Origin of the sequence: Citrobacter sp. XT1-2-2 (assembly GCF_023516235.1) — a bacterium.
Taxonomy (GTDB): Bacteria; Pseudomonadota; Gammaproteobacteria; order Enterobacterales; family Enterobacteriaceae; genus Citrobacter; species Citrobacter werkmanii.
In genome coordinates this window covers 687,456-743,770 of sequence record NZ_CP097324.1, presented here as the reverse complement: position 1 = coordinate 743,770, position 56,315 = coordinate 687,456, and the positions used below count along the sequence as shown (strand labels likewise).

The 56,315-nt window shown below is 52.7% G+C and carries 56 protein-coding genes, 1 tRNA gene, 1 pseudogene and 1 riboswitch (2 of these 59 cut by a window edge); of the genes and pseudogenes, 31 read left to right on the top strand and 27 right to left on the bottom strand.

From position 1 onward, the window contains the following. From ftsP to M4I31_RS03635, 4 genes are all read right to left on the bottom strand, one after another. Positions 1-181, bottom strand: partial view of a cell division protein FtsP gene (gene ftsP, locus M4I31_RS03650; RefSeq protein ID WP_038633892.1) — the 5' end (the start) only. Its footprint begins 1,232 nt before the window's first position; 181 of the gene's 1,413 nt are visible here — the first part of the coding sequence; its start codon is at positions 179-181; its stop codon lies off the left edge, out of view. A 71-nt stretch (positions 182-252) separates the two neighbouring features. Further along, the gene (plsC, locus tag M4I31_RS03645; protein ID WP_038633894.1) at positions 253-990 is read right to left on the bottom strand and encodes a 1-acylglycerol-3-phosphate O-acyltransferase; all 738 of its coding nucleotides are present in this window, start codon (positions 988-990) and stop codon (positions 253-255) included. A 194-nt stretch (positions 991-1,184) separates the two neighbouring features. After that, positions 1,185-3,443: a DNA topoisomerase IV subunit A gene (parC, locus tag M4I31_RS03640; RefSeq protein ID WP_038633896.1), complete on the bottom strand. Its 2,259-nt coding sequence runs from the start codon at positions 3,441-3,443 to the stop codon at positions 1,185-1,187. A 118-nt stretch (positions 3,444-3,561) separates the two neighbouring features. Beyond that, positions 3,562-3,957 (bottom strand): YgiW/YdeI family stress tolerance OB fold protein, encoded by a 396-nt coding sequence (locus M4I31_RS03635; protein WP_038633899.1) that lies wholly within the window; start codon positions 3,955-3,957, stop codon positions 3,562-3,564. 151 nt (positions 3,958-4,108) lie between these two features. On the opposite strand from M4I31_RS03635, the gene qseB reads away from it, so the two are divergent. The 4 genes from qseB to M4I31_RS03615 all read left to right on the top strand — a co-directional run bounded on the left by qseB (position 4,109) and on the right by M4I31_RS03615 (position 7,150). Continuing rightward, a complete protein-coding gene (gene qseB / locus M4I31_RS03630) occupies positions 4,109-4,768 on the top strand; it encodes a quorum sensing response regulator transcription factor QseB (RefSeq protein ID WP_085048729.1) in 660 nt (219 codons plus the stop codon). Next, positions 4,765-6,114, top strand: a complete 1,350-nt coding sequence (gene qseC / locus M4I31_RS03625; RefSeq protein WP_069324346.1) for a quorum sensing histidine kinase QseC — start codon at positions 4,765-4,767, stop codon at positions 6,112-6,114. Before qseB ends, qseC begins: the two co-directional genes overlap by 4 nt. A gap of 109 nt (positions 6,115-6,223) precedes the next feature. After that, on the top strand, positions 6,224-6,805 hold the full coding sequence (locus M4I31_RS03620; RefSeq protein ID WP_006688047.1) for an NAD(P)H-dependent oxidoreductase: 582 nt from the start codon (positions 6,224-6,226) through the stop codon (positions 6,803-6,805). A 30-nt stretch (positions 6,806-6,835) separates the two neighbouring features. Next, on the top strand, positions 6,836-7,150 hold the full coding sequence (locus tag M4I31_RS03615) for a putative quinol monooxygenase (RefSeq protein WP_069324347.1): 315 nt from the start codon (positions 6,836-6,838) through the stop codon (positions 7,148-7,150). Positions 7,151-7,249: 99 nt separating this feature from the next. On the opposite strand, the gene parE is transcribed toward M4I31_RS03615, so the two are convergent. The 5 genes from parE to nudF are packed head-to-tail and all read right to left on the bottom strand — an operon-like array spanning position 7,250 to position 11,655. Beyond that, positions 7,250-9,142, bottom strand: a complete 1,893-nt coding sequence (gene parE / locus M4I31_RS03610; protein WP_085048728.1) for a DNA topoisomerase IV subunit B — start codon at positions 9,140-9,142, stop codon at positions 7,250-7,252. A 28-nt stretch (positions 9,143-9,170) separates the two neighbouring features. Further along, positions 9,171-9,752, bottom strand: a complete 582-nt coding sequence (gene yqiA / locus M4I31_RS03605; RefSeq protein WP_038633915.1) for an esterase YqiA — start codon at positions 9,750-9,752, stop codon at positions 9,171-9,173. Next, positions 9,752-10,579 carry a 3',5'-cyclic-AMP phosphodiesterase gene (gene cpdA, locus M4I31_RS03600; protein ID WP_069324348.1) on the bottom strand — a complete coding sequence of 276 codons (828 nt, stop codon included), beginning with the start codon at positions 10,577-10,579 and terminating at the stop codon, positions 9,752-9,754. Before cpdA ends, yqiA begins: the two co-directional genes overlap by 1 nt. 24 nt (positions 10,580-10,603) lie before the next feature. Beyond that, positions 10,604-11,026: a DUF1249 family protein gene (locus M4I31_RS03595; protein ID WP_003024582.1), complete on the bottom strand. Its 423-nt coding sequence runs from the start codon at positions 11,024-11,026 to the stop codon at positions 10,604-10,606. Next, on the bottom strand, positions 11,023-11,655 hold the full coding sequence (gene nudF / locus M4I31_RS03590) for an ADP-ribose diphosphatase (RefSeq protein WP_038633920.1): 633 nt from the start codon (positions 11,653-11,655) through the stop codon (positions 11,023-11,025). The genes M4I31_RS03595 and nudF overlap by 4 nt, the downstream gene beginning before the upstream one ends. A 199-nt stretch (positions 11,656-11,854) precedes the next feature. On the opposite strand from nudF, the gene tolC reads away from it, so the two are divergent. The 3 genes from tolC (at position 11,855) to M4I31_RS03575 (ending at position 15,325) form a co-directional block, all read left to right on the top strand. Next, a complete protein-coding gene (gene tolC, locus M4I31_RS03585) occupies positions 11,855-13,333 on the top strand; it encodes an outer membrane channel protein TolC (protein WP_087856820.1) in 1,479 nt (492 codons plus the stop codon). Between the two features lie 148 nt (positions 13,334-13,481). Further along, on the top strand, positions 13,482-14,159 hold the full coding sequence (locus M4I31_RS03580; protein WP_006688037.1) for a DUF1190 family protein: 678 nt from the start codon (positions 13,482-13,484) through the stop codon (positions 14,157-14,159). Between the two features lie 5 nt (positions 14,160-14,164). Further along, positions 14,165-15,325, top strand: a complete 1,161-nt coding sequence (locus tag M4I31_RS03575; protein ID WP_038642878.1) for a glutathionylspermidine synthase family protein — start codon at positions 14,165-14,167, stop codon at positions 15,323-15,325. An 84-nt stretch (positions 15,326-15,409) separates the two neighbouring features. On the opposite strand, the gene ygiD is transcribed toward M4I31_RS03575, so the two are convergent. After that, positions 15,410-16,198 (bottom strand): 4,5-DOPA dioxygenase extradiol, encoded by a 789-nt coding sequence (gene ygiD, locus M4I31_RS03570; RefSeq protein WP_085048726.1) that lies wholly within the window; start codon positions 16,196-16,198, stop codon positions 15,410-15,412. Positions 16,199-16,345: 147 nt separating this feature from the next. Here ygiD and zupT point away from each other — a divergent pair, with 147 nt between their 5' ends. Beyond that, entirely contained in the window at positions 16,346-17,119 is a 774-nt protein-coding gene (gene zupT, locus M4I31_RS03565) for a zinc transporter ZupT (RefSeq protein WP_085048725.1), read from the top strand. Positions 17,120-17,185: 66 nt separating this feature from the next. Here zupT and M4I31_RS03560 read toward each other — a convergent pair whose 3' ends face one another. After that, positions 17,186-17,362 carry a hypothetical protein gene (locus tag M4I31_RS03560; RefSeq protein WP_069324349.1) on the bottom strand — a complete coding sequence of 59 codons (177 nt, stop codon included), beginning with the start codon at positions 17,360-17,362 and terminating at the stop codon, positions 17,186-17,188. Between the two features lie 394 nt (positions 17,363-17,756). Between M4I31_RS03560 and M4I31_RS03555 the strand changes: the two genes are divergently transcribed. The 3 genes from M4I31_RS03555 to dsbI are packed head-to-tail and all read left to right on the top strand — an operon-like array spanning position 17,757 to position 20,937. Beyond that, positions 17,757-19,553: an aryl-sulfate sulfotransferase gene (locus tag M4I31_RS03555; RefSeq protein WP_085048724.1), complete on the top strand. Its 1,797-nt coding sequence runs from the start codon at positions 17,757-17,759 to the stop codon at positions 19,551-19,553. Positions 19,554-19,576: 23 nt separating this feature from the next. Then, entirely contained in the window at positions 19,577-20,245 is a 669-nt protein-coding gene (locus M4I31_RS03550; protein ID WP_085048723.1) for a thiol:disulfide interchange protein DsbA/DsbL, read from the top strand. 14 nt (positions 20,246-20,259) lie between these two features. Further along, complete coding sequence (gene dsbI, locus M4I31_RS03545) at positions 20,260-20,937, top strand: protein-disulfide oxidoreductase DsbI (RefSeq protein WP_085048722.1); 678 nt, start codon at positions 20,260-20,262, stop codon at positions 20,935-20,937. An 84-nt stretch (positions 20,938-21,021) separates the two neighbouring features. On the opposite strand, the gene ribB is transcribed toward dsbI, so the two are convergent. Then, positions 21,022-21,675, bottom strand: coding sequence for a 3,4-dihydroxy-2-butanone-4-phosphate synthase (gene ribB, locus M4I31_RS03540; protein ID WP_038633931.1), 654 nt, complete (start codon positions 21,673-21,675; stop codon positions 21,022-21,024). A 106-nt stretch (positions 21,676-21,781) separates the two neighbouring features. After that, positions 21,782-21,932, bottom strand: a riboswitch (FMN riboswitch). A gap of 132 nt (positions 21,933-22,064) precedes the next feature. Here ribB and ubiK point away from each other — a divergent pair. After that, a complete protein-coding gene (ubiK, locus tag M4I31_RS03535) occupies positions 22,065-22,361 on the top strand; it encodes a ubiquinone biosynthesis accessory factor UbiK (RefSeq protein WP_085048721.1) in 297 nt (98 codons plus the stop codon). A 32-nt stretch (positions 22,362-22,393) separates the two neighbouring features. Here the strand turns inward: ubiK and glgS are convergent, their stop codons facing one another. Next, on the bottom strand, positions 22,394-22,600 hold the full coding sequence (gene glgS, locus M4I31_RS03530) for a cell surface composition regulator GlgS (RefSeq protein WP_087856824.1): 207 nt from the start codon (positions 22,598-22,600) through the stop codon (positions 22,394-22,396). A 122-nt stretch (positions 22,601-22,722) separates the two neighbouring features. Between glgS and M4I31_RS03525 the strand changes: the two genes are divergently transcribed. Further along, positions 22,723-22,863, top strand: coding sequence for a hypothetical protein (locus tag M4I31_RS03525; protein ID WP_159121568.1), 141 nt, complete (start codon positions 22,723-22,725; stop codon positions 22,861-22,863). A gap of 103 nt (positions 22,864-22,966) precedes the next feature. Here M4I31_RS03525 and hldE read toward each other — a convergent pair whose 3' ends face one another. From hldE to M4I31_RS03510, 3 genes are read right to left on the bottom strand one after another with little or no spacing between them, the layout of a single operon-like run. Further along, positions 22,967-24,400: a bifunctional D-glycero-beta-D-manno-heptose-7-phosphate kinase/D-glycero-beta-D-manno-heptose 1-phosphate adenylyltransferase HldE gene (gene hldE / locus M4I31_RS03520; protein ID WP_038633941.1), complete on the bottom strand. Its 1,434-nt coding sequence runs from the start codon at positions 24,398-24,400 to the stop codon at positions 22,967-22,969. A 59-nt stretch (positions 24,401-24,459) separates the two neighbouring features. Then, entirely contained in the window at positions 24,460-27,300 is a 2,841-nt protein-coding gene (gene glnE / locus M4I31_RS03515) for a bifunctional [glutamate--ammonia ligase]-adenylyl-L-tyrosine phosphorylase/[glutamate--ammonia-ligase] adenylyltransferase (protein ID WP_085048720.1), read from the bottom strand. Positions 27,301-27,347: 47 nt separating this feature from the next. Continuing rightward, the gene (locus tag M4I31_RS03510) at positions 27,348-28,649 is read right to left on the bottom strand and encodes an inorganic triphosphatase (RefSeq protein ID WP_085048719.1); all 1,302 of its coding nucleotides are present in this window, start codon (positions 28,647-28,649) and stop codon (positions 27,348-27,350) included. A 242-nt stretch (positions 28,650-28,891) separates the two neighbouring features. Here M4I31_RS03510 and M4I31_RS03505 point away from each other — a divergent pair, with 242 nt between their 5' ends. Together M4I31_RS03505 and M4I31_RS03500 are read left to right on the top strand one after the other, a co-directional pair. Beyond that, the gene (locus M4I31_RS03505; protein WP_048232822.1) at positions 28,892-29,512 is read left to right on the top strand and encodes a TIGR04211 family SH3 domain-containing protein; all 621 of its coding nucleotides are present in this window, start codon (positions 28,892-28,894) and stop codon (positions 29,510-29,512) included. A gap of 62 nt (positions 29,513-29,574) precedes the next feature. Further along, positions 29,575-30,807 (top strand): multifunctional CCA addition/repair protein, encoded by a 1,233-nt coding sequence (locus M4I31_RS03500; protein ID WP_085048718.1) that lies wholly within the window; start codon positions 29,575-29,577, stop codon positions 30,805-30,807. A gap of 47 nt (positions 30,808-30,854) precedes the next feature. Here M4I31_RS03500 and M4I31_RS03495 read toward each other — a convergent pair whose 3' ends face one another. From M4I31_RS03495 to folB, 3 genes are all read right to left on the bottom strand, one after another. After that, a complete protein-coding gene (locus M4I31_RS03495) occupies positions 30,855-32,945 on the bottom strand; it encodes a glycosyl hydrolase family 18 protein (protein WP_085048717.1) in 2,091 nt (696 codons plus the stop codon). Between the two features lie 278 nt (positions 32,946-33,223). Continuing rightward, the gene (gene bacA / locus M4I31_RS03490) at positions 33,224-34,042 is read right to left on the bottom strand and encodes an undecaprenyl-diphosphate phosphatase (RefSeq protein ID WP_085048716.1); all 819 of its coding nucleotides are present in this window, start codon (positions 34,040-34,042) and stop codon (positions 33,224-33,226) included. Positions 34,043-34,128: 86 nt separating this feature from the next. Next, the gene (gene folB / locus M4I31_RS03485) at positions 34,129-34,497 is read right to left on the bottom strand and encodes a bifunctional dihydroneopterin aldolase/7,8-dihydroneopterin epimerase (RefSeq protein ID WP_038633959.1); all 369 of its coding nucleotides are present in this window, start codon (positions 34,495-34,497) and stop codon (positions 34,129-34,131) included. 106 nt (positions 34,498-34,603) lie between these two features. Between folB and plsY the strand changes: the two genes are divergently transcribed. Beyond that, the gene (plsY, locus tag M4I31_RS03480) at positions 34,604-35,221 is read left to right on the top strand and encodes a glycerol-3-phosphate 1-O-acyltransferase PlsY (protein WP_003828443.1); all 618 of its coding nucleotides are present in this window, start codon (positions 34,604-34,606) and stop codon (positions 35,219-35,221) included. A 47-nt stretch (positions 35,222-35,268) separates the two neighbouring features. On the opposite strand, the gene M4I31_RS03475 is transcribed toward plsY, so the two are convergent. Then, positions 35,269-36,201, bottom strand: a complete 933-nt coding sequence (locus M4I31_RS03475) for a LysR family transcriptional regulator (RefSeq protein ID WP_069324353.1) — start codon at positions 36,199-36,201, stop codon at positions 35,269-35,271. A gap of 212 nt (positions 36,202-36,413) precedes the next feature. On the opposite strand from M4I31_RS03475, the gene ttdA reads away from it, so the two are divergent. The 10 genes from ttdA (at position 36,414) to ureG (ending at position 44,489) form a co-directional block, all read left to right on the top strand. After that, positions 36,414-37,322, top strand: coding sequence for a L(+)-tartrate dehydratase subunit alpha (ttdA, locus tag M4I31_RS03470; RefSeq protein ID WP_038633966.1), 909 nt, complete (start codon positions 36,414-36,416; stop codon positions 37,320-37,322). Beyond that, positions 37,319-37,924, top strand: coding sequence for a L(+)-tartrate dehydratase subunit beta (gene ttdB / locus M4I31_RS03465; RefSeq protein ID WP_006688017.1), 606 nt, complete (start codon positions 37,319-37,321; stop codon positions 37,922-37,924). Before ttdA ends, ttdB begins: the two co-directional genes overlap by 4 nt. 48 nt (positions 37,925-37,972) lie before the next feature. Further along, complete coding sequence (locus M4I31_RS03460) at positions 37,973-39,436, top strand: anion permease (protein ID WP_085048715.1); 1,464 nt, start codon at positions 37,973-37,975, stop codon at positions 39,434-39,436. A 123-nt stretch (positions 39,437-39,559) separates the two neighbouring features. Beyond that, positions 39,560-40,384, top strand: a complete 825-nt coding sequence (locus M4I31_RS03455; RefSeq protein WP_201746159.1) for an urease accessory protein UreD — start codon at positions 39,560-39,562, stop codon at positions 40,382-40,384. A gap of 10 nt (positions 40,385-40,394) precedes the next feature. Next, positions 40,395-40,697 (top strand): urease subunit gamma, encoded by a 303-nt coding sequence (locus M4I31_RS03450; RefSeq protein ID WP_003024678.1) that lies wholly within the window; start codon positions 40,395-40,397, stop codon positions 40,695-40,697. A 9-nt stretch (positions 40,698-40,706) separates the two neighbouring features. Further along, positions 40,707-41,027: an urease subunit beta gene (locus tag M4I31_RS03445; protein ID WP_085048713.1), complete on the top strand. Its 321-nt coding sequence runs from the start codon at positions 40,707-40,709 to the stop codon at positions 41,025-41,027. Then, positions 41,020-42,723 carry an urease subunit alpha gene (gene ureC / locus M4I31_RS03440; protein WP_085048712.1) on the top strand — a complete coding sequence of 568 codons (1,704 nt, stop codon included), beginning with the start codon at positions 41,020-41,022 and terminating at the stop codon, positions 42,721-42,723. The genes M4I31_RS03445 and ureC overlap by 8 nt, the downstream gene beginning before the upstream one ends. 9 nt (positions 42,724-42,732) lie before the next feature. Beyond that, positions 42,733-43,191, top strand: coding sequence for an urease accessory protein UreE (gene ureE, locus M4I31_RS03435; protein ID WP_042311069.1), 459 nt, complete (start codon positions 42,733-42,735; stop codon positions 43,189-43,191). Continuing rightward, complete coding sequence (locus M4I31_RS03430; protein WP_038633984.1) at positions 43,191-43,862, top strand: urease accessory protein UreF; 672 nt, start codon at positions 43,191-43,193, stop codon at positions 43,860-43,862. The genes ureE and M4I31_RS03430 overlap by 1 nt, the downstream gene beginning before the upstream one ends. A gap of 9 nt (positions 43,863-43,871) precedes the next feature. Next, entirely contained in the window at positions 43,872-44,489 is a 618-nt protein-coding gene (gene ureG / locus M4I31_RS03425) for an urease accessory protein UreG (RefSeq protein WP_038633986.1), read from the top strand. 87 nt (positions 44,490-44,576) lie between these two features. On the opposite strand, the gene tsaD is transcribed toward ureG, so the two are convergent. Further along, complete coding sequence (tsaD, locus tag M4I31_RS03420) at positions 44,577-45,590, bottom strand: tRNA (adenosine(37)-N6)-threonylcarbamoyltransferase complex transferase subunit TsaD (RefSeq protein WP_038633989.1); 1,014 nt, start codon at positions 45,588-45,590, stop codon at positions 44,577-44,579. A gap of 236 nt (positions 45,591-45,826) precedes the next feature. Between tsaD and rpsU the strand changes: the two genes are divergently transcribed. The 3 genes from rpsU to rpoD all read left to right on the top strand — a co-directional run bounded on the left by rpsU (position 45,827) and on the right by rpoD (position 50,146). After that, on the top strand, positions 45,827-46,042 hold the full coding sequence (gene rpsU, locus M4I31_RS03415; RefSeq protein WP_001144069.1) for a 30S ribosomal protein S21: 216 nt from the start codon (positions 45,827-45,829) through the stop codon (positions 46,040-46,042). Positions 46,043-46,282: 240 nt separating this feature from the next. Continuing rightward, positions 46,283-48,028, top strand: a complete 1,746-nt coding sequence (gene dnaG, locus M4I31_RS03410; protein WP_038633998.1) for a DNA primase — start codon at positions 46,283-46,285, stop codon at positions 48,026-48,028. A gap of 273 nt (positions 48,029-48,301) precedes the next feature. Then, positions 48,302-50,146: an RNA polymerase sigma factor RpoD gene (gene rpoD, locus M4I31_RS03405; protein WP_038634001.1), complete on the top strand. Its 1,845-nt coding sequence runs from the start codon at positions 48,302-48,304 to the stop codon at positions 50,144-50,146. Between the two features lie 45 nt (positions 50,147-50,191). Here the strand turns inward: rpoD and mug are convergent, their stop codons facing one another. Next, a complete protein-coding gene (mug, locus tag M4I31_RS03400) occupies positions 50,192-50,698 on the bottom strand; it encodes a G/U mismatch-specific DNA glycosylase (protein WP_085048710.1) in 507 nt (168 codons plus the stop codon). 124 nt (positions 50,699-50,822) lie between these two features. Between mug and M4I31_RS03395 the strand changes: the two genes are divergently transcribed. Next, positions 50,823-50,898, top strand: a tRNA-Ile gene (locus tag M4I31_RS03395). A 382-nt stretch (positions 50,899-51,280) separates the two neighbouring features. After that, complete coding sequence (locus M4I31_RS03390; RefSeq protein ID WP_250856858.1) at positions 51,281-52,369, top strand: hypothetical protein; 1,089 nt, start codon at positions 51,281-51,283, stop codon at positions 52,367-52,369. 45 nt (positions 52,370-52,414) lie between these two features. Here the strand turns inward: M4I31_RS03390 and M4I31_RS03385 are convergent, their stop codons facing one another. The 5 genes and pseudogenes from M4I31_RS03385 to M4I31_RS03365 all read right to left on the bottom strand — a co-directional run. Then, on the bottom strand, positions 52,415-52,597 hold the full coding sequence (locus M4I31_RS03385; RefSeq protein ID WP_250856857.1) for a hypothetical protein: 183 nt from the start codon (positions 52,595-52,597) through the stop codon (positions 52,415-52,417). 657 nt (positions 52,598-53,254) lie between these two features. Beyond that, on the bottom strand, positions 53,255-54,958 hold the full coding sequence (locus M4I31_RS03380; RefSeq protein WP_250856856.1) for a hypothetical protein: 1,704 nt from the start codon (positions 54,956-54,958) through the stop codon (positions 53,255-53,257). Further along, entirely contained in the window at positions 54,958-55,503 is a 546-nt protein-coding gene (locus tag M4I31_RS03375; RefSeq protein ID WP_250856855.1) for a hypothetical protein, read from the bottom strand. Before M4I31_RS03375 ends, M4I31_RS03380 begins: the two co-directional genes overlap by 1 nt. Further along, a pseudogene (locus M4I31_RS03370) lies at positions 55,475-56,110 on the bottom strand (hypothetical protein); the annotation flags it as partial. The pseudogene M4I31_RS03370 and the gene M4I31_RS03375, both read right to left, overlap by 29 nt. Beyond that, a protein-coding gene (locus M4I31_RS03365) for a head completion/stabilization protein (protein WP_250856873.1) crosses the window boundary here: on the bottom strand, positions 56,071-56,315 show its 3' portion. The gene runs 196 nt beyond the window's last position; only the last 245 of its 441 coding nucleotides appear in the window; its start codon lies off the right edge, out of view; its stop codon occupies positions 56,071-56,073. The pseudogene M4I31_RS03370 and the gene M4I31_RS03365, both read right to left, overlap by 40 nt.

The following is a 56,315-nucleotide window of genomic DNA, read 5'->3' as shown; positions in this document are numbered from 1 at the left end:
GTGTAAAGGACCAATGCGCGCGTTGCAGCGTCATAAATAACGGCTGCCCCCGACGAGACTCCAGCAGTGGAGGCACAGGTAACGGTTGTTGCTGACCGGCAGCATTAGCCTTCAGCGGAACAGCACCTGCACACAGTGCGATCCCCGATGCCTGAATGAACTGACGCCGACTGAATGACATATAAACTCCATGAAAAACTGGCGATTAACACGCAGGAAATCTTTTCCTGTAAAAAACCCGAATTGTGCGGATTAAACCTTACCGGCGGCTTCCCGCTCAGCAACTTCTTTATCGAGTTCTGCGATTTTTTGTTCCATCAGCGAGCGGCAATGCGCTGCCAGTTCACGAACCTGATCTTTACCAAAGTGGCTAATATCCACCGGCGGCAACATCTCTACAATCGCCAGACCATTATTGAGTCGGTTTAATTTGATCTTGTTCGAGGTTGTAGAAACGCAGACTGGAATGACCGGAACGCCTGCAGCAATCGCCGCATGAAACGCGCCGGTTTTAAACGGCAGCAGACCACGGCCGCGGCTGCGCGTCCCTTCCGGGAACATCCAGATAGAAATACGACGTTTTTTGAAATGGTTCACCACGGCTGCAATGGTGCTGTGCGCTTTAGCACGGTTGTTTCTGTCGATCAACAGGTTACCGGTTAACCAGTACAACTGCCCGAAGAACGGGATCCACAGCAGGCTTTTTTTACCCACCGTTACCGTCGGCGGCTGAACGATATTCGAAGCGGTAACCATGTCATAGTTGTTCTGGTGGTTACAAATATAGATAGCATTACCATAATTCTGCGCGTCTGCCGGCATGCGGCACTCGACCTTCAGGCCATAAAGGGGAGCCAGGCGGCCAAACATATGACCGAACGTTGCAACGTGTTTTGGATTCCGTGGGCTGAACAGACAGTATATACAACCGAAAATACAGACCAGAATGCAGTAAATAACAGTAATGATTAAACGAAAAATATATAACATAACAACCTCTAAGGCCTAAGAGCCTGGCATTTTACGTCACCGGATACATAACTCTGCATCAGGTTAGGGCTTTGTTAAGGCGGCTCTCTGGAAAAGCGTATTGTTAATCGCAACGCACGAATAAACAACGGTTTTACGGGAAATTTTAACGTTGGCTCTCCCTGAGCGAAAGCAGGGAGAGCCGGGCAGTCGCGTTATTCTTCGCTGTCGCCCTGACTGGCGCGTCGAGGCGAGTCAATTTCAATGCGATCGATACGCTGTAGACCACGCATCAGCGTGCCACGACGACCGCGTTCGCCGGTCACTTTCTGCAACTCTTCAGGACGCAGTTTAATTTTGCGTTTACCGACGTGAATAGTCAGCGTGCTTTGCGGCGGCAGCACATAGAGCAGCGCCAGGCCATCTTCGCCTTTCGCCGCTTCTGCTGAAGGGATATTGATAATCTTGTTCCCTTTGCCTTTCGACAGTTGCGGCAAATCGCTCACCGGGAACATCAACATCCTACCGGCCATCGTTATCGCCAGCAGCATATCGGTTTCATCTTCAATCACCACCGGCGGCATAACGCGTGCATTTTCAGGCAGCGTAATCAATGCCTTACCCGCACGGTTACGTGCTACCAGATCGTTGAAGGTACAGACAAAACCGTAGCCCGCATCGGATGCCATCAGCAGTTTCTGATCGTCGCCTTCCATCAGCATATGCTCCACCGTCGCGCCCGGCGGCAGCGTGAGCTTACCGGTCAATGGTTCGCCCTGACCACGTGCCGACGGCAGCGTAATCGGGTCGATGGCGTAGCTGCGTCCGGTCGAGTCAACGAACACCACCGGCTGGTTGCTCTTGCCCTTCACTGCCGACTTAAAACTGTCGCCCGCTTTATAGCTTAATCCTGGCGCATCAATGTCGTGGCCTTTGGCGCTACGCACCCAACCACTCTGAGACAATACAATGGTCACCGGCTCAGACGGCAGCATGTCGTGCTCGCTCATCGCCTTCGCTTCTTCGCGTTCCTGCAGCGGGGAGCGGCGATCGTCGCCATAGGCCTCGGCATCGGCCTGCAGCTCTTTCTTCAGCAGGTTATTCATTTTACGCTCGGAAGCGAGAATGGCCTGCAGTTGATCGCGCTCTTTCGCCAGTTCATCCTGCTCACCGCGGATTTTCATCTCTTCGAGTTTGGCAAGATGGCGCAATTTCAGCTCAAGGATAGCTTCAGCCTGCGTTTCAGAAATGCCAAACCGCGACATCAGCTCAGGCTTAGGTTCATCTTCATGACGAATGATCTCGATCACTTCGTCAATGTTGAGGAACGCCACCAGCAAACCTTCAAGGATATGCAGGCGCTTAAGCACTTTTTCCAGACGATAGTTCAGGCGACGACGCACGGTATCACGGCGGAACGCCAGCCATTCGGTGAGGATCTCCAGCAGGTTTTTCACCGCCGGGCGACCGTCGAGGCCAATCATGTTCAGGTTGATACGGTAGCTTTTTTCCAGATCGGTGGTGGCAAACAGGTGGTTCATTACCTGTTCCATATCCACGCGATTGGAGCGCGGGACAATCACCAGACGGGTCGGGTTTTCGTGATCCGATTCGTCACGCAGGTCGTCAACCATCGGCAGCTTTTTGTTGCGCATTTGAGCAGCGATCTGCTCCAGCACTTTTGCCCCGGAAACCTGATGCGGCAGCGCGGAAATCACCACCGCGCCGTCTTCTTTCGTCCATACCGCGCGCATACGCACGGAGCCGCGTCCGTTTTCGTAAATCTTACGAATTTCCGCACGCGAGGTAATAATCTCGGCTTCGGTCGGGTAATCCGGCCCCTGCACGATGTCCAGCAGTTGATCGAGCGTTGTTTTCGGCTGCTCAATCAGCGTAATCGCCGCTTTGGCGACTTCTCGCAGGTTATGCGGCGGAATGTCCGTCGCCATACCAACGGCAATACCGGTCGTACCGTTCAGCAGAATATTTGGCAGACGCGCAGGCAGCATCTTTGGTTCCTGCATGGTGCCGTCGAAGTTTGGCACCCAGTCCGACGTTCCCTGGCCGAGTTCACCCAGCAGGACTTCCGCATATTTAGACAAGCGGGATTCGGTATAACGCATCGCCGCGAAGGATTTGGGATCGTCGGGCGCCCCCCAGTTTCCCTGACCATCAACCAGCGGATAACGGTAAGAGAACGGCTGCGCCATCAGCACCATCGCTTCATAGCAGGCGATGTCGCCGTGCGGGTGGTATTTACCCAGCACGTCACCGACGGTACGGGCGGATTTTTTAAATTTGGCGCTGGCATTCAGCCCCAGTTCGGACATTGCATACACAATGCGACGCTGAACGGGTTTCAAACCATCGCCAATAAATGGCAACGCCCTGTCCATGATGACGTACATGGAGTAGTTCAGATAGGCGTTTTCCGTGAATTCATGCAGCGCCAGGCGCTCTGCCATATCGCTCATTAATCGTGGTTCCTCAACTTTGTACCCCTCTATTGAAGGGCAATATTGCCGCAGATACTACCCTATCTGGCGTGTTGAGTCACAAAGAAAAGGGCCGCGAATGCGGCCCTGATGGGGATTATTTAGCAACTTTGCTAATCTGTTTCACGTCGATTTCAACGGAGTTCCAGTCTTTATCCACTTCGCCCTGGATCTCAACCACATCCTGCGGGGTTACGGTTACGCCGTTCCAGCGCTTATGGTCAATATCCACATTCACCGTGCCGGTCGCATCTTTAAACACATACAAATCGTCGGAAATACGCTCAACGATGTTCCCACGCAAGGTAACCCACGCATCATCGCGAAGCGATTTAGCACTTGCTACCGTCGTGATGCTGCCGTTCGGGCCGACAAACCCGCCGCTTTGGCTTTGCGTGGTCGTCGTTGGCCCAGAGAAGCCGCCCTGCTGCGCTGCCAGAACAGGTGCGGAACACAGTGCCATTACGGCAACCATTGCAGCTAATTTTTTCATCGTCATGTCTCCCTTTCATGTTGGTTTACGACTATTAAATAAGTTAATCCTTAACAAGTTCTTAAGGAAAAAAAAGATTCTTTTTTGCTGTACAGATGCGGCGGCGACAAGGTTTACTGACGGCAAAGAGAGTTTTCGCAGGGAAGAATATATGCGCATTTTACTGGTTGAAGATGATACGTTGATTGGCGATGGCCTTAAAACCGGTCTGAGTAAAATGGGTTTTAGCATCGACTGGTTTACCGAAGGACGTCAGGGGAAAGAAGCACTCTACAGTGCCCCGTATGATGCGGTAATCCTCGACCTGACGCTGCCAGGCATAGACGGACGGGATATCCTGCGCGAGTGGCGAGGCAACGGGAAGCAGGAACCGGTGCTGATCCTGACCGCCCGCGACGCGCTGGCAGAACGCGTTGAAGGCTTACGCCTGGGCGCGGACGACTATCTGTGTAAACCCTTCGCGTTGATTGAAGTTGCCGCCAGGCTGGAGGCGCTGGTGCGTCGTGCCAGCGGCCAGGCCAGCAACACATTACGCCATGGCGAGGTGACGCTTGATCCCGGGGCGCTGGTCGCCACGGCGGCTGGCGAACCGTTGTCTCTTAAGCCCAAAGAGTTCGCGCTGCTGGAGCTGCTTATGCGTAACAAGGGCCGCGTCCTGCCCCGCAAACTGATTGAAGAAAAACTGTATACCTGGGACGAAAACGTCTCCAGCAATGCGGTTGAAGTACACGTCCATCACTTACGCCGTAAGCTCGGCAGCGACTTTATCCGTACCGTGCATGGCATTGGCTACACCCTGGGTGACGCATGAAACTCGCACAACGTCTCAGCCTGCGCATCAGGCTAACGCTTATCTTCATGATTTTGGTTTTAGTGACCTGGCTGATTTCCAGCTTTGTCGCCTGGAAGCAAACCACCGACAACGTGAATGAGATGTTCGACACGCAGCAAATGCTGTTCGCCAAGCGTCTGGTCACGCTGGATCTTGATGAACTCAAAGCCTCTGAACGCATCGCGCATACCCCGAAAAAATTCAAACATGGTCATATTGACGACGATGTACTGACCTTTGCGGCCTACACGCCAGAAGGGAAAATGGTTCTTCACGATGGAGATAATGGCCAATACATTCCCTACAGCTATCGCCGGGAAGGTTTTGACGATGGCTATCTGAATGGCGACAACGATAAATGGCGTTTTGTCTGGCTGACTTCCGCAGATAAAAAGTATCGAATCGTTGTCGGGCAGGAATGGGAATATCGTGAAGATATGGCTTTAGCGATTGTGACAGCACAATTGGTGCCGTGGTTGGTCGCTCTGCCGCTGATGCTGTTAATCCTGATTGTGTTGTTAAGTCTTGAACTTAAGCCACTGAAGAAACTGGCGCAGGCGCTACGTTTACGCGACCCGGAATCAGAAGAACCGCTCAGTTTGAAAGGCATTCCTGGCGAAGTCCGCCCGTTGGTTGAATCACTCAACCAACTTTTCACCCGTATTCATACCACCATGGTGCGTGAACGGCGCTTTACTTCAGATGCCGCTCACGAGTTGCGTAGTCCATTGACGGCGCTGAAAGTGCAAACCGAAGTGGCGCAACTGTCTGACGATGACCCGCAGGCACGGCAAAAAGCCTTAATGCAGATGCAGGCCGGGATCGATCGCGCCACGCGTCTGGTCGATCAGTTACTGACGCTTTCGCGCCTTGACTCCCTCGACAATCTTCAGGATGTGGCGGAAATCTCGCTGGAGGAGTTGCTGCAATCTTCGGTGATGGATATCTACCATTCGGCCCAGCAGGCGCATATTGACGTACGTTTGCAGATTAACGCGCACGGCATCACATGTACCGGGCAACCGCTGTTACTCAGCCTGATGGTGCGAAATCTGCTGGATAATGCGATTCGCTATAGTCCACGGGGAAGTATTGTGGAAGTGACGCTCAACGCCCGCAATTTTAGCGTCAAAGATAATGGTCCAGGTATTGCGCCGGAAGTTCTGATGCACATTGGAGAACGCTTTTATCGCCCACCGGGGCAAAGCGTGACCGGCAGCGGTCTGGGGCTGTCAATTGTCCGTCGCATCGCGACCTTACACAGAATGTCAGCCTCGTTTGGTAATGCGCCGCAAGGCGGCTTTGAAGCTAAAATCAGTTGGTAACTGCGTTATTATTGCTCACTCAGCAAAAGACTTTGCACATTTTGCTAATTTCACCGTACCGATCATCAGCGTAGAATCGGCCTCAAACGTTATTCTTTGAGGACACAAAATGAGCAACATCCTGATTATCAACGGTGCGAAAAAATTTGGCCATTCCAATGGGCAATTGAATGACACCCTGACCGAGGTCGCGGACGGTATCCTGCGCGACCTCGGGCATGATGTTAGAGTCGTACGCGCTGACAGCGACTATGATGTGCAAGCAGAAGTGCAGAACTTCGTCTGGGCAGACGCCGTTATCTGGCAAATGCCGGGTTGGTGGATGGGCGCGCCGTGGACGGTGAAGAAATACATTGATGACGTGTTCACTGCCGGGCACGGTACGCTGTACGCCAGCGATGGCCGCACGCGTTCAGATGCGTCAAAAAAATACGGTTCCGGCGGACTGATTCAGGGCAAAAAATACATGCTCTCTCTGACCTGGAACGCGCCGATGGAAGCCTTCACGGAAAAAGATCAGTTCTTCCATGGCGTTGGGGTTGATGGCGTTTATCTCCCATTCCATAAAGCAAACCAGTTCCTGGGAATGGAAGCGCTGCCGACCTTTATCACCAATGACGTGATTAAAATGCCGGATGTCCCGCGTTATATCGCAGAATATCGCAAGCATCTGAACGAAATTTTTGGTTAACTGGTAACCTGGAATTAGAAGGAGTTAACCATGCTTACCGTTATTGCAGAAATCCGTACACGTCCAGGTCAACATCACCGCCAGGCGGTACTGGATCAGTTCGCTAAAATCGTTCCGATCGTTTTACAGGAAGAAGGTTGCCACGGCTACGCGCCGATGGTCGATCATGCTGCTGGCGTCAGTTTTCAGACTACAGCCCCGGATTCAATCGTCATGATTGAACAGTGGGAAAGCATCGCCCACCTTGAAGCGCATTTGCAGACTCCGCATATGAAAGCCTACAGCGAAGCCGTCAAAGGCGATGTGCTGGAGATGAATATTCGTATTCTGGAGCCGGGCATTTAAGTTATTGTTCTGGCCGCCGGGCCAGATAAGCGTACGCCATCGGGCATGATGACCTTGCCGGATGGCGGCACAAACCGCCTTATCCGGCCTACATACCCCTTACCCTTCGAGATCCGCCAGGTCGCCTTTCTCCTGCAACCAGTTACGACGATCTTCAGAACGCTTCTTGGCCAGCAGCATATCCATTACCGCATTGGTGCGCTGATCGTCTTCATCATCGATGATGAGCTGCACCAGGCGACGAGTGTTCGGATCCAGCGTGGTTTCACGCAGTTGCATCGGGTTCATTTCACCCAGACCTTTAAAGCGCTGCACGTTCGGCTTGCCTTTCTTGCGCTTTAACTGCTCCAGTACGCCCGCTTTTTCTTCTTCCGTCAGCGCGTAATAGACCTCTTTCCCGAGGTCGATACGGTATAACGGCGGCAGCGCCACGTACACGTGACCGTGTTTCACCAGCGTGCGGAAGTGTTTCACAAACAGTGCGCACAGCAGCGTGGCGATGTGCAGACCATCAGAGTCCGCATCCGCCAGGATACAGATCTTACCGTAACGTAACTGGCTCAGGTCGTCGCTGTCCGGATCGATACCGATCGCCACCGAAATATCGTGAACTTCCTGCGAGGCCAGCACTTCATCGGAAGAGACTTCCCAGGTATTGAGGATCTTACCTTTGAGCGGCATGATCGCCTGATACTCACGATCGCGCGCCTGTTTGGCCGATCCGCCCGCTGAGTCACCTTCGACGAGGAACAGTTCGGTGCGATTGAGATCCTGTGCGGTACAGTCCGCCAGTTTCCCCGGCAGCGCCGGACCGCTGGTCAGCTTTTTACGCACCACTTTTTTCGCCGCGCGCAGACGACGCTGGGCGCTGGAAATCGCCATCTCAGCCAGCAGTTCGGCTGACTGCACGTTCTGGTTCAGCCACAAGCTGAAGGCATCTTTCACCACCCCAGAGACAAATGCCGCGCACTGGCGCGAGGAGAGGCGCTCTTTGGTTTGCCCGGCAAACTGCGGATCCTGCATTTTCACCGACAGCACATAGGCACAGCGATCCCAGATATCTTCCGCCGACAGCTTCACGCCGCGCGGCAGGATATTGCGGTATTCGCAGAACTCGCGCATCGCATCCAGCAGGCCCTGACGCAGACCGTTAACATGCGTACCGCCCTGCATGGTTGGGATCAGGTTTACATAGCTTTCGGTCAGCAGCTCGCCGCCTTCCGGCAGCCAGAGCAGCGCCCAGTCCACAGTTTCCGTCTCACCGCTAAAATTACCGATAAACGGTTTTTCCGGCAGGGTAGGCAGGCCATTCACCGCTTCGCTCAGATAATCATTCAGACCATCCTGGTAGCACCAGCGCTGTTCGCTATTGCTGACCTCATCTTTAAAGGTGATCTCGACACCCGGACACAATACCGCTTTAGCTTTCAGGACGTGCGTTAAGCGCGAAACGGAAAAACGCGGGCTGTCGAAGAAGGTTTCATCCGGCCAGAAGTGCACGCTGGTTCCGGTATTGCGTTTACCGCAGGTCCCGACAACCTGTAAATCCTGCACCTTATCGCCGTTCTCAAACGCGATGTTGTACACCTGCCCGTCGCGACGCACGTTTACTTCCACACGCTTCGACAGAGCGTTGACCACGGAGATACCCACCCCATGCAAGCCACCAGAGAACTGATAGTTTTTATTGGAGAACTTACCACCCGCATGTAAACGGCAGAGGATCAACTCAACCGCCGGAACACCTTCTTCAGGGTGAATGTCTACCGGCATGCCGCGACCATCGTCAATGACTTCCAGAGATTGGTCGGCATGTAAGATCACGTCCACACGTTTTGCGTGGCCCGCCAGTGCTTCATCCACACTGTTATCAATCACTTCCTGCCCAAGGTGGTTCGGACGGGTCGTATCGGTGTACATCCCAGGGCGACGGCGTACCGGCTCAAGCCCAGTGAGTACCTCAATGGCATCAGCGTTATAAGTTTGCGTCATGGTTTAAATAAGCAGTTCGAATTGATCGTCAGAAACTGTGCAGTCCAAGAAAATCGACAATCTGGTTGAAATAATCTTCGAAGCCCGTGAATGCGTGGTTTCCACCCTCAGTAACTGTCTGGCGGCAGGAGGCGTAATACGCCACCGCCTGGCGGTAGTCCAACACTTCATCGCCCGTTTGTTGGAGCAACCAGATTAAATCCGGCGCTTCCAGCGGGTCAATCTGCATGACTTTAAGATCGTAAATATGGCGTGACTCTAGCACATATTGCTGCCCGGTGTAGGGGTTCTCGTTTTGACCGAGATAGTCGACCAGCAGTTCATAAGGCCGGACCGCCGGGTTCACCACCACCGCTGGCAGCATAAAACATTGTGACAGCCAGGTGGCGTAATAGCCGCCCAACGAGGAACCGACAATCCCCAGCGACTCGCCGCCATGCTCAAGAACGATCGATTCCAGCATCTCTGCGGCCTGAGCAGGATACGGCGGCAGCTGCGGTACAATCATCTCAACGTGCGGATGGTGCTCCGCCAGCCAGCTTTTCAGCAAACATGCCTTCGCCGAACGAGGAGAACTGTTAAATCCATGAAGATAAAGAAGCGTAGACATCAGTAACCTTCTGAAGCGGTATCAGGGTGAAACCGATTACCCTGCAGACGACACACCTGAGTCTGCAACGTACCGTCAGCAAACAGCTCCAGCGTACGCCAGCCGGGGCTGATGGTATCTAACGTGAAATTAGAACAATGCGGCTTAAACTGCACGCAGGTCGATGGCGTCGCCAACAGGCGGCGACCGTTCCAGTCCAGATCCAGTTCCTGATGAATATGCCCACACAGCAGATACTTCACGCGCGGATAGTTCACCAGCACGTTGTCCAGTTCGGCGGCATTGCGCAGACTGTGCTGATCGAGCCAGCTGCAGCCCGCAGGCAGAGGATGATGATGCAGAAGCAGCAAGGTATTGCGTTCAGGCGCATCGGCAAGTTTACGCTCCAGCCATTCGAGCTGAAATTCGCTTAACTCGCCGTGGGGAACGCCAAACACCTGGCTGTCCAGCAACAAGATTTGCCACTGTTCGCCAATGAAGACGCGCTTAGCCGGGGAAATGCCCGCATCCTGCAGCGAGCTGTACATTGCAGGCTGAAAATCATGATTACCCGGGAGCCAAACGCAGGGCGCACGAAAACTTGCGATGCCCTCAGCAAAATGCTGATAAGCCGCAGCGGATTGATCCTGCGCCAAATCGCCAGTCGCGACGATCAGATCGAACTCTGGCGACTCAGCATGTATTGCATCCAGTACGGATTGATAGCTGTCCCAGGTATTCACACCCAGCAGCGTTTCATGCTTTTCGGCAAACAGGTGAGTGTCTGTAATTTGTAAGATCCTGACTCTGGCCTCACCAGCCAAAGGAAGGGTTAACAGGCTTTCCAAATGGTGTCCTTAGGTTTCACGACGCTAATAAACCGGAATCGCCATCGCTCCATGTGCTAAACAGTACCGTAACCAGTCGGCCAGAAACTGGTTAATTTGATGCTTTTCGTCGCGTTGATGCAACTTTTTATTTGGATAATCATACCGTGCTTTGAAGCGAAAGATCTGCTGACTTGAACACACTTCAGCGACCCTCGCATCATGATACAGACGCACGGTTAAGGACGGCAGGCTCCAGTAAGTCACAGCCGGTGCCGTTTGTTCGATCGCGACAAGCGTAGTGTATCGGGTCGATTCAACGATCGTTAACCGATATTGTGCGTTTGCCACCTGATAGCTCACTGTTTCGCCGGCTGCGTCATTACGCGGCAACAGGCGGCGCAATTGCGAATAATTGGTTTCGCACAGGCGCATCATTTCAGGGAAGTCAGGTGTGTAACGCTTCATTTTTTCCACTCAGTTTTTAACTCTTGATAGTGCAGCTGTAACCATTGCAAAGCGATGACAGAAGCCGCGTTGTCGATTATCCCCTCTTCTACCCATTGGTAAGCCTGTTCCCGGCTAACCACATGAACACGAATATCTTCGTTTTCATCAGCCAGACCATGAATTCCGCTCGCGGTCGTGGCGTCCACTTCACCCACCATAATCGATGAGCGTTCGCTGGTGCCTCCTGGGCTTGCCAGATAACTCAGCACCGGTTTTACGCGTTTAACGTTAAGCCCGGCTTCTTCCATCGCTTCACGGCGCGCGACATCTTCCACGCTCTCGCCTTCTTCGATCATCCCGGCCACCATTTCCAGTAGCCATGGGCTTGCGCTGGTATCAAACGCCGCGATGCGGATCTGCTCGACCAGCACAACTTCGTCCCGCTCAGGGTCAAAGGGTAGCAAGACTGCCGCGTGTCCGCGCTCAAAAATTTCGCGCTTTACCTCACCGCTCATACCGCCGTTAAACAAGCGATGGCGGAACCGATAAAGATCCAGTGAAAAAAATCCGCGGTATAGCGTTTCTCGTGCAATAATTTCTACATCATTTTTAGTGAAAGTCATTGGCAAGTTGTCTGGTTTACGCATTGTGCTGTCCTGAAACCAATAGTGTTTAAAATGTGAATTTCAAGGTCGTTTGACTGATGTTTCAACGCCCTTGTGTTAAATTGATGCAAATTAACGCCGTATGGCACGTAACGCCAACTTTTTGCAGTGGCGGATTCTGCTAGAATCAGCAAATATTTTTACAATTTGATCAGCGCTAAATACTGCTTCACAACAAGGAATGCAAATGAAGAAATTGCTCCCCATCCTTATCGGCCTGAGCCTGTCGGGGTTCAGTACTCTGAGCCAGGCAGAGAACCTGATGCAGGTTTATCAGCAAGCACGCCTGAGCAACCCGGAATTGCGTAAATCCGCCGCCGATCGCGATGCTGCATTCGAAAAAATTAACGAAGCGCGTAGCCCATTACTGCCGCAACTGGGATTAGGTGCCGATTACACCTACAGCAATGGCTACCGTGATGCAAATGGCGTCAACTCCAACGCCACCAGCGCATCTCTGCAGTTAACTCAGTCCATTTTTGATATGTCAAAATGGCGTGCCCTGACGCTGCAAGAAAAATCAGCGGGCATCCAGGACGTGACCTATCAGACCGATCAGCAAACGCTGATCCTGAATACCGCCACCGCCTATTTTAACGTACTGAACGCAATTGACGTGCTGTCTTACACCCAGGCACAGAAAGATGCGGTTTACCGTCAGTTAGATCAGACCACTCAGCGTTTTAACGTTGGCCTGGTCGCTATCACTGACGTGCAGAACGCCCGTTCACAATACGATACCGTGTTGGCAAACGAAGTTACCGCGCGCAACAATCTGGATAACGCGGTGGAACAACTGCGCCAGGTGACCGGTAACTACTACCCGGAACTGGCTTCGCTGAACGTTGACGGCTTCAAAACCAACAAACCGCAGGCGGTGAACGCACTGCTGAAAGAAGCGGAAAACCGCAACCTGACCTTATTGCAGGCGCGTTTGAGCCAGGATCTGGCGCGTGAACAGATTCGCCTGGCACAGGACGGTCATTTACCGACTCTGGACCTGACCGCATCTACTGGCGTATCTGATACTTCATACAGCGGTTCCAAAACCAACACCTCCCAGTATGACGACAGCAACATGGGCCAGAACAAAATCGGCCTGAGCTTCTCGCTGCCTATCTACCAGGGCGGAATGGTTAACTCGCAGGTGAAACAGGCGCAGTACAACTTTGTTGGCGCAAGCGAACAACTGGAAAGCGCACACCGCAGCGTGGTGCAGACCGTTCGTTCTTCGTTTAACAACATTAATGCGTCCATCAGTAGCATCAACGCATACAAACAAGCGGTTGTTTCTGCGCAAAGTTCTTTGGATGCGATGGAAGCCGGTTATTCCGTTGGTACACGTACCATCGTGGATGTATTGGATGCCACTACCACGCTGTACAACGCCAAGCAACAGCTGGCTAATGCGCGTTACACCTATCTTATCAATCAGTTAAACGTCAAATCCGCGCTCGGGACGCTGAACGAGCAGGATCTGGTGGCCCTGAACAATACGCTGGGTAAACCGGTATCCACTACCCCGGATACGATCGCCCCGCAAAACGCGCAGCAAGACGCCGCCGCGGATGGTTATACGTCCAACAGCACGACGCCAGCGGCGCAGCCGACAGCCGCACGTACAACCAGCAGCAACAGCACCAACCCGTTCCGTAATTAATGCTAATGACGGGGCTTCGGCCCCGTCTGAACGTAAGACAACGTAAAGATCCGCCCCTTCCTGCGCATTCTCGCCTCTTCCCGCTTCAATTTCGACCAGTCATCCTCTATTCTGAGCAGTATTTACCACTGGGTCCTGGAAGACATATATGAAACGGACAAAATCGATACATCACGCTTCGTTCCGCAAAAGCTGGAGCGCGCGCCATCTGACTCCTGTCGCCCTGGCAGTTACCGCTGTGTTTATGCTCGCGGGCTGTGAAAAGAGCGACGAAACGGTTTCGCTTTATCAAAACGCGGACGACTGCTCAGCAGCGAATCCGGGTAAAAGCGCCGAATGTACCACCGCGTTCAACAATGCGCTGAAAGAAGCGGAACGCACCGCGCCAAAATATGCCACTCGCGAAGACTGTATCGCTGAATTCGGCGAAGGCCAGTGCCAACAAGCACCTGCGCAAGCGGGTATGGCGCCGACCGGCGAAGGCCAGGCTCAGGCGCAGAATCAAAGCAGCGGCAGCTTCTGGATGCCGCTGATGGCAGGCTACATGATGGGCCGACTGATGGGCGGCGGAATGGGCGCTCAGCAGCCGCTGTTCAGCTCGAAAAACCCGGCCAGTCCGGCATACGGCAAGTACACTGACGCCAGCGGTAAAAACTACGGTGCAGCGACGCCGGGCCGCACCATGACCGTGCCGAAAACCGCCATGGCGCCGAAACCGGCCACCACCACTACCGTCACCCGCGGCGGATTTGGCGAATCTGTGGCTAAACAGAGCACCATGCAACGTAGCGCCAGCGGTACCACTACACGTTCAATGGGCGGCTGATGGTCATGGAAAGAGTCAGTATTGTTGAGCGCCCGGACTGGCGCGATAAGGCCACCGAATACGGTTTCAACTTTCACACCATGTACGGCGAGCCGTACTGGTGTGAAGACGCGTACTATAAGCTCACGCTTGCCCAGGTTGAAAAGCTGGAAGAGGTCACCGCAGAGCTGCATCAAATGTGCCTCAAAGTGGTGGAAAAGGTCATCGCCAGCGATGAGCTGATGACAAAATTCCGCATTCCGAAGCATACCTGGGGCTTTGTCCGCCAGTCCTGGCAGACACAGCAACCGTCGCTTTATTCTCGTCTGGATCTGGCGTGGGACGGCACAGGTGAACCCAAGCTGCTGGAAAACAACGCTGATACGCCAACGTCATTGTACGAAGCCGCGTTTTTCCAGTGGATCTGGCTGGAAGATCAGCTCAATGCCGGAAACCTGCCGGAAGGCAGCGATCAGTTCAACAGTCTGCAGGAAAAGCTGATCGAGCGTTTCACCGAGCTGCGTGAACAGTATGGTTTTCAACTGCTGCATCTGACCTGCTGTCGTGATACGGTCGAAGATCGCGGTACGATCCAGTACCTGCAGGATTGCGCTGCCGAGGCTGAGATCGCCACTGAATTCCTCTATGTCGAAGATATTGGCCTGGGTGAAAAAGGTCAGTTCACGGATATGCAGGATCAGGTTATTGCAAACCTGTTCAAGCTCTATCCGTGGGAATTCATGCTGCGTGAAATGTTCTCCACTAAGCTTGAAGACGCGGGCGTTCGCTGGCTGGAACCTGCCTGGAAGAGCATCATCTCCAACAAGGCGCTATTACCGCTGTTGTGGGAAATGTTCCCGAACCATCCGAACCTGTTGCCTGCTTATTTCGCCGAAGACGACTATCCGCAGATGGATAAATTCGTCGTTAAGCCAATCTTCTCGCGTGAAGGCGCTAACGTCTCCATCATCGAGAACGGGAAAACGATCGAAGCCGTGGAAGGGCCGTATGGCGAAGAAGGCATGATCGTCCAGCAGTTCCATCAGCTACCGAAATTTGGCGACAGCTATATGCTGATTGGCAGCTGGCTGATCAACGATCAACCCGCAGGCATCGGCATTCGTGAAGACAGAGCGTTGATCACTCAGGATCTCTCGCGCTTCTATCCGCATATTTTTGTCGAATAATCGTTGTGCCGGATGGCGACTCCGCTTTGCCCGGCCTACGGCATGAACCGTAGGCCCGATAAGCGCAGCGCCATCGGGCATTAATTACCCTACCTGCACCGACAGCATACTCAAACTGCCCATCTCAATACCGTCAACCGGGATCGTCACCGGTTCCTTACCGTCCCATGCGCCCAAAACGTACAGCAGCGGCAGATAGTGATCCGGCGTCGGGTTCGATAACGATCCACCTTCATGATCGAGGTAGTTGACCAGCGGGTGCTGTTCAACCGGTCCCTGCCATGTCAGGTTGGCCCTCACATAATCGTTGAATGAGGTCGCCCACGGGTATGGCGTGTTCTCACCGTGCCAACGCGCAGTACGCAGGTTGTGTACCACATTACCGCTGGCCACCAGCATAATGCCTTCATCACGCAACGCCGCCAGTTTGCGCCCCATCTCAAAATGCCAGGCCGCGGGTTTGGTACTGTCGACACTCAGCTGCACCATCGGAATGTCCGCATTCGGATACATCTTGATCAGCACGCCCCATGAGCCGTGGTCAAAGCCCCACGCTTCCTGGTCTAAGGTCACTGGCACCGGAGCAAGCATGTCAACCAGATGCTGAGCCAGTTCCGGTGAACCCGGGGCCGGGTAATGCGTGTCATACAGCGCCTGTGGAAAACCGCCAAAATCGTGGATTGTTTTTGGCGCTTCCATCGCCGTCACACCTGTTCCACGAGTGAACCAATGCGCCGACACCACAACAATGGCTTTCGGACGTGGCAACGTTTCCCCCAGTTGCTGCCAGGCACGGGTATAAACGTTATCTTCCAGAACATTCATCGGGCTACCGTGGCCCAAAAACAATGCTGGCATACGAGCTGAAGACATGATGATATCCTTACTGAGGGAGTCATTTTGATACCATCACAATACGCTTTTTCGGTTGATGAAGAACTCAGATAACCATGATGAAGATCATCAGTTATTTTGACGATCTGGCCCGAACAGCAGATTGATAAGGAGTTAGATTTGTCGATGTCAGTACCTTTACTTCTGACTTTACTGGCAGGCGCCGCCACGTTTATTGGCGCATTTCTCGGCGTGCTGGGGCAAAAACCCTCTAACCGCGCTCTTGCCTTTTCTTTAGGTTTCGCTGCCGGAATTATGTTACTGATATCCCTAATGGAGATGCTGCCCGCTGCGCTGGCCGCTGACGGCATGTCGCCGGTGTTGGGCTACGGGATGTTTATTGTGGGCTTGCTGGGCTACTTTGGCCTCGATCGTATACTGCCGCATGCTCACCCCCAGGATCTGGTGCAAAAAACCACGCAGCCTTTACCTGGTTCCATCCGGCGTACCGCGATTTTATTGACACTCGGCATTAGCCTGCACAACTTCCCGGAAGGAATTGCGACATTTGTTACCGCCAGCAGCAACCTCGAACTGGGCTTTGGTATTGCCCTTGCCGTCGCATTACACAATATTCCTGAAGGATTAGCCGTGGCGGGTCCGGTTTATGCGGCTACGGGATCTAAACGCACCGCGATATTCTGGGCCGGGATTTCGGGCATGGCAGAAATATTGGGCGGCGTACTGGCGTGGTTAATTCTCGGTAGTCTGATTTCGCCGGTAGTGATGGCGGCGATAATGGCGGCCGTCGCAGGTATTATGGTCGCGCTGTCCGTCGATGAATTGATGCCATTGGCAAAAGAGATCGATCCCAATAATAATCCCAGCTATGGGGTATTGTGCGGAATGTCGGTGATGGGGTTAAGTCTCGTCATTCTCCAGTCCATGGGAATCGGATAATCCAGAGGGCGGATGCCACCCTGCAAGTTTAACAGCATCCGCTCATCCATAGCAGAACGCGAAGGACTATTCCTGTCCCTTAACCGTGCCGTTATCTTCGCCAGATCGACGAAAGAGTTTGTTACGCGCCTCAAGCAGCGCATCTCTGTCCTGGCGGAACGCACGACAATAACGCTTCATATGACAATAATAACCCACCGCAACGAGTGCAATTAATACAATCCAATACCAGGCAATAAACATTCTTTTACCCTTAATATTTAACATCATTAAACATTTAACGTTAAAATTTTACACTACCTTATTCCAACCTACCCCTATAGTGGCATATTCCAGAAACAAATATATGATTTCGATCATATAAATAAGCGACTAAGCTAATAGCCCAGATCGTTATAAACAATTAAACTATGTCGACAAGATCACACAACACAATAATAAACATTGTTCTTAAAATATCTCGCCAATACTATTCAAATAATAAAAATTAGATTCTGCAGAACAATAAGCCTCATCAATATTAATTGATTCATCATTAAAGCAGCATCAGCAATACTATCCTTTGCTTAATTAACATCGTAAAAACATAATATATTCAGCACCATTATATTTACAGGTAATATAAGGAGATATATCCATGTTTACGCAATACCGAAAAACACTTCTCGCTGGAACGCTTGCACTGGCATTTGGATTAACTGTGGGGAATTCGTTTGCCGCAGGTTTTCAACCCGCCCAACCCGCAGGTAAACTGGGCGCAATAGTTGTTGATCCTTATGGAAATGCCCCACTTACCGCACTGATTGAATTAGATAGTCACGTTATTTCGGATGTTAAAGTCACCGTTCATGGTAAAGGTGAAAAAGGGGTTCCGGTTACTTATACCGTTGGCAAAGAATCACTCGCCACTTACGATGGCATTCCTGTTTTTGGCCTTTATCAAAAGTACGCTAATAAAGTTACCATCGAATATAAAGAAAATGGCAAGGCGATGAAGGAAGATTACGTGGTGCAAACATCCGCCATCGTTAATCACTACATGGATAACCGTTCTCTTTCTGATTTACAGCAAACTAAAGTTATTAAGGTTGCTCCCGGCTTTGAAGACCGTCTGTATCTGGTGAATACCCATACTTTCACCGCGCAGGGCGCAGAATTCCACTGGCATGGTGAAAAAGACAAAAATGCCGGCATCCTTGATGCGGGCCCCGCAGGTGGCGCATTACCCTTTGATATCGCCCCTTTTACCTTCGTCGTCGATACGGAAGGTGAATATCGTTGGTGGTTGGATCAGGATACCTTCTATGACGGCCATGACATGGATATCAATAAGCGCGGTTACCTGATGGGCATTCGGGAAACACCGCGCGGAACCTTCACCGCCGTGCAGGGTCAGCACTGGTATGAATTCGATATGATGGGACAGATTCTGGCCGACCATAAGCTGCCGCGTGGATTCCTTGACGCATCGCATGAATCGATCGAAACGGTCAATGACACCGTACTGCTTCGCGTAGGTAAACGGGATTATCGCAAGGAAGATGGCATTCACGTGCAAACTATCCGCGACCAGATTATTGAAGTCGACAGATCCGGTCGCGTTGTTGACGTATGGGATCTGACAAAAATTCTCGACCCGATGCGTGATGCCCTGCTGGGTGCACTGGACGCAGGCGCGGTATGCGTCAACGTCGACCTCGCGCACGCAGGCCAACAGGCGAAACTGGAGCCAGATACTCCCTATGGTGATGCCCTCGGTGTTGGTGCGGGTCGTAACTGGGCTCACGTCAACTCCATTGCCTATGACGCTAAAGATGACTCTATCATTATCTCTTCCCGTCATCAGGGGGTCGTAAAAATTGGTCGGGATAAACAGGTGAAGTGGATCCTGGCGCCATCTAAAGGTTGGAATAAAGCGCTGGCAAGCAAGTTGTTAAAACCGGTAGATGCTAAAGGCAACGTGCTAAAATGTGATGAAAATGGCAAGTGTGAAAATACTGATTTCGATTTTACCTACACCCAGCACACCGCATGGCTCTCCAGCAAAGGGACATTAACCATTTTTGATAACGGCGATGGTCGTGGACTCGAACAACCCGCTTTGCCGACGATGAAATACTCCCGTTTTGTCGAATATAAAATTGATGAGAAAAAAGGAACCGTCCAACAAATTTGGGAATACGGAAAAGAGCGCGGCTATGATTTTTATAGTCCTATCACTTCAGTTATCGAATATCAAAAAGATCGCGATACCATGTTTGGCTTTGGTGGATCGATTAATTTATTTGACGTTGGACAACCGACCATTGGCAAAATCAATGAAATTGACTACAAGACAAAAGAAGTCAAAGTTGAAATTGATGTCCTTTCCGATAAACCGAACCAAACACACTACCGTGCATTACTGGTCCACCCACAACAAATGTTTAAATAATCACGTTAGATTAAGGATTAATTATGTCGTCTAAATGGATCACTTCATTATTTAAAAGCGTGGTATTAACCGCCGTACTTGCCTCATCGTTTACAGCATCGGCTTTTACCGAGGGCACTGACTATATGGTGCTGGAGAAACCGATTCCTAATGCGGATAAGACGTTAATCAAAGTATTCAGCTACGCCTGTCCGTTCTGCTACAAATACGATAAAGCCGTAACGGCTCCCGTGTCAGAAAAAGTAGCCGACGTGGTTACCTTCACACCGTTTCATCTGGAAACCAAAGGGGAATACGGCAAACAGGCCAGTGAGGTATTTGCGGTAATGATCGCTAAGGATCAGGCAGCAGGAATTTCATTGTTTGACGCCAAATCTCAGTTCAAAAAAGCCAAGTTCGCCTATTACGCAGCCTACCACGACAAGAAAGAGCGCTGGTCAGACGGTAAAGATCCTGCCTCATTCATTAAGACGGGGCTGGATGCTGCGGGTATGAGTCAGGCGGATTTTGAAACCGCATTGAAGGACTCCGCCGTCCAGCAAACGCTGGAGAAATGGAAAGCGGCATATGATGTCGCCAAAATTCAGGGCGTACCGGCTTATGTCGTCAACGGCAAATACCTGATCTACACCAAAAACATCAAATCCATTGATTCTATGGCTGAGCTTGTCAGAGAGCTGGCGGCAAAATAAACAGGGACCCGGCTATGGCTTTCATTAAAGGACTGTGGCGAGACTTATGTATTGCACCGGTTGATACCCTGGTGAGATGGCAGGAACGGCGCTTTCTGTGGTTACTGATGGCTTGCGCAATGGGTGGGTTAATTATTCTGGCGCACTCTTTCTTCCAAATCTATCTCTACATGGCTCCCTGCGAACAATGTGTATACATTCGCTTTGCCATGTTCGTGATGGTTTTTGGTGGGCTAATCGCGGCGCTTAACCCCAAAAATGTTGTTCTGAAGCTCATCGGCTGCATCGCGGCATTTTACGGCAGCATCATGGGCATTAAGTTTTCCATCAAACTTAACAGCATTCATTATGCAGTACATAACCCGGACCCAGATTCACTGTTTGGCGTACAGGGATGTTCCACCGATCCGACCTTCCCGTTCAATTTGCCGCTGGCAAACTGGGCGCCAGAGTGGTTTAAGCCCACAGGAGACTGCGGCTATGATGCGCCCATCGTTCCCGATGGCGTGGCGCTCAGCAGTATGCAAAAGTGGTTTGTCGATCTGTACCAACAGTCGGAAGGTTGGTATCTCCTGCCGCCGTGGCATTTTATGAATATGGCGCAGGCCTGCCTGCTGGCTTTTGGCGTATGTTTGCTGCTGTTAGTGATAATGAGCGGCGCCTGGGCAATCAAACTGGCCAGAACTAAATAGCCAGACTGCAATAACAAAAAACCGAAGCCAGAAAACTGACTTCGGTTTTTTTATCCCTGGCACGACAAGCGTGGTAGTGAGCAATTAGCTGGCTTTACGCTCATGCGCCTGACGGTAAGCCACCAGATCTTCGATAGTGACCACAGCCATATTGTGCTTGCCGGCAAATTCGATGCACTCCGGCGCGCGCGCCATGGTGCCATCGTCATTGGTCAGTTCGCAAAGCACACCGGCGGGTTTAAAGCCTGCCAGCGTCATCAGATCGATGGTGGCTTCAGTGTGACCGCCGCGAGTCAACACACCGCCTGCCTGAGCGCGCAGCGGGAAAACGTGTCCCGGGCGGTTCAGATCGGAAGGTTTTGCGCCATCCTTAATTGCCGCACGTACCGTAGTGACACGGTCTGCCGCGGAAACGCCGGTGGTCACGCCTTCTGCGGCTTCAATGGTCACGGTAAAACCGGTACCGTAAGCACTGGTGTTATTTTCCACCATCATTGGCAGATCGAGCTGTTTGCGTCGGTCTTCAGTGATGCACAGGCAAACAATACCGCTGCCGTGACGGATGGTCAGCGCCATCTGTTCAACGGTCATGGTCTCTGCCGGGAAAACCATATCGCCTTCGTTTTCACGATCTTCGTCGTCAAGCACCATTACACCGCGTCCTTCACGCAGCGCAGACAGCGCATGTTCAACACGTTCGAAAGGCGTACCAAAAGAGGAAAGTAGCGTCTGATTCATGGTAAAAAAACCTCACTAAAATTATGGTTACCAGAATCAGGGCAGTCTTAGGAGTACCGTCTAAGCGGCAAAAAAATAACGTGAGCGGGTCCATGCCCGACTGGATCGTTACTCTCTCCCATCCGGACTCTAACCGTCGGCCCCGGAATTACACCGGATCTGCTGACCTTTGAGTTTGCACCCAAAGCGCTCGCGGGCTTTCAGCATTAAGCTGATTTACCGCCGGTGGGGAATTTCGCCCCGCCCTGAGAATAAGCGGGTTAACTATAACGCTATTGATTACCTTCATCAACGCCTTTACTCGACTTAGCTTCACACAATTCTGGTTTATGCCTGCGCCCATTCGCACTACAATAAGCAGCAACACGTACCAGTTCAGGGAAACCACAATGATTGACCCGAAAAAAATTGAGCAGATTGCTCGTCAGGTTCACGAGTCGATGCCGAAAGGGATCCGGGAGTTTGGGGAAGACGTCGAGAAGAAAATTCGTCAAACGCTGCAGTCACAACTGACCCGTCTGGACCTGGTAAGCCGTGAAGAGTTTGATGTGCAGACTCAGGTTTTGCTGCGTACCCGTGAAAAGTTGGCGCTGCTTGAACAACGCCTGACTGAGCTGGAAGCGCGTGAAAAAACGGCAGACGTTAAGCCTGCCCCTGCGATCCCCTCAGTCGATCCGCAAGAGTAAAAACGACAACGGGCCGCAAGGCCCGTTTTTTGTTAGTGTTCCAGTTCGAGTTTCTTCGCCTCTGTCGCCTGCTGGCAGTACAGCGCATAACGTTTACAAAACCAGCTACGATGTTCCTCATCCATATTGCCCGTGACGGCCTGGATATCAACAGGGTGGCCCTCAGCCTGCATCCTGGCAAAACTGCGGGCCAGGAAATCGAAATTGTTCATTGAATACATGTTGCTGTGCATGAGCATACCCTCCAGTTATTGAATATCTGCTAAGGCCATATGCTTTTTCTGATTTCAGTATTTCCCTATACGCGAAATGGTTTTGTACATAATGTGCGCAAATTTATAGCCCAGGCTCACACTTTCCTATGAAACCTACGCCTCGTGCGGAGAGTGAAAAGATGCTGCAGCAAAACGCGACAATCGCCGCCTTTGAGACAGAGCGTCATCGTAAAGCTGAACCGCTGAAAAACAGTCCACAGCCTGTTGAAAAAACCACTGAAGAATAAGAAACAGAAATGCCGGATGGCAACGCTCACGCGTTTTATCCGGCCCACAATCTCGTAGATCGAATAAGGTGTTTCCACCGCCATCCGGCAAACTTCCCGGCGATTATTTATCGCTGTCTTTTTGGATCTTTTTGATGATATTAGTCGTTGAGCAGCCGTCTTCGAAGTTCAACACCAGCACTTCACCGCCGTTCGCCCACACCTCTTTGCTGCCCGCAATATCTTCCGGCTTATAATCGCCGCCTTTTACCAGCAGATCCGGCAGGATGCCCGCAATCAGACGCTGCGGTGTATCTTCTTCAAAAGAGACCACCCAGTCGACGGCCTCCAGCGCGCCCAGTACGATCATCCGCTGTTCCAGCGGGTTGACCGGACGCGTTTCGCCTTTCAGACGTTTGGTCGAAGCATCGCTGTTTACCGCTACGATCAAGCGATCGCCCAGCTTGCGCGCGTTTGCCAGATAGGAGACGTGCCCCGCATGCAAAATGTCGAACACCCCGTTGGTCATTACCACTTTCTCACCGCGCTTGCGGGCGCTGGCAACGGCCTGTTTCAGCTCAGATTCGCTCATCACGCCAAAACCAGTATCTGCCCGACCGCGCACGGCGTTTTCCAGTTCAATGGGAGAAACGGTTGAAGTCCCCAGTTTACCTACGACAACACCGGCTGCGGCATTAGCAAAGTAGCACGCTTCTTCCAGAGAGTTACCCGCCGCCAGCGTCGCCGCCAGCACGCCAATAACCGTATCGCCCGCGCCGGTCACGTCATACACTTCCTGCGCCTGGGTCGGCATATGCAGCGGTGCTTTGCCCGGTTGCAGCAGCGTCATCCCCTGCTCGGAACGCGTGATCAGCAAAGAGGAAAGGTCGAAATCAGCAATCAATTTCATGCCGCGTTCCACCAGCTCATCTTCGCTTTTGCACTTACCAACAACCGCTTCAAACTCAGACAGATTCGGCGTCAGCAGCGTAGCGCCACGGTAGCGTTCAAAATCGGTTCCTTTCGGATCGATAAGCACCGGAACTCCGGCCTTACGCGCCAGCGCAATCATCTGCTGCACGCTTGCCAGCGCGCCTTTGGCGTAATCAGAGAGCACCAGCGCGCCGATAGAACCCAGCGCCTGATTAATACGCTCGTGCAACGGCTGCGGATCCACACCTTCAAAACCTTCTTCGAAATCCAGGCGAATCAGCTGCTGGTTACGGGAAAGTACGCGCAGTTTGGTAATCGTCGGATGGGTTGGTACGGAGACGAAATCACATTTTACGTTCACATCCGCCAGCGTTTTGCTCAGCGCACGCGCCGCGTCGTCAATACCGGTCAGGCCCACCAGACGCGAATTCGCTCCCAGGGAGGCAATGTTCATCGCCACGTTTGCTGCGCCACCGGGACGTTCTTCGATGGTATCCACTTTCACCACCGGAACCGGCGCTTCAGGCGAAATACGGCTGGTAGGACCGTACCAGTAGCGATCCAGCATCACATCACCGACAACCATGACTCCTGCACGTTCAAACTCTGGCAGCGTTACTTTCATTCCTGTCTCCTGAGAGATTCTCTGAGGGTCTTAAAATTTGCGCGCGATAATAGCACACTTCACTCGGCAACCAGCCACTTCTGCCAGCTGTCGCGCACCAGCGTACGTTCAGCCTCAAAGCACTCTGGCGCCACATGGCCCGGAAGCTCCTGCAAGGCAAGATGGTGAAGTTCATCACGCAGCGTCGTATAAGCATGGGTAAGCGCCAGCGCCTCCTGCTCTTCCATAATGTCATTTTGCGCCAGTAATTCCAGAATGCGCACGTTATCCGACCAACGCGTCAGCTTCGGTTTTTCATGGGCATAGCGCAGCACCAGGTATTGCGTAATGAACTCAATATCGGTAATGCCGCCTTCGTCCGCTTTGATATCAAAACGATCGCGATGCTTATTGCCCAAATGAGCACGCATTTTCTCACGCATTTCGCGCACCTCGGTTTGCAAGGTTTTTCCATCGCGGACGAGGGTCATGATATCGCGACGCACCGCGTCAAACTGAGAGGTCAACTGGGGGTCACCGTATACTACGCGCGCGCGCACCAGCGCCTGATGTTCCCATGTCCAGGCTTCGTTACGCTGGTAATCGGCGAAAGCATCCGCTGATGTTACCAGCATCCCCGCCGCACCGGACGGACGCAGCCGCGCATCCACTTCATACAAAATACCGGAGGAGGTACGGGTACTGAAAAGGTGCATAATGCGCTGCGCAAGACGCAGATAGAACTGTCGCCCGTCAATCTCACGTTCGCCATCCGTCATTACATCCATCGGACAATCGTGCAGGAAGATCAGATCGAGATCCGAGCTGTAACCCAACTCCCAGCCGCCCAGCTTGCCATAGCCGACCACGGCAAAACCGCGTCCCTCGCGATCGCCAAGATGGGTGGGTTGCCCGTAGCGAGCGACCATCTGCGTCCACGCCTGCTGTACTACCGCATCAATCATAGCTTCCGCCAGCCAGGTTAAGTGATCGCTCACCTTCATCACCGGCAACGTACCGGCGATATCAGCCGCGGCAATACGTAACAGCTGGGTTTGCTTAAACTGGCGCAGCGCTTCCAGTTGTTGCTCTTCGTCATCTTCCGGCACGCGCAGTAAATACTGGCGCAGCTCATCACGGTAGGCATCTGTCGCCGTGGGTTGATACAGCGTGTTCGGATCCAGCAGCTCGTCGAGCAACAGCGGATAGCGCGCCAACTGGCTGGCGACCATCGGCGAGGCGGCACAGAGTGAAATCAGGTGTTTGAGCGCGCCGGGAAATTCGCTCAGCAGCTCCAGATAGGTTGTACGGGTGACAATGCCCACCAGCAGCGGCGTAATGCGCGATAGCGGAACTGAGGCGTCGTCACGCGAACAGACGTCGCTCAGCAGATGCGGCATTAGATGATCCAGCACCTGGCGTCCGCGTGGGCCAATGGTGCGTTTATCCAGCTCTTTGCGAAAATCCGCGATCAGTGACAGGACGCGTCGCCGATCGTCATCCGCCAGATGCGTCAGCACCGGCGTGGTGTCATCTTCCTGTAAGGCGTCCTGCCACAGTTCGCGCCACTGTTCTGACAGCGACTCCTCCTGAGTTTCGGCTTCGTCATCGCCAATTAGTTCGTTAAATACCCGTCGCACATTGTGCATATGGCTCGCCAGCACATCGGTCAACTGCTGCCAGTCATCAACGTTCATTCCCCACGCCAGCCGCGCACGATTCAGTTCATCACCCGGCAGCGTCTGGGTCTGTTCATCATTGATGCTTTGCAGCAGGTTTTCCAGACGGCGTAAATAGAGATAGGCGGCGCGCAGTTGCTCCGCATCGGTGTCTGGCAACAGGTTTAACGCATTGATGGCGCTCAGCGTCGGTAACAGTGAGCGGGATTGCAGCGACGGCTCGCGTCCGCCGCGAATAAGCTGGAATACCTGCACGATAAATTCGATTTCACGAATACCGCCCGCCCCCAGCTTAATGTTGTCCTTCAGTCCGCGACGTCGCACTTCACGGGCAATCATCCCTTTCATGTTACGCAGAGACTGGATCACGCTGAAATCGATATAACGACGGAAGACAAATGGTCGCAGCATGGCGCGGAGTTCATTGACGTAAGTGCCATCGGCATCGCCCATAATGCGGGCTTTGACCATTGCATAACGTTCCCAGTCGCGGCCTTGTTCCTGGTAATAATCCTCCAGCGCGGAGAAGCTCAGCACCAGTGGACCACTGTCGCCAAATGGGCGTAGGCGCATGTCCACCCGATAAACAAAGCCATCCATTGTGGGCTGGTCCAGGACCTTGATGAGCCGCTGGCCCATACGGGTAAAGAACTGCGCGTTATCCAGCTCGCGTCGCCCGCCCTGCGTACTGCCGTGCTCCGGCCAGGCAAAAATCAGGTCGATATCGGAGGAAAAATTCAGCTCGCCGCCGCCCAGTTTCCCCATGCCTAAAATCAGCAGCGGTTGCGCAACACCTTCTGGATTACAAGGCGTTCCCCATTCTCGACAGCAGGCGGCGTATAACCAGTCACGCGCGGCAACGATCAGCGTTTCAGCCAGATGGCTTAGCTGCTGCAAGATACTCTCTTCCGTCACCAGCGACAGCGTCTGCGCCCACGCGATACGCACCATAATGCGACGGCGAAACAGGCGTAGCTCACGCATCAGCGTGTTTTCATCGCTGACGTCGGTCAACGCCTGCTGTAACCAGGCGGCATAGTGTCGCCATTCGTCCGCCTGAGGCGCTGCGCGTTCCAGCTCGACCAGCCATTCAGGATGGGCAATAAGGCTGTCGCGAACAAAATCACTGAATGTAAGCACTGACTTCGCCTGCACGCTAAGCGAGGACTCAGATATTGTTGTTGGCAGCCGCTCAACAACGGTCGGCCAGTACTGCTGTAACGGTGAAGAGAGCTGCTTCATTTATGAGTTATCCTTTGAATAGCGCCAAATGGCGGCCTCAGTCCTGATTATCGTTTTCCGCTGTGCAGCCAGAACGGTTCCAGCGCGATTGCCTCATTGCGGTAGTGTTCAATTTCAATATATTGGTTGGCCGCAATGGCGTGACGCAGGCCCTGCCAGTTGGCGATCCATTCCGAGGCGACATTTTCGTCATAATATCCCGCCAGCATCAGCATGCTATCAATGTTGCGCGTCAGGCGTGGAAGCTGATCGGCATAGCGATCGCCCAGCGGCTGAGCAAAAGCGGTTTTCAGTTCGGCGGCATGGCGCGAGAGATGAATATCTGAGAAACGCTTGAAGGAGTCGGCAATTTTACCCTGCGCCTTCGCATCAAGGAACGGCTGCCATCCTTTGGTTACCAGCCATTCGGTCAGCGCCAGTTTTGCCATCGCCGTTTGTGTGTTGTAAACCGCCGAAACGGCAGAAACGTCCGACGCCATGATTGCTTCCGACTGGGTCAGCAAATCACGTAGGTGAGCGCTCGCTTTTCGTGGCACATTACCGCCAAACAGCATCAGAATGTGGCGCACCAGGTCCATTGCCGCCAGTACCTCGGATTTCGCCCCCTTGACGCCGCGTACCCACAGCTCTTCATGGTACTGCCACTGGGATAATGCCAGCTCCAGCGCCGCTTCCAGACCTTGCTCGATGCTCGCCTTCGCCGGAACCCGCAAAATGCGCGTCGGTTTGAGTTCACGCGGCGCATTCCCCTGAGCCAAATGATAGCCACGCGCCGCTTTGCTCAGGCTGCCCTGACGTAAACCGGTTTGCGAAACCAGCTGATTTGCCAGCTTCAATACCGCACGGGTATCGCCGCTTAGCAGTTCCAGTTCAAGCTCACAGACAGGCTCCGCAAACTCGCCCGCTTTCACTTCCCCAAGGTCGAGGGCTATCTCAATCCGGCTACCGTCAACATCAAGGCACCATTTTTCACGGTAAAAATCGGTGCTAAACAGCGGCTGCACCTGAGAAGCGAGTTCCGTGGGTAGCTTGCCATCAGGCCAGACTTCAGCGGGAAACAGGGCGAGCTCCAGCTCAGGCGTGCTCAGCGCAACGTTATATTCTGGTCGCTGATGCAGACCGCCCGTTACCCGTCCGGCAATTTTCATGGTCATTTCATAATGACCGTTTTCCCCGCGAATACGCAGGCCCATATCGTGACCACGCAACCAGGCATCCGGCGTTTCGTAGTAGATATTCAGCAACTGGCTGGGCGCGTGACGCTCTCCTCCCAGCGTATTCAGACGCTCACGTAGCGCATCTACAGCATCACTATTGACGATAAATTTTAATTCGATTTCCTGGGCCATGGTCTTGTACTTATGGGTTATGTCACAGTTGAGAAAACTGACTGCGAACTAAGTTCGTTCTTAATGGTCAAGTAGATAGTATTTTGCGCCAAATTGCCATGCAACGAGCAATTTGACGGGCGTAAAAGTTTCGGGTGGTGGCAAAAAGGACACAGATGATTCCGATTGATGTCGAATGCTTTGCGTAGAGACACTGATGCCACTACTATCGTTCCACTTTCTATGACAATAACGACAGCCTGATGCCAAAATTACGCCTGATTGGATTAACTTTACTCGCACTTAGCGCCACTGCAGTCTCACATGCCGAAGAAAAGCGCTATGTCTCTGACGAACTGAACACCTGGGTCCGCAGCGGTCCGGGAGATAATTATCGCCTCGTGGGTACGGTTAACGCCGGCGAGGAAGTCACGCTATTACAGACCGATGCCAACACCAACTATGCCCAGGTGAAAGACAGCACCGGACGTACCGCCTGGATCCCACTGAAAGAGCTGAACAGTACGCCAAGCCTGCGTACCCGCGTTCCCGATCTGGAAAACCAGGTTAAGACGCTGACAGATAAGCTCAATAATATCGATACCACGTGGAATCAGCGCACCGCCGATATGCAGCAAAAAGTGGCGCAAAGCGACAGCGTGATCGACGGGCTGAAACAAGAAAATCAGAAGCTGAAAAACGAACTTATCGTGGCGCAAAAGAAGGTGAGCGCAGCCAACCTGCAGCTTGATGACAAACAGCGCACCATCATCATGCAGTGGTTTATGTACGGCGGCGGCGTGCTGGGTCTTGGTCTGCTGCTCGGCCTGGTTCTGCCGCACATGATCCCAAGCCGTAAACGCAAAGATCGCTGGATGAACTGAATCGCCTTCTCCGCCACACTGACATATGATTAAGGGATGATTTTTTTCAAAAGGAAAGTGGCGTGAAGATTTATCTGGTCGGTGGTGCTGTTCGGGATGCGTTAATAGGGCTACCGGTTAAAGATAAAGATTGGGTTGTTGTCGGCGCCACGCCACAAGAAATGCTCGATGCGGGCTACCAGCAGGTAGGCCGCGATTTTCCCGTGTTTCTGCATCCGCAAACCCGGGAAGAGTATGCGCTGGCGCGAACCGAGCGTAAATCAGGCTCGGGGTATACCGGGTTCACCTGTTACGCCGCGCCGGATGTAACGCTGGAGGACGATCTTCAACGTCGCGACCTGACCATCAACGCAATGGCCTGCGATGACGACGGGAAGATTATCGACCCGTATAACGGAGGCAGCGATCTGCAAAACCGTCTGCTGCGCCATGTTTCTCCCGCCTTTAGCGAAGATCCGCTGCGCGTACTGCGCGTGGCGCGCTTTGCTGCCCGCTATGCGCACCTCGGTTTTCGTATCGCTGACGAAACCATGACATTGATGCGCGACATGACCGCTGCCGGTGAACTGGAACATCTGACGTCAGAGCGGGTGTGGAAAGAAACGGAAAACGCCTTAACTACCCGTAATCCCCAGGTGTTCTTTCAGGTTCTGCGCGACTGCGGTGCGCTGCGCGTTCTGTTTCCTGAAGTTGATGCCCTGTTCGGCGTTCCAGCGCCCGCGAAGTGGCACCCGGAAATCGATACCGGTATTCACACCCTGATGACGCTGTCGATGGCCGCCATGTTAAGCCCCGAGGTCGACGTGCGCTTTGCCACGTTGTGCCACGATCTTGGCAAAGCATTAACGCCTAAAGCGCTGTGGCCACGCCATCACGGTCATGGTCCGGCGGGCGTCAAGTTGGTCGAGCAACTGTGTCAACGCCTGCGCGTACCAAATGACATCCGTGATTTAGCCAAACTGGTGGCGGAGTTCCACGATCTCATTCATACCTTCCCAATCCTGCAGCCAAAAACCATCGTTAAGCTGTTTGATTCCATCGATGCATGGCGTAAACCACAGCGCGTGGAGCAAATCGCTCTGACCAGCGAGGCAGACGTGCGTGGGCGTACCGGCTTTGAAGCGGCGGATTATCCGCAAGGCAGGCTGTTGCGTGAAGCCTGGCAGATTGCGCAGGCGGTGCCAACGAAAGACGTCGTTGAGGCAGGATTCAAAGGTCAGGCGATTCGCGAGGAATTGACCCGGCGTCGTATTGCGGCGGTGGCCACCTGGAAGCAAGAAAAGGCGATCGGTTAAAAAACTTGCCCCTGTAAAGGGGCAAGTTGAGCTCTTATCAGACGGAATTATTCTTTGATAAATTGAATAGAAGAAACTTTATCATTAAAGCCATCACGTATTGCGGCACTGCCGGCCGTGATATCGATATAATTGCCTTTATAATTCCCGTTTGCATATAGCCGCGCTTTGTAACCCTGAGCGACCTGAATTGAAGATAGCGCATCATTGAGGCTGTAAGTTGACAGATCCTTAATGTCACCATCCATAACAAGAGAACGCCCTTCCAGTCCGTAGTTCTCGTAAGCAATGGCCTTGATAATTTTTACGGATGATATCGCATTATTACCACTACTCAGCGCGGAGTTACTTTCCAGAAGCGCTATTTTTGTCCCCGAATAATTACAGTTTGTAAAAGCATTCACACCCAAACTACCCTCAGCAATTTTTACTGAAGAGATAGTGTCATTCATTTTTTTGCCTGTTGCGGATTTAACATCGGCTAAACATGAAATATCATCATTAGTCTGAATATCATCACCCAGATAATTTATATCAGTGTAGAGCGTTGCACCTTTCTCTTTTGCAACTGAGGTAGTCAGAATATCATCAACAATATTCCCTAACTCATAATCTGCCGTATCGCCACTGATATCCCAGATAATCGCACCACCAAATCCTTGCTGGTTGATGTAATCTACTTTTTCACGAATAGATTGCGGATCATCATAGGTTAAAAACTCCTGACTGCCTACGCTATATAAATAAGGAACATGTGACTGCGGATCCCAATACCGTTTGTATTCGCCACTGGCTAGTTTTTCTTTCAGAACATACCACGGGTTGGTGCCAGTATATTGCCCCTCATCATCCCATGCGCCTTTTACAGACGCCTCACCCGGCGCGAATAGCCCCGGCAGTCCCGCTTCAATTTGTGTAGCAGGAACAGACCCCCATCCTCTTCCGTAATATGGAACGCCCATCATTAATTTTTCTTTAGGAATCTGCCAAACATCCGCATATTCACTCATCGCAGAGGAGACATTCAACTTCTGATCGTCATCTTTTTGATTGGCGAAAAGCGGAGCATTGTGGCCCGTTTTTGCATCAAAAGCGCCGTGAATGTCGTATGCCATCACGTTGATACTGTCGAGGTAATCTGCGGTGACAGCCGGGTTAATATAAGCCACATTGTTATGGTTGGTTGTGACAGCGGCAGAAAGTTGATAGTACTTATCGTCTTTGCGCCCCTGCTCATCAAGTTTGGCGCGTAATGATTTGATAAGTTTAGTAAACTGCGCTTTTTCGCTGTCGTTGTCCGGATACTCCCAGTCAATATCCAGACCATCAAAATTCCATGCATGGACATAATCGACCATGCTGTTCGCCAACTTCTCAACGCCTTCATCTGTGCGAGTTGCCGCTTCAAACACGCCTTCCTGTGAGTTATCCCAACCACCAACAGAAAGCATAAACGTGACATTATTTTTTTCTGTAAGCTTGTCAAGCTCACGCATTAAATTAGGCGCCTGCGTAGTATCATGCATCGTCACTACACCGTTTTTAACTACGGCAAAACCATAGTTAAGATGGCTCAGGCCCTTATAGTTCACCTTATCGGGGGTAAAGTAATTATGCGCCTCGTAAACCCCCCATTCAGGAAAATAGCCAATCACTTTGCGCTGTGATTTAACCCTTTTCTTCTCACTATTTTGCAGTTCTTCCGCTTTCTGCCCTGTATAAGGGGTAAACTGAAATTCTGAGTAAATGTTAAAATTGACTTTATCGCCCTTTTTCCATACAGAATCCGTGGAAGGACTAACCCCTTGATCAACCCACCATTGCGCCGTCCAGTAATAGCCCAGGAAGCGAACTTTCTCTCCACCTCTATAGGTAGAGTTTGGATCATAAGGCTGGGATATAATAGCAAGCTCATCCTTGGCAGCAATAATCCCATAGGTTGAACCCGGAAAGTTATTCTGACTTTCGTCAGTATAGGCTTCCCAGGTATTTCCCAAATCTTTCGAAATCATCATCCAGGCATCAAGGCCAGAAAAACTATTGGTATCATCGTTATGCGTAACAGAAGCCGCAGATGCCAGGAAAGGAACCCCTATGGCGGCAAAAATAACTGACTGTGCAATCTTGTTTAATTTCATAACTTACTCCATTCAAACGCCATCCATTTAAGAAACAAATATATGTAAATTTAACTTTGCTGCAGTCACATTATTTAACAAAGAAAATAAAGCATACAACTTTTTATGCAGTGTTTAATTAAAAATAAGATTAAAGTGATGAATTAATTTCCCATATAAATCATCTGTACCATAGAATGCTGGCACAACAATTATATACAGTATATTAATTAAAGCGGATTATTCATTTTAAAAATGAAAACATCCTGTAAACAAACAGGATGTTTTCATCAAATTATTCAGAAAAAGACCACATAGACGGCGGCCGCAACAATAAAGCGGTAAATCGCAAACGGAATAAACGAGATGCGTTTAATCAGTTGCAGGAAGGTTTTGATCGCCACCAGCGCCACGATAAACGCTGTCACGAAACCGACTGCAAACATCGGAATATCTGACGCGCTGAGGAAAGACCAGCTCTTGTAGAGATCCAGGACGGTCGCGCCCATCATCATCGGCACCGCCAGTAGGAAAGAAAACTCAGATGCCGCGTAACGACTCACCCCCATCAGCATACCGCCAGAAATCGTCGCCCCGGAGCGGGAAAAACCCGGCCACAACGCCAGACACTGGAAACAACCGATCATAAACGCCTGGCGATAGGTCATATCATCCAGCCCCGGCGCGCGCGGCTCTTTCGGCTTCAGGCATTCTGCGGCTATCAGCAGCAGGCCCCCTACCACCAGCGCATACATCACGTTGATCGGGTTAAACAGCGATTTGATGGTATCGTGGAAAATCAGCCCCAGGACAACGGCCGGAATCATCCCGAGCAGGATATGACCCAGCGTCAACCGACCTTTGCCAGTACCTTCGTGTGGGGCTTTGCCAAAGTGAATGCCAATCAGGCCAAACAGACGTCGCCAGAACATCACCACGACGGCCAGAATAGAGCCCAGTTGGATCACCACTTCAAATGTTTTTGCGGTATCACCCTCAAAACCCAACAGGTGGCCAACAATAATCATATGGCCGGTACTGGAAACGGGTAAAAACTCCGTCAAACCTTCGACCACACCCAAAATTGCCGCCACCAGCAGCGAGTGCATATCACTCATCAATAAACCCCTACATAAAGAAACCACGGCAAAAAAGAGCCGACGAAAGGACCCTTTTATACCTGTTTGTTTTAGAAATTATTAAATTAATTATTTTCTTTCAGATTATTGCCACGCTCAATGATAACCCCGACGTTTGCCGCACGCGCCACCGCGCCAGGCTTACTGAGTTTGATACGCACCCATGGGGAATTAAAGCGACTCAGCAGGAGGTCCGCCACCTCTTCCGCTACGCGCTCTACCAGCGCAAAACGTCCGCCTTCCACATGATTAACAACCGTTTGAGCAATATCAGCATAGCTCAGGCAATCTGCGACATCATCGCTTTTAGCCGATTTACGGTTATCCCATGCCATTTCGATATCGAACACCAATTTTTGCTCGATCGTTTGTTCCCAGTCGTAAACACCGATAGTGGTGATTACTGAAAGTTGCTCTATAAATACAATATCCATCACGACCCGCCTGCTTTTTGACTAACCCGGATACCACTTCCGGCGAAATATGCGTATTATCCATAGAAGTAGCGTTTTACACGACATTTTCAAAACGGAACAGCTTATGAGTGCAATCGCGCCTGGAATGATTATCTTCGCGTACCTCTGCGGCTCTATTTCCAGTGCCATTCTGGTATGCCGCCTCGCTGGATTGCCGGACCCGCGTGACAGCGGCTCCGGCAATCCGGGCGCGACAAACGTGCTGCGCATCGGTGGTAAGGGAGCCGCCGTCGCCGTACTGATTTTCGACGTACTGAAAGGCATGTTACCCGTCTGGGGCGCCTATGCGCTAGGCGTCAGCCCCTTCTGGCTGGGATTGATAGCGATCGCTGCCTGTCTGGGACACATCTGGCCGGTATTCTTCGGCTTTAAGGGTGGGAAAGGCGTTGCCACCGCCTTTGGCGCAATTGCGCCAATTGGTTGGGACTTAACGGGCGTAATGGCGGGAACCTGGCTGCTGACCGTCTTGCTCAGCGGCTATTCGTCGTTGGGCGCTATCGTCAGCGCGCTGATCGCTCCCTTTTATGTCTGGTGGTTTAATCCCCAGTTCACTTTCCCGGTTTCCATGTTGTCGTGCTTAATTCTGCTACGTCACCATGACAACATTCAGCGTCTGTGGCGCCGTCAGGAGCCGAAGATCTGGACCAAACTGAAGAAAAAACGCGAAAGAGATCCTGAGTGACGGTACTGCCGGATGGCGACGCTAAAGCGTCTTATCCGGCCTGCAACCTACGGGATTTGATACCCTTCCACTGGCTTGCCTAATCTGTGCTGGCACCACGTCGCCAGAAACTCCACACACACGCGAAGCTTCACGCTGCGATACAGCGGCTCCTGATAAACCGCCCAGATATTGGCGCTCTGTGCATAGTCCGGAAGTACACGCACCAGTTCACCGCTTGCCAGAAACGGTTGTACGTCCCATTCGGAACGCAACATGATCCCTTTTCCCTGCAGCGCCCACTGCAACACAATCTCACCGCTGTTCGATGAAAGATGCCCGGCTACCTTGACCGATTTTTTCTCCTGACCGTTATCCAGCTCCCACACTCCGTGGGTCATATCGCGTTCTTTGGTGACCAGACAATCGTGCCGACTTAATTCCTGTAGCGTCATCGGCTCGCCATATTTTTGTAAATAGGTCGGGGCCGCACACAATATTCTTTTGTTTTTCGTTAACAAATGCGCAATATAATAATCAGGGATTTCATCATTAATACGAATATCTAAATCGATATTATCCTGCGCCAAATCAATTTGCCGATCGTAAAGCTCAAAATGCACCTGTAACTCAGGATAACTATGCATCAGTTCGGTAATGGCCGGCGCAATATAGCTGCGCCCAAAGCCAAAGCTACAGCCGATACGAATCATCCCCGCCGGGCGCGTTTTGATTTGCGTGACGTCATCAACCAGATGCTGGTAGCCCGCGAGGATCGCCTGCGCATGTTCATAGCAACGTTGACCACTTTCCGTTAACGCCACGCCGCGCGCAGAGCGGTTAAGCAACGTCGTCCCCAGCGTGGATTCGAGAATTTGAATACGTTTTGTCACAAACGCAGGCGTCTGCCCCAGCGTGGCGGCAGCGGCGCTAAAGCTGCCGCTATGAACAATTTCAACCAGCACCTGCAGGTCTTTCGCCAGGGGATACGTGTTCAGCATGGTCGGTATATCCGTAATGTTGTTAACCGCAGTGTAATTCCCTCACGCGTATTAAACCCTGCCTTTGCGCAATTTTTATTGCCTTACCTGGACATCATTCACGAACTGTTAATTGGATATTCACAGTGGCAAATAATATAAAACCACACTTTTAGTGATAGTTTGTGGCGGAGAATTTATTTCCAGAAAATAAAAGAACTGGAGTTTACAAGATGAGCAATCAAAATAACCAAAATGCGATAAATACGCTGACAAACATTGTCGCGAACTTTACCGCCATGATTTCTACCCGTATGCCCGACGACGTGGTGGATAAATTAAAACAGCTGCGGGAAGGCGAAGACTCGCCGATGGGTAAAATCATCTACCACACCATGTTTGACAACATGCAGAAGGCGATTGATCTGAACCGTCCGGCCTGCCAGGACACCGGCGAGATTATGTTCTTTGTAAAGGTCGGTTCCCGTTTTCCGCTGTTGGGTGAGCTGCAAAGCATCCTGAAACAAGCCGTTGAAGACGCCACGGTCAAAGCGCCGCTGCGCCATAACGCGGTAGAGATTTTTGACGAAGTGAATACCGGTAAAAATACCGGCACCGGTGTACCGTGGGTTACCTGGGACATCATTCCTGATAATGATGACGCGGAAATCGAAGTCTACATGGCAGGCGGCGGCTGTACCCTGCCAGGACGCTCGAAAGTGTTAATGCCTTCAGAAGGCTACGAAGGCGTAGTGAAATTTGTCTTCGAAAATATCTCCACGTTGGCCGTTAACGCCTGCCCGCCGGTGCTGGTGGGCGTAGGCATTGCCACCTCAGTAGAAACTGCCGCAGTGCTCTCCCGTAAAGCGGTGCTGCGTCCTATCGGCTCACGTCATCCCAATCCAAAAGCGGCCGAACTGGAACTGCGTCTGGAAGAAGGACTTAACCGCCTGGGCATTGGTCCGCAGGGGTTGACCGGCAATAGCTCCGTTATGGGCGTGCATATCGAATCCGCCGCGCGCCACCCGTCGACTATCGGCGTTGCTGTTTCCACCGGCTGCTGGGCGCACCGTCGCGGCACGCTGTTGGTTCATGCTGATCTCTCCTTCGAAAATCTGTCTCACACCCGGAGCGCGTTATGAAAAAGATCCTCACCACCCCGATTAAAGCCGAAGATCTGGAAGATATTCGCGTTGGCGATGTCATTTACCTGAGCGGTACGCTGGTGACCTGCCGCGACGTGTGCCACCGTCGCCTGATCGAACTGAAGCGCCCAATTCCTTATGATCTGAACGGCAAGGCTATTTTCCACGCAGGCCCAATTGTGCGTAAGAACGGTGATAAATGGGAGATGGTCTCCGTCGGTCCAACCACCAGTATGCGTATGGAAGCTTTTGAGAAAGAGTTTATCGAGCAGACCGGCGTCAAGCTGGTGGTCGGTAAAGGCGGTATGGGACCGTTGACAGAAGAAGGCTGCAAGCAGTTCAAAGCGCTGCATGTGATCTTCCCGGCAGGTTGCGCCGTACTGGCGGCCACTCAGGTTGAAGAGATTGAAGAAGTGCACTGGACGGAGCTGGGCATGCCGGAATCCTTGTGGGTATGTCGGGTCAAAGAGTTCGGCCCGCTGATTGTGTCCATCGACACCCACGGCAACAACCTGATCGCCGAAAACAAAAAGCTGTTCGCTGAACGCCGCGATCCCATCGTGGAAGAGATTTGCGAGCACGTGCACTACATCAAATAACCCTTCCGGAGAGGCACAGAGCCTCTCCCCTTTCGCAGGGATATCACAATGGCACCTTTAGCTGGTTGGTGGCGATACCTGGCTCCGCTGGTGGTCATCGCCATTATTGCTGTTTTACCCGTCCCCACCGGTCTTGAGAGCCACACCTGGCTCTATTTTGCCGTCTTTACCGGTGTGATTGTGGGGCTCATTCTGGAACCTGTACCCGGCGCGGTCGTGGCGATGATTGGTATTTCGATCATCGCCGTACTTTCACCGTGGATCCTGTTCAGCCCGGAACAACTCGCGCAGGACGGTTTTAAATTTACCGCCAAATCGCTGTCGTGGGCCGTTTCTGGCTTTTCTAACTCGGTGATCTGGCTGATTTTCGCGGCCTTTATGTTTGGTACCGGCTATGAGAAAACCGGTCTCGGTCGGCGTATCGCGCTGATGTTAGTGAAAAAGATGGGGCACCGGACGTTATTCCTCGGTTACGCGGTGATGTTCTCCGAGCTTATCCTCGCCCCCGTCACGCCTTCTAACTCCGCGCGCGGGGCCGGGATAATCTACCCGATTATCCGCAACCTGCCGCCGCTGTATAACTCACAGCCCAATGACGCCAGTTCACGTTCTATTGGCTCCTACATCATGTGGATGGGCATTGTCGCCGACTGCGTCACCAGCGCGATTTTCTTAACGGCGATGGCGCCGAACCTGCTGCTGATCGGCCTGATGAAAGGCGCATCTCATACGGCGCTCAGTTGGGGCGACTGGTTCTTGGGTATGCTGCCGCTGAGCATTTTACTGGTGCTGATCGTGCCCTGGCTGGCATATATGTTGTACCCGCCGGTGCTGAAATCCGGCGATCAGGTGCCGCGCTGGGCGGATACAGAATTAAAAGCGATGGGACCGCTCTGCGCACGTGAGAAAAAGATGCTCGGGCTGATGGTCGGCGCGCTGGTGTTGTGGATCTTCGGTGGCGATTATATTGACGCCGCAATGGTCGGTTACAGCGTGGTGGCATTGATGCTGGTACTGCGCATCATCAGTTGGGATGACATCGTCAGTAATAAAGCCGCATGGAACGTCTTTTTCTGGCTGGCCTCGTTAATAACCCTGGCGACCGGGCTGAATAACACCGGTTTTATTACCTGGTTCGGCAAGCTGCTGGCAAACGGGCTGAGCGGCTATTCACCGATCATGGTGATGGTGGCGCTCATCGTGGTCTTTTATTTACTGCGCTACTTCTTTGCCAGCGCCACGGCGTATACCTCCGCCCTTGCGCCGATGATGATCGCCGCCGCGCTGGCGATGCCGGAAATCCCGTTGCCGGTCTTCTGCCTGATGGTCGGCGCCGCTATTGGCCTGGGCAGTATTCTGACCCCCTACGCCACCGGCCCAAGCCCTATCTACTACGGCAGCGGCTATTTGCCAACGGTTGACTACTGGCGGCTGGGCGCTATTTTTGGCCTGATTTTCCTCGTGCTGCTGGTGATCACCGGTCTGGTCTGGATGCCTCTCGTTTTACAGTAAAATCCCATTGGGGCGACGTCTTGTCGCCCCTTTATCCATAAGCTTCTCATATGATCGATTTCCCGATGCGCTGAGGCATACTTTTTTGTACGCAAACACCCTCATGCTGATAAGGGAAACGCTCTGGACACGCTGGCGCACGAGACACTCACACGAGGCTGGCAGGCCGAACTGGATCTGCACTTTACCCGCACCGGGCACAAAACGGTGCTCGCCTCGGCGCGTCACTATGGACCTTTGACGGTTCAACGTCCGTTTTATCCCGAAGAAGAGGTATGTCACCTCTATTTGCTTCATCCACCTGGCGGGATCGTCGGCGGGGATGAGCTACATATTTCCGTATCACTCGATGAAAACAGCCATGCGTTAATCACTCAGCCCGGCGCGGGAAAATTTTATCGCAGCCGTGGGCCGCAGGCGTTGCTACGCCAGCATTTCACGCTCGCCCCGCACGCCACGCTGGAGTGGCTGCCGCAGGATACGATCTTCTTTCCCGGCGCTAATGCCACCGTCCAGTCCGTATTTCATCTGACGTCCGCAAGCCATTTGCTGGCCTGGGATCTGCTGTGTCTCGGACGCCCTGTCATGCAGGAAACGTTCAGCCACGGCACGCTACAAAACCGTCTGGAAGTGTGGCGGGATGGGCAACCGCTACTGATAGAGCGTTTGCAGATGCAGGCAGGGAATCTGAGCGGCGTCGCACATCATCCCTGGATTGGTACGTTGCTGTGTTACCCGGCCAACGAACACATGCTGGAGGGAACGCGCGAGCGGCTTACGCCATTGGGGGATTATGCCGGGGCAACGCTTAACGACTCGCTGCTGACAATCCGCTTTCTGGCGAACGACAACCTGATTGTTCAGCGCGTTATGCGTGACATCTGGCAATTTCTGCGCCCGCTGCTGACACACAAAGCGCCCATGCTACCGCGAATCTGGCAAACCTAAGAGGCCCATTATGGAACTGACCCCCAGAGAAAAAGACAAGCTGTTGCTGTTTACCGCCGCGCTGGTGGCAGAACGTCGCCTGGCCCGCGGGCTGAAGCTGAATTACCCGGAATCAGTGGCGCTGATTAGCGCTTTCATTATGGAAGGGGCGCGCGACGGGCAAACCGTGGCCGCGCTGATGGAAGACGGGCGTCACGTGCTGCGCCGCGATCAGGTGATGGAAGGCGTACCAGAGATGATCCCGGATATTCAGGTTGAAGCCACATTCCCGGACGGTTCGAAACTGGTCACCGTCCACAACCCGATCGTCTAAGGAGCGGCAATGATCCCAGGTGAGTATCAGCTCTTAGCAGGCAACATTGCGATCAATCAGGGGCGCGAAACCTGCACGATCGTAGTGGAGAATCACGGCGACAGACCCATCCAGGTGGGATCGCACTATCACTTTTACGAGGTGAACCCAGCGCTGCGCTTTGACAGGGCAGCTACGCGGGGCTTTCGTCTTAACATTGCCGCAGGTACAGCGGTACGTTTTGAACCGGGGCAAAAGCGCGAAGTCGAACTGGTGCGCGTCGCTGGCGCACAAAGGATGGTGGGTTTTCGCAGTGAAGTGATGGGCGCGCTGGAGGCAGATAATGAGTAACATTTCCCGCCAGGCATACGCCGACATGTTTGGCCCAACCACCGGCGATAAAGTACGTCTGGCGGATACTGACCTGTGGATCGAGGTAGAAAAAGACTTCACCACCTACGGCGAAGAGGTCAAATTCGGCGGCGGAAAAGTGATCCGCGACGGTATGGGCCAGGGACAAATGCGCGCCCAGGCGTGTGTGGATCTGGTGATAACCAATGCGCTGATCGTTGATCACTGGGGGATCGTCAAAGCGGATATCGGCATCAAAGACGGCAGGATCTTCGCCATCGGCAAAGCGGGTAATCCCGATATTCAGCCCAATGTCACAATCCCGATAGGCGTAGGAACAGAAGTCATCGCCGGAGAAGGCAAGATCGTCACCGCGGGCGGCGTGGATACGCATATTCACTGGATCTGCCCGCAGCAGGCGCAAGAAGCGCTGGTTTCAGGCGTGACGACGATGATCGGCGGCGGTACTGGTCCGGCCGCAGGCACCAATGCCACCACCTGCACGCCGGGCCCGTGGTACATCGCCCGCATGCTGCAGGCGGCAGACACGTTGCCGGTTAACATCGGTTTGCTGGGCAAAGGCAATGGTTCAAACCCTGACGCCCTGCGCGAGCAAATCAGCGCAGGCGCCATTGGCCTGAAGATCCACGAAGACTGGGGCGCCACGCCTGCCGCTATCGACTGTGCGCTGACCGTGGCCGACGAAATGGACATTCAGGTGGCGCTGCACAGCGACACGCTCAATGAGTCCGGTTTTGTTGAGGATACGCTGGCAGCGATCGGCGATCGCACCATTCATACCTTCCATACCGAAGGCGCAGGTGGCGGCCATGCGCCGGATATCATCACCGCCTGCGCACATCCGAATATTTTGCCCTCCTCCACCAACCCGACGCTGCCTTATACCGTCAACACCATCGACGAGCATCTCGACATGCTGATGGTCTGCCACCATCTCGATCCAGATATCGCTGAAGACGTCGCCTTCGCCGAATCGCGCATTCGCCGGGAAACGATTGCTGCCGAGGATGTGCTGCATGATATTGGCGCGTTTTCCCTGACCTCGTCCGATTCACAGGCGATGGGGCGCGTGGGCGAAGTGATCCTGCGCACCTGGCAGGTGGCGCACCGCATGAAGGTTCAGCGTGGTCCGCTGGCAGAAGAAATCGGCGACAACGACAATCAGCGTGTTAAACGCTACATCGCCAAGTACACCATCAATCCGGCGTTGACCCACGGTATCGCCCACGAAGTCGGCTCGGTTGAGCCCGGTAAACTGGCCGACCTGGTGCTGTGGTCGCCGGCCTTTTTTGGCGTAAAACCGGCGACCATCGTGAAGGGCGGGATGATCGCCTGCGCGCCGATGGGTGATATCAACGCCTCAATCCCTACCCCGCAGCCGGTGCATTACCGCATGATGTTCGGCGCGCTTGGCGCAGCGCGGCATCACACCCGTCTAACCTTTATTTCACAGGCTGCCGACGCGCAAAACGTCCCGCAGCAACTTAATTTGCAAAGCACTATCGCCGTCGTCAAAGGCTGCCGGACGGTAAAAAAGGCTGACATGATCCACAACGCTCTGCAGCCTAATATCACCGTCGATGCCCAGACCTACGAGGTACGCATTGATGGTGAACTGATTACCAGCGACCCGGCAGACGTTTTGCCGATGGCGCAACGCTATTTCCTGTTTTAAGGAGTGAGGATGATCTACCTGACCCAACGCCTTGACCACGCCCACCGCGTCACCGCAAGCGTCACGCTACCCATTGATGTTCGGGTAAAAAGCCGCGCCAGAGTGGCGCTGAGCGATGGCCGCGAAGCCGGATTAATGCTACCGCGCGGTTTACTGTTACGCGGCGGCGATCTGCTGACTACCGACGATGGCCGCGAGGTGATCGAAGTGATCGCCGCGCCGGAGTCGGTTTCCGTCGTACGCTGCGCCGACCCTTTTTTGCTCGCCAAAGCCTGTTACCACCTTGGTAATCGCCACGTGCCATTACAGATCCTGCCCGATGAGCTGCGCTACCACCACGATCATGTGCTGGACGATATGCTGCGCCAGTTCAACCTCGAGGTGGCGTTTGCCCAGTTGCCGTTTGAGCCGGAAGCGGGTGCCTATGCGAGCGAGTCACACGGGCATCATCACGGCCATGCGCACTGATGCATAGCACCCAACAGCTGCGCCTGATGCAGCTCGCCAGCAGCAGTCTCCCGGTGGGATCGTTTACCTGGTCTCAGGGTCTGGAGTGGGCGGTGGAAATCGGCTGGGTGAAAAGCGTCGATGACTTCTCTGACTGGCAAATTCAGCAGATGGAGCACAACTTTTTTACCGTCGACTTACCGCTGCTGGCGAGATTGTATCGCGCCTGTGAGCAGGACGATCTCGCCGCCGCGCGCCGCTGGACCGCTTACCTGCTGGCCTGTCGGGAAACCCGCGAACTGCGGGATGAAGAACGCAGCCGGGGCATCGCCTTTACGAGGCTGGTCACCGACTGGGAACCAGACTGTTCCCGGGAATGGCGCACGCTCTTTACCGACAGCCAGCTGTGCGGCATGGCCTGGCTGGGCGTACGCTGGAAAATCCCCCTGACGAACCTGGCATTAAGCCTCGGCTACAGCTGGATTGAGAGCGCAGTGATGGCAGGCGTCAAACTGGTTCCCTTTGGCCAGCAGGCAGCGCAGCGGTTGATTATTTCGCTTGGCGATCGTTACGCGCAAGGTCTGGCACAAGCGCTGGCGTGTCCTGATGCCAGCCTCGGATCCGCAACGCCGTTAGCCGCCATCGCGTCTGCCCGGCATGAAACCCAATATTCCCGCTTATTCCGTTCCTGAGGAGAAAAAATGAGTGATTACAAGCATCCCCTGCGCGTGGGCGTTGGCGGCCCGGTTGGCTCCGGCAAAACAGCGCTGCTGGAAGCGTTATGTAAAGCCATGCGCAGCAGCTATCAACTGGCGGTCGTGACTAACGATATCTACACCAAAGAAGATCAGCGCATTCTCACCGAAGCAGGCGCCCTGGAACCGGACAGAATAGTTGGTGTGGAAACTGGCGGCTGTCCACATACCGCCATCCGCGAAGATGCGTCGATGAATCTGGCCGCGGTCGAAGCGCTGAGCGAGAAATTCGGCAACCTGGATCTGATTTTTGTGGAAAGCGGCGGCGATAACCTGAGCGCTACCTTCAGCCCGGAATTAGCGGATCTGACAATCTACGTGATCGACGTTGCCGAAGGCGAGAAGATCCCGCGTAAAGGCGGGCCGGGGATCACCAAATCCGATTTTCTGGTGATCAACAAAACCGATCTGGCCCCTTACGTAGGCGCTTCGCTGGAGGTGATGGAACGCGATACCCTGCGCATGCGCGGCGAGCGTCCGTGGACGTTTACTAACCTGAAGGCGGGCGACGGTCTGGCGACGATTATTGCGTTTCTGGAAGAGAAAGGAATGTTGCGGGTGTAGCGCGGTTTATCGCCGGGTGGCGGCTTCGCCTGACCCGGCCTACGGTTTTGTTGGCCCGGTAAGCAAAGCCACCACCGGGCAAAAAACTCACGCCGCCGGTAATTCCGCCAGCGGCCAGCGTGGACGCACGGTCACGCCAAGATCCGCCGTTGCGCCCGCTTTAAAACGCACCATCCCCGCGTAGGCGATCATCGCCCCGTTGTCGGTACAAAATTCCGGGCGCGCATAGAACACTTCGCCGCGGCGTTTTTGCATCATTTCGGCCAGTTTTGCGCGCAGCGTGCGGTTAGCGCTCACGCCCCCCGCCATCACCAGACGTTTAAAACCGGTTTGATCCAGCGCGCGTTTGCACTTGATCATCAGCGTATCAACCACCGCATCTTCAAAGGCACGGGCGATATCTGCACGCGTTTGATCGTCATTTTCGTTATTACGAATCGTATTCGCGGCGAAGGTTTTCAGGCCGGAGAAGCTGAAATCCAGCCCCGGACGGTCGGTCATCGGACGCGGGAAGACAAAGCGTTTTTCCACACCCTGTGACGCCAGCTTAGACAGCATTGGGCCGCCAGGATAATCCAGCCCCAGCAGCTTGGCGGTTTTGTCGAACGCTTCACCTGCCGCGTCATCAATCGATTCACCCAGTAATTCATACTGACCGATACCAGTGACGCTAATCAGTTGCGTGTGCCCACCGGAAACCAGCAGCGCGACGAACGGAAAAGCAGGAGGATTCTCTTCCAGCATCGGCGCCAGCAAATGCCCTTCCATGTGGTGCACAGGAATTGCCGGCACGCCCCAGGCGAACGCCAGCGAACGTCCTACGGTTGCGCCGACCAGCAGCGCGCCAACCAGACCAGGACCTGCGGTGTACGCCACCGCATCGATCTCTTTTGCCGTGAGCCCCGCTTCTTTCAGCGCGGCCTGAATCAGCGGTACGGTTTTACGTACGTGATCGCGCGAGGCCAGTTCTGGCACTACGCCGCCGTAGTCAGCGTGTAATTTCACCTGACTATACAATTGGTTGGCTAAAAGACCTTTTTCATCGTCGTAAATGGCGATGCCGGTTTCATCGCAGGATGTTTCAATACCCAGTACACGCATGACTTGTTTTACCTCGCTCTATTACCGCGCAGTGTAGGACCAATGCGGGTTGATGTAAAACTTTGTTCGCCCCAGGCGCATGCCTCGTGTATACTCCTTGTCCTTATAAAAGTCCCTTTCAAAATCGCGTGGGTGCTTTACAAAGCAGCAGCAATTGCAGTAAAATTCCGCACCATTTTGAAATAAGCTGGCGTTGATGCCAGCGGCAAACCGAATTTATTAAAGGTGAGAGTTACATGCCGGTAATTAAAGTACGTGAAAACGAGCCGTTCGACGTAGCACTGCGTCGCTTCAAGCGTTCATGCGAAAAAGCAGGTGTTCTGGCGGAAGTTCGTCGTCGTGAGTTCTATGAAAAACCGACTACCGAACGTAAGCGCGCTAAAGCTTCTGCTGTGAAACGTCACGCGAAGAAACTGGCTCGCGAAAACGCACGCCGTACTCGTCTGTACTAATTCATTGAGAGCTAAAGCTCTCAATTCAGACTGAGTTGTAGTTGTAAGGCCGTGCTTCCGGAAGGAATGCGCGGCTTATTTTCGTTTATACACGTCATCATTCAAGCTGCCTCTGCGTTGGCTGCAGTCGTTCACCCCAGTCACGTACTGATGTACGCTCCTGAGGATTCGCTCCCTTGCCGCCTTGATGCATCCTGAATGATTTTGTGTATGTGAGTCATAACAAAATAAACGGGGCATATGGCTGGACGAATTCCACGTGTATTTATTAATGACCTGCTGGCAAGAACCGACATCGTCGATCTCATCGACGCGCGGGTAAAGCTGAAAAAGCAGGGCAAAAATTATCACGCGTGCTGTCCGTTCCATAACGAAAAAACCCCCTCTTTCACCGTAAACGGTGAAAAACAGTTTTATCACTGCTTTGGGTGTGGCGCGCATGGCAACGCCGTCGACTTTCTCATGAACTACGACAAGCTCGAGTTTGTGGAAACCGTCGAAGAACTGGCCGCAATGCACAACCTTGAAGTGCCCTATGAAGCAGGCAGTGGCCCCAGTCAGATAGAGCGCCATCAACGGCAAAGCCTTTATCAATTGATGGACGGCCTGAACACTTTTTATCAACAGTCTTTGATGCAGCCCGCCGCTACCCCTGCGCGCCAGTACCTGGAAAAGCGAGGATTAAGTAGCGACGTTATCACCCGTTTTGCTATTGGTTTTGCCCCCCCCGGCTGGGATAACGTCCTGAAACGGTTTGGCGGCAATGCTGAGAATCGCAAATCGTTGGTCGATGCGGGGATGTTGGTCACCAACGATCAGGGACGCAGTTACGATCGTTTTCGCGAACGGGTGATGTTCCCCATCCGCGACAAACGTGGTCGGGTCATTGGTTTTGGTGGACGCGTGCTGGGCGATGCCCTGCCGAAGTATCTGAACTCCCCGGAAACCGATATTTTCCATAAAGGTCGCCAGCTGTATGGCCTTTATGAAGCCCAGCAGGATAACGCCGATCCACAGCGCCTGTTAGTGGTGGAAGGTTATATGGATGTGGTGGCGCTGGCGCAATACGGCATTAACTACGCCGTGGCATCCCTTGGGACGTCAACCACCGCCGATCACATCCAGCTGTTGTTTCGCGCGACGAACAACGTGATTTGCTGCTACGACGGCGACCGCGCCGGACGCGACGCAGCATGGCGCGCGCTGGAAACCGCACTGCCTTATATGACAGACGGCCGCCAGCTACGCTTTATGTTTTTACCTGATGGCGAAGATCCCGATACGTTAGTGCGTAAAGAAGGGAAAGAGGCTTTCGAAGCCCGGATGGAGCAGGCGTTGCCGCTCTCCGCGTTTTTATTTAATAGCCTGTTGCCACAGGTAGATTTGAGTACCCCGGACGGACGCGCGCAGCTCAGCACGCTGGCGCTGCCACTGATCACTCAGGTGCCGGGCGAAACGTTGCGCATTTATCTGCGACAGGAGTTGGGAAACAAGCTCGGCATTCTGGATGACAGCCAGCTTGAACGTTTAATGCCAAAACTGGCAGAAAATGGCGCTTCCCGCCCTGTTCCACAGCTAAAACGTACGACCATGCGTATACTTATAGGGTTGCTGGTGCAAAACCCGGACCTTGCTCCGCTGGTTCCGCCGTTAGGCGCGCTGGACAGCAATAAGCTGCCTGGACTTGGCTTATTCAGAGAACTGGTCAACACTTGTCTGGCTCAGCCAGGCCTGACCACCGGCCAACTTTTAGAGCACTATCGTGGCACAAATGATGCTGCAACCCTTGAAAAACTGTCGATGTGGGACGATATAGCAGATAAAGATATCGCAGAAAAAACCTTCACCGACTCACTCAACCATATGTTTGATTCGATGCTTGAACTGCGCCAGGAAGAGTTGATAGCTCGTGAGCGCACACACGGTTTAAGCAGCGAAGAACGCCGGGAACTCTGGACGCTGAACCAGGAACTGGCCAAGAAATAAGAGAAAGACAAAATCATTCGCGTTGTATCAAGGCAGCAAGTGAACGAACGCCTGGGAGTGTACATAAGTACATGACCAGGAAGAGAGAACGCAGCTAACGCAGAGACAACGTGAAAGATGAAGTATTTAACGGCTTAACTGCCGAATATCGATCGGGAAGCCCCCGACAGCCGCACGGAGAGGCAGCGGCAAAATATAAGTATGCCCTCGTTTTGCCGTTGGCGGTTTTACCGCCCAACACCAATCAAACGAATTAAGTGTGGATACCGTCTTATGGAGCAAAACCCGCAGTCACAGCTGAAGCTTCTTGTCCAACGTGGTAAGGAGCAAGGCTATCTGACCTATGCCGAGGTCAATGACCATCTGCCGGAAGATATCGTCGATTCAGATCAAATCGAAGACATCATCCAAATGATCAATGACATGGGTATTCAGGTGATGGAAGAAGCACCTGATGCCGATGATCTGCTGCTTGCTGAAACCTCCAACAGCACCGATGAAGACGCGGAAGAAGCGGCTGCCCAGGTTCTGTCCAGCGTTGAGTCCGAAATCGGCCGTACAACTGACCCGGTCCGCATGTACATGCGTGAAATGGGTACCGTTGAACTGTTAACCCGTGAAGGCGAAATCGACATCGCTAAGCGCATCGAAGACGGAATTAACCAGGTTCAATGCTCCGTTGCTGAATACCCGGAAGCCATCACCTATCTGCTTGAGCAATACGATCGCGTAGAAGCTGAAGAAGCGCGTCTGTCCGATCTCATCACCGGCTTTGTCGATCCTAACGCGGAAGAAGACATGGCGCCAACGGCGACCCACGTCGGTTCTGAACTCTCTCAAGAAGAGATGGATGAAGATGAAGACGAAGATGAAGAAGATGACGACGACAGCAGCGATGACGACAACAGCATCGACCCTGAATTAGCGCGTGAAAAATTCGCTGAGCTGCGTACCCAGTACGAAATCACCCGCGATACGATCAAGGCCAAAGGCCGCAGCCATGCTGCCGCGCAGGAAGAAATTCAGAAGCTGTCTGAAGTGTTCAAACAGTTCCGCCTGGTGCCGAAGCAGTTCGACTACCTGGTAAACAGCATGCGCGTCATGATGGACCGCGTGCGTACTCAGGAACGTCTGATCATGAAGCTCTGCGTTGAGCAGTGCAAAATGCCGAAGAAAAACTTCATCACTCTGTTCACTGGCAATGAAACCAGCGAAACCTGGTTCAACGCGGCAATCGCGATGAACAAACCGTGGTCTGAAAAACTGCACGACGTGGCAGATGACGTTCACCGCGGCCTGCAGAAACTGCAGCAGATTGAAGAAGAAACCGGCCTGACCATCGAGCAGGTTAAAGATATCAACCGTCGCATGTCCATCGGTGAGGCGAAAGCCCGTCGTGCGAAAAAAGAGATGGTTGAAGCGAACTTACGTCTGGTTATCTCTATCGCCAAGAAATACACCAACCGTGGTCTGCAGTTCCTGGATCTGATTCAGGAAGGCAACATCGGTCTGATGAAAGCGGTTGATAAGTTTGAATACCGTCGTGGTTACAAGTTCTCCACCTACGCAACCTGGTGGATCCGTCAGGCAATTACCCGCTCTATCGCGGATCAGGCGCGTACCATCCGTATTCCGGTGCATATGATTGAGACCATTAACAAGCTCAACCGTATTTCCCGTCAGATGCTGCAAGAGATGGGCCGTGAGCCGACGCCGGAAGAGCTGGCTGAACGCATGCTGATGCCGGAAGACAAGATCCGTAAAGTGCTGAAGATCGCCAAAGAGCCTATCTCCATGGAAACGCCGATCGGCGACGATGAAGATTCGCATCTGGGTGATTTCATCGAGGATACCACCCTCGAGCTGCCGCTGGACTCTGCCACTACCGAGAGCCTGCGTGCGGCAACGCACGACGTTCTGGCTGGCCTGACCGCTCGTGAAGCGAAAGTTCTGCGTATGCGTTTCGGTATCGATATGAACACCGACCACACGCTGGAAGAAGTGGGTAAACAGTTCGACGTTACCCGCGAACGTATCCGTCAGATCGAAGCGAAGGCGCTGCGTAAACTGCGCCACCCGAGCCGTTCTGAAGTGCTGCGTAGCTTCCTCGACGATTAATCTCGCCGTATAAGTTCAAACGCCACCGCAAGGTGGCGTTTTTATTTACATCCCGCGCATGACCAGCGCGTCATCCAGCTCACGATACGCCTCCACCAGCTTATCCAGTGTAATCCGGCTCAATCCGCTGGGATTTGGCAATACCCAAATATGGGTCGCGCCAATGGTCAGCGTCTGCTTTCCCCACTGCGCTCCGCGCTGACTGAAGCCTTGCTCGAACGCCTGCTTGCCAAGAATCGCCAGCGCGGCGGGCTGATAGTCATCAATCTTTTCAATAAGCTTACGGCCACCGCTACGCATCTCCTGTAGCTTCACTTCATTAGCCTGTACCGTTGGCCTGTCGACAAACTTGGTCACGCCACAGCGGAAATCCAGCAGGTGTTGCGCCTCTTCTGGTTTCAGTTGGCGATCGGTAAATCCCGCCTGATGGATGACCTTCCAGAAGCGATTGGCGGGATGCGCAAAGGGGAACCCCGTACCTGCGGAAGATAGCCCCGGATTGATGCCGCAAAACACCACCCGCAGCCCTGGTGCCAGTATGTCCTTAACCATAATTACTCCGAACAATACATCAGAGTAACAGTATAACGGACTGAAAATACATTGTTTATAAAATCAGCATCCGTACGCTTATGTCTGGATTGCGACGCGGAGTTACTTTATAATCCACCGCCACGGCCCCTTAGCTCAGTGGTTAGAGCAGGCGACTCATAATCGCTTGGTCGCTGGTTCAAGTCCAGCAGGGGCCACCAAATTTTAGCTTTAAAATCATATGATTAAGCCACTCTATCGAGTGGCTTTTTTGTTGCGGAAATGGCAACTGTCCCCTTTTTGTCCCCTAAGAATCGATTTGATGCTTGTAGCACGCTAACCTGCCCACACTTCTGGCTGGGTAATGAAGAACCAATAATTACCTCAAGTTCCTGCAAATCTTTTTTTTCTCTATCTCTATTTAGTGGTAGAAAGAATCTAGAAATTTCGGACGCGGGTTCAATTCCCGTCGCTTAACCGAATAAAACAAATGGTTAAGTGATAACGCAGTCTTTTTTGCCCAGTGTCACAGTGCGTCCACTGGGATAAGTTTCTGATAGGCGGTAGTAAGTGATTGGATCAACCACTAAGGACTAGTTGCGTATGAGTAGCAATAAGCAACCCAAACAACCCAAACAACCCAAACAACCCAAACAACCCAAACAACCTAAGCTAGACGGCGAAAAGCTCTTAGAAAATGCAGTTGCATCTATACAGCTAGGTATCGAAGATTTTCAGCTTTCATCAAAGCCTGCGGACGAAGATGGCAACCCTGCCCGTGCACTTTCTGCTGTTAGGAATCTGTACGCGGGGATGCTCCTGCTTTTCAAATACAAAATTGCTGATTGTGTAACTTCCCCTGAAGAGGCATATGAATTAATTCATAATCCTCCGGTTAAGATTTTGCCTCACCCTGATGGAGAAGGTGGAGTTGAGTGGAAACCTAACGGGAAATTTAAAACCACCACAATTGATGTCCCTGGCATTGAGGAGAGGTTCAAAACCTTCAATATCGAAGTGGACTGGTCTGCCATAAAAAAATTGCAGGATTGCCGTAATCACCTGGAACACTTACACCCTGCTAATACCTTAGGCGAGGTTGCTGGATTCGTTGCTGATTTGTTCCCTGTGTTAACAGACTTCATATCTGATGAGCTGAAAAAATCTCCTCAAGAGATGCTAGGAGACTCATGGAAAATAATGCTCCAGCACGAACAATTCTATAATGAGAAAATCGATGAATGCGATGAATCTTGGGAAGAAGCAGGGATTCCTGAGGGAATGGCAAAATATAAAGAAAATTGCACGTGTGATGAATGCGGCTCAAGCCTGATTCGGGCTTCTCAGCATTGTATTGATAGCCACCTAACAGTTGCAGATGACAGTGAAAAATTTACCTATCTTTGTGTGGCTTGCGGGAAAGAAGAGCTTTTTGCCCCCCTTCTTTTTCAGGCCTTTGAGGAGGAATATTTTTACTGGCCTCCCAATGGAGATGAGCCAACATATGAACACTGCGAGGAGTGTGGTCAAGAAGCATTCGTGATAGAAGAGCAGTCATGCCGCTGGTGTGGCGCTGAGTTAGAGTCTCATTCTTGCGCGCTGTGCGACGAACCTTTAACTCAAAGTGACCAGTACAACTTTGGTTTATGTAGTTATCACGCCCATATGGCTGAAAAACATGCCAACAGCTGATTAATTTATTAATGTTTGAGCTAAACATACATAAGTTTAGCTCACTCATTGAGCCAAATAAACTTTCGATTTCACAAACATTCGGCTCATAGATGTTCGTTTGTGCTCAATGGCATCAGCCAGTGCCTGCTGTTCTGTCTTATAGGCTTCTCCGGGTAACTTGTTCCATGAGCCAGTGATTTTGATGGCTGCATGCCAGCCCTCTGCCGATTCCCAGATGGCGTACATGCTGCCCCAGTTCCCAAAAACATGGTGTGCCTAGAGTACGTCACCACGTGACAAAATCCGGAACATCGCGCCGTCTATTTGCAACCCTCTCATACCCTCACCTCTTAAATTTTCTGTATATAATCACAGTATAATTCGTGCACTTCTTTTCAGTCCAACTTTTTGACCTTGCATCTCTTCAGGCCTTGTCACGGCTGGCTTTATCAATTTGCAGTCGTGTTACCGCTGCGCCTGATTTGATCTTCTGAAAGTGACACAAAATTAATTTTTCTCTTTAATATCTGATAGTTAAAGTTTTTCACAGATCCTCTGTAGATCCTTCAAACTGAAAAACACTGAAATCCCTTTCACTCTTTTCAGTTTGAGTTCTCTTGCAAAGCCCCAACACTGGCGCGGGCTGGCGATATAGTTTGTAAAAAATTCCGACTGAAAAAACTTTCCGATCCAAAAACCGCAGGCGGGTGCGGTGTAGTGCCGTTTTTGTCTGCGAAAGATTTATTTTGTCAGCGTGTAGCGCCGTCAGCGTAACGTGACAGCACAGATCCTTTTGTGGTGTTGCGCGGTAGTGGTCAGATAAAAGAAGCGCTTAGAATGCGTCTGGTGAGGTCTGGGAATGGGTACAAAAAAGCCCGCATTACGCGCGGGCTGATGGGATGATCAGGCGATTATTTTCTGGTACTTACTCCGGGTCTGTCCTGCCCTCTCTGCCGTCTGGGTAAATGCTCCGGCATTGGTTGGCGTACCAACGCTGGGGTGTGAATGGCTCGCACATTGCTGCGCCAGCTCTGCCAGTAAATCAATGGTATCCAGCATCATGGTCAGTGTGTTGACGCTCTCACTGCCAATATGGACGGTTGGCCCCATAATCTGCTGACCGCCCGCCGCCACCGATTTACGCAATGCGGCAATCTTTTCAGTCAGGGTTCCCCCAACATCAACATCCACGGCACCGGCCACCTTAGTGGACTGTTTCCCGGTTATGTCAGTTTCATCATTCCCTTCAATGCTGGCCAGCCTGTTGCCTTTCACGGCCTGGCTATAATCCCCTGCACTGACCTGCTGAATGGCTCCGGCCATCAGAGTGGCGGTACCCAGTACAGTGGTCTTATCGGTAGCCTTAATCGTGGTTTCACGGCTGACCAGATCACGCTGTTCTGTATCAGCTTTAACCATCCGCGCCATCGATGTTTCACTGATGGTCTGATCGGTCTGTCTCACCCAGTCGCCAGCCTGGGTAACACGCTGCGACACTTCCGCCCGCTGCTGTTGCAGCTGCTCACCGGGTTTAACATCCGGCAGACTGGTACCATCCGGCAGCGTCTGCCTGATGAACGGTTTATCCGGGCGACCTCCGGTAAACGCAACTTCAACCAGCGTCCCTTCTGGCGGGAACTGGAACATGCCGGAGTCATTACCGGCCATAGGTACCGGCAGCGGCACCGCAGAATAAACCGGTGTCTGGTTGTCCGGGTTGCCGTCTGCATCAAGCAGCTGCACATCAACGGCATAGCGCGGCCGGAACGGATCGGCAAAATTACCACTTTTCACAGCCTCACTGAGTGCCACCACTCTGGCCAGTTTTGGTAGATGCAGCCCGGAAGCCAGTTCCGGGTAATGGCTTTCAATCTGGCGCTGTGCAGGTGTTTTCTGTAATGGCTGACCTGTTGCGCGGTTTCTGGGTGTCCAAGTGACGGCCATTGTGTCATTGGTCAGATGAACTTTGGTTACGCGTTCCCCGTTCAGCTCCACACCCGGCCGCAGACTCTGGATCACCGGCAGCGTAATGGAATTACCGCCAGCAGCCCCCTGGCTGAACTCAGCCGGAATATCTACCGGGCGACCGGCAAACATCGCTTTTTCCGCACCGCCCACATACAGGGAACCATCCGGCAGCTGGTACCAGGTGTAATCCGGGATACTGAACGCCCTGCCCAGATTATTCAGCAACTGATAGCCCGTGCCGTTATGGGTAAAATGGGGGATCGGTTTATCGCTGTAAGAGGCATCTGGCACACTGACAGCAATTCCGCTGTTTTCCTCCAGCCAGTTAGCTACCTTGCGCAAAGTGGGATGCTGAAATGAACATGGCCACATTCTTTCAAATATGCCAACCAGCTCGCGCACAAACAGACGCTGAAAACCGTTTTCGGCGGGTTGTGAGCGTTCCACATAACCAGTAAACCAGCGCAACAGCAGATCGGAATACCCCACATCCAGACGCACCAGTTTCCCGGTGTAATCCGTGGCTGTCTGTGCTGTGATAAATCCCCGGCCGCAGCTGTTCAGCTCCAGCACCAGGCTGGCATCAGCCAGGTGAACTTCATCCGTTGAAAGGTACAGGCGTTTAACTGGTTTCATCATTAACCCAAAGCATCATTGACGGGTTTCAGCACCCGTTTTTCAAACCACGTCAGTTTTTCTTCATCTTCCCCGGCACTCTGGCCGCCAGATTGTCCCGCATTACCGGCCGTCTGTATTTTGGCAGACGTTTTGCCTGTTGCCCTGGCTTCCCGCTTTTCCTGCACGCTGATATGTTCTGCCAGGGTGAACGTGACCAGCCAGGCCATTTTCCCGTCCTGCTGCGGGGCATCAAGCATCCCGCTGAATGTCGCCTCACGAAAATTTACGGCTCTGGCCACTTCATGCGCCACGCGGTATTTCTGGCGATTTCCTCCGGCATCCGTAGCGCTGGCCAGTTCAAAAATACGCTTCAGGATCTCCGGGCTTTTAAAAGGAATTTCGCCACTGATGCGCAGCTCTTTCCCTTTTGCTCCTTGTTCTGATTTGGTTGTGGCGCTTGTCTGGCCGGACTGGTCTTTATCCTGAAACTGCTGCGATACGGTCACGCGCATATTTTTCAGCTGGATAGCCTCACCATTAAGCGCCAGCGTTGGGATCGAAGTCATGAATCATTCCCTTTATTCCATCCAGATTGTCACCGACCAGCATCACCGCCGCTGTGTAGACGGCTGACGGTTGCGGGATATCCTTTACCAGTTCCAGCAGCGTGGTGGCCGTATCGCCGGTGCTGGTAAACACCCACGCCCTGGCACTTTTTCCCTGCAAATCGTTCAACCCGCTGGCCACATCACTGATCAGGCTGTCACGCAGCTGCGTGAACTCGCCCAGTTGCTGCTTTATTCCGTCCAGGCTGAACCCCGCGCTGGCCGCTTTTTGTGCCTGGCTGACAGCTGCCGCAGACAATGCCGCCCTACTGGTTGGCACAGACAGCGGAATAGCCACTGGCAACCCCGCCCCGGCTTTAGCGGGGATCTGCATTTTTTCGATGGCCAGCGCCGCAGCGGATTGTGCCAGGCGCTTGACCTGCGTGAATGCCGGTGCCGGGAAAACATCCACCAGACCGTTGAGGCGGGTCATAAAATTCTCATGCGTCTGGCCTGTCACCATCATGATCATCACATCAGCATTCCCGCCCGTTCCGGCCAGCCTTTCAGCAAGATAGCGGACGGCATTCACCGGGCTGAGATATGCCCCGTTATGCGACGGATAACCACTGAGGCCTCAGCCAGTAACCCGGCGCGGGTTTCCATACTCTCCTGCCCCGGATGGGTTTCACGTCGCCCGACAGTGGCAAATTCCCCCAACAAATCCGCTTTTGCCCTGGCAAATACCGCTTTCATGTACTGGGCGCACAGGCTGTTAAGCCCGCCCATTTTTACGCCCGGAACATCTGCTGCCAGCGTGTGGCCTTTTGCTT

What these genes read in the sequence shown, in the direction of transcription:
- plsC (WP_038633894.1), bottom strand. Translation starts at nt 990, where the DNA reads ATGTTATATATTTTTCGTTTAATCATTACTGTTATTTACTGCATTCTG.
- parC (WP_038633896.1), bottom strand. Translation starts at nt 3,443, where the DNA reads ATGAGCGATATGGCAGAGCGCCTGGCGCTGCATGAATTCACGGAAAAC.
- M4I31_RS03635 (WP_038633899.1), bottom strand. Translation starts at nt 3,957, where the DNA reads ATGAAAAAATTAGCTGCAATGGTTGCCGTAATGGCACTGTGTTCCGCA.
- qseB (WP_085048729.1), top strand. Translation starts at nt 4,109, where the DNA reads ATGCGCATTTTACTGGTTGAAGATGATACGTTGATTGGCGATGGCCTT.
- qseC (WP_069324346.1), top strand. Translation starts at nt 4,765, where the DNA reads ATGAAACTCGCACAACGTCTCAGCCTGCGCATCAGGCTAACGCTTATC.
- M4I31_RS03620 (WP_006688047.1), top strand. Translation starts at nt 6,224, where the DNA reads ATGAGCAACATCCTGATTATCAACGGTGCGAAAAAATTTGGCCATTCC.
- M4I31_RS03615 (WP_069324347.1), top strand. Translation starts at nt 6,836, where the DNA reads ATGCTTACCGTTATTGCAGAAATCCGTACACGTCCAGGTCAACATCAC.
- parE (WP_085048728.1), bottom strand. Translation starts at nt 9,142, where the DNA reads ATGACGCAAACTTATAACGCTGATGCCATTGAGGTACTCACTGGGCTT.
- yqiA (WP_038633915.1), bottom strand. Translation starts at nt 9,752, where the DNA reads ATGTCTACGCTTCTTTATCTTCATGGATTTAACAGTTCTCCTCGTTCG.
- M4I31_RS03595 (WP_003024582.1), bottom strand. Translation starts at nt 11,026, where the DNA reads ATGAAGCGTTACACACCTGACTTCCCTGAAATGATGCGCCTGTGCGAA.
- nudF (WP_038633920.1), bottom strand. Translation starts at nt 11,655, where the DNA reads ATGCGTAAACCAGACAACTTGCCAATGACTTTCACTAAAAATGATGTA.
- tolC (WP_087856820.1), top strand. Translation starts at nt 11,855, where the DNA reads ATGCAAATGAAGAAATTGCTCCCCATCCTTATCGGCCTGAGCCTGTCG.
- M4I31_RS03580 (WP_006688037.1), top strand. Translation starts at nt 13,482, where the DNA reads ATGAAACGGACAAAATCGATACATCACGCTTCGTTCCGCAAAAGCTGG.
- M4I31_RS03575 (WP_038642878.1), top strand. Translation starts at nt 14,165, where the DNA reads ATGGAAAGAGTCAGTATTGTTGAGCGCCCGGACTGGCGCGATAAGGCC.
- ygiD (WP_085048726.1), bottom strand. Translation starts at nt 16,198, where the DNA reads ATGTCTTCAGCTCGTATGCCAGCATTGTTTTTGGGCCACGGTAGCCCG.
- zupT (WP_085048725.1), top strand. Translation starts at nt 16,346, where the DNA reads ATGTCAGTACCTTTACTTCTGACTTTACTGGCAGGCGCCGCCACGTTT.
- M4I31_RS03560 (WP_069324349.1), bottom strand. Translation starts at nt 17,362, where the DNA reads ATGTTTATTGCCTGGTATTGGATTGTATTAATTGCACTCGTTGCGGTG.
- M4I31_RS03555 (WP_085048724.1), top strand. Translation starts at nt 17,757, where the DNA reads ATGTTTACGCAATACCGAAAAACACTTCTCGCTGGAACGCTTGCACTG.
- M4I31_RS03550 (WP_085048723.1), top strand. Translation starts at nt 19,577, where the DNA reads ATGTCGTCTAAATGGATCACTTCATTATTTAAAAGCGTGGTATTAACC.
- dsbI (WP_085048722.1), top strand. Translation starts at nt 20,260, where the DNA reads ATGGCTTTCATTAAAGGACTGTGGCGAGACTTATGTATTGCACCGGTT.
- ribB (WP_038633931.1), bottom strand. Translation starts at nt 21,675, where the DNA reads ATGAATCAGACGCTACTTTCCTCTTTTGGTACGCCTTTCGAACGTGTT.
- ubiK (WP_085048721.1), top strand. Translation starts at nt 22,065, where the DNA reads ATGATTGACCCGAAAAAAATTGAGCAGATTGCTCGTCAGGTTCACGAG.
- glgS (WP_087856824.1), bottom strand. Translation starts at nt 22,600, where the DNA reads ATGCTCATGCACAGCAACATGTATTCAATGAACAATTTCGATTTCCTG.
- M4I31_RS03525 (WP_159121568.1), top strand. Translation starts at nt 22,723, where the DNA reads ATGAAACCTACGCCTCGTGCGGAGAGTGAAAAGATGCTGCAGCAAAAC.
- hldE (WP_038633941.1), bottom strand. Translation starts at nt 24,400, where the DNA reads ATGAAAGTAACGCTGCCAGAGTTTGAACGTGCAGGAGTCATGGTTGTC.
- glnE (WP_085048720.1), bottom strand. Translation starts at nt 27,300, where the DNA reads ATGAAGCAGCTCTCTTCACCGTTACAGCAGTACTGGCCGACCGTTGTT.
- M4I31_RS03510 (WP_085048719.1), bottom strand. Translation starts at nt 28,649, where the DNA reads ATGGCCCAGGAAATCGAATTAAAATTTATCGTCAATAGTGATGCTGTA.
- M4I31_RS03505 (WP_048232822.1), top strand. Translation starts at nt 28,892, where the DNA reads ATGCCAAAATTACGCCTGATTGGATTAACTTTACTCGCACTTAGCGCC.
- M4I31_RS03495 (WP_085048717.1), bottom strand. Translation starts at nt 32,945, where the DNA reads ATGAAATTAAACAAGATTGCACAGTCAGTTATTTTTGCCGCCATAGGG.
- bacA (WP_085048716.1), bottom strand. Translation starts at nt 34,042, where the DNA reads ATGAGTGATATGCACTCGCTGCTGGTGGCGGCAATTTTGGGTGTGGTC.
- folB (WP_038633959.1), bottom strand. Translation starts at nt 34,497, where the DNA reads ATGGATATTGTATTTATAGAGCAACTTTCAGTAATCACCACTATCGGT.
- plsY (WP_003828443.1), top strand. Translation starts at nt 34,604, where the DNA reads ATGAGTGCAATCGCGCCTGGAATGATTATCTTCGCGTACCTCTGCGGC.
- M4I31_RS03475 (WP_069324353.1), bottom strand. Translation starts at nt 36,201, where the DNA reads ATGCTGAACACGTATCCCCTGGCGAAAGACCTGCAGGTGCTGGTTGAA.
- ttdA (WP_038633966.1), top strand. Translation starts at nt 36,414, where the DNA reads ATGAGCAATCAAAATAACCAAAATGCGATAAATACGCTGACAAACATT.
- ttdB (WP_006688017.1), top strand. Translation starts at nt 37,319, where the DNA reads ATGAAAAAGATCCTCACCACCCCGATTAAAGCCGAAGATCTGGAAGAT.
- M4I31_RS03460 (WP_085048715.1), top strand. Translation starts at nt 37,973, where the DNA reads ATGGCACCTTTAGCTGGTTGGTGGCGATACCTGGCTCCGCTGGTGGTC.
- M4I31_RS03450 (WP_003024678.1), top strand. Translation starts at nt 40,395, where the DNA reads ATGGAACTGACCCCCAGAGAAAAAGACAAGCTGTTGCTGTTTACCGCC.
- M4I31_RS03445 (WP_085048713.1), top strand. Translation starts at nt 40,707, where the DNA reads ATGATCCCAGGTGAGTATCAGCTCTTAGCAGGCAACATTGCGATCAAT.
- ureC (WP_085048712.1), top strand. Translation starts at nt 41,020, where the DNA reads ATGAGTAACATTTCCCGCCAGGCATACGCCGACATGTTTGGCCCAACC.
- ureE (WP_042311069.1), top strand. Translation starts at nt 42,733, where the DNA reads ATGATCTACCTGACCCAACGCCTTGACCACGCCCACCGCGTCACCGCA.
- M4I31_RS03430 (WP_038633984.1), top strand. Translation starts at nt 43,191, where the DNA reads ATGCATAGCACCCAACAGCTGCGCCTGATGCAGCTCGCCAGCAGCAGT.
- ureG (WP_038633986.1), top strand. Translation starts at nt 43,872, where the DNA reads ATGAGTGATTACAAGCATCCCCTGCGCGTGGGCGTTGGCGGCCCGGTT.
- tsaD (WP_038633989.1), bottom strand. Translation starts at nt 45,590, where the DNA reads ATGCGTGTACTGGGTATTGAAACATCCTGCGATGAAACCGGCATCGCC.
- rpsU (WP_001144069.1), top strand. Translation starts at nt 45,827, where the DNA reads ATGCCGGTAATTAAAGTACGTGAAAACGAGCCGTTCGACGTAGCACTG.
- dnaG (WP_038633998.1), top strand. Translation starts at nt 46,283, where the DNA reads ATGGCTGGACGAATTCCACGTGTATTTATTAATGACCTGCTGGCAAGA.
- rpoD (WP_038634001.1), top strand. Translation starts at nt 48,302, where the DNA reads ATGGAGCAAAACCCGCAGTCACAGCTGAAGCTTCTTGTCCAACGTGGT.
- mug (WP_085048710.1), bottom strand. Translation starts at nt 50,698, where the DNA reads ATGGTTAAGGACATACTGGCACCAGGGCTGCGGGTGGTGTTTTGCGGC.
- M4I31_RS03390 (WP_250856858.1), top strand. Translation starts at nt 51,281, where the DNA reads ATGAGTAGCAATAAGCAACCCAAACAACCCAAACAACCCAAACAACCC.
- M4I31_RS03385 (WP_250856857.1), bottom strand. Translation starts at nt 52,597, where the DNA reads ATGTACGCCATCTGGGAATCGGCAGAGGGCTGGCATGCAGCCATCAAA.
- M4I31_RS03380 (WP_250856856.1), bottom strand. Translation starts at nt 54,958, where the DNA reads ATGATGAAACCAGTTAAACGCCTGTACCTTTCAACGGATGAAGTTCAC.
- M4I31_RS03375 (WP_250856855.1), bottom strand. Translation starts at nt 55,503, where the DNA reads ATGACTTCGATCCCAACGCTGGCGCTTAATGGTGAGGCTATCCAGCTG.